The sequence below is a fragment of the Mesorhizobium sp. M0119 genome, assembly GCF_040322615.1.
GTDB lineage: Bacteria > Pseudomonadota > Alphaproteobacteria > Rhizobiales > Rhizobiaceae > Mesorhizobium.
In genome coordinates, this window is the sequence record NZ_JAMYTU010000013.1 from 56208 (window position 1) to 113021 (window position 56814).

51 protein-coding genes, 1 tRNA gene and 5 pseudogenes (2 of these 57 running past the window's edge) are annotated in these 56814 nt (G+C 60.6%); 44 read left to right on the forward strand and 13 right to left on the reverse strand.

Annotated elements, in window-relative coordinates; genetic code table 11:
• From NKJ40_RS14865 to NKJ40_RS14950, 18 genes are all read left to right on the forward strand, one after another.
• A protein-coding gene (locus tag NKJ40_RS14865; RefSeq protein WP_023678237.1) for a HesB/IscA family protein crosses the window boundary here: on the forward strand, nucleotides 1–267 show its 3' portion. The gene continues 54 nt to the left of window position 1, outside the view; the window shows 267 of its 321 coding nt (coding positions 55–321); its start codon lies beyond the left edge, outside the window; the stop codon is at nucleotides 265–267.
• Nucleotides 268–531: 264 nt separating this feature from the next.
• Nucleotides 532–777 carry a NifU family protein gene (locus NKJ40_RS14870; RefSeq protein WP_198023582.1) on the forward strand — a complete coding sequence of 82 codons (246 nt, stop codon included), beginning with the start codon at nucleotides 532–534 and terminating at the stop codon, nucleotides 775–777.
• Nucleotides 728–1945, forward strand: a complete 1218-nt coding sequence (gene nifS / locus NKJ40_RS14875; protein ID WP_352466653.1) for a cysteine desulfurase NifS — start codon at nucleotides 728–730, stop codon at nucleotides 1943–1945. The genes NKJ40_RS14870 and nifS overlap by 50 nt, the downstream gene beginning before the upstream one ends.
• Nucleotides 1942–3150: a homocitrate synthase gene (gene nifV / locus NKJ40_RS14880; RefSeq protein ID WP_352466654.1), complete on the forward strand. Its 1209-nt coding sequence runs from the start codon at nucleotides 1942–1944 to the stop codon at nucleotides 3148–3150. Before nifS ends, nifV begins: the two co-directional genes overlap by 4 nt.
• On the forward strand, nucleotides 3147–3527 hold the full coding sequence (gene nifW, locus NKJ40_RS14885; protein ID WP_352466655.1) for a nitrogenase stabilizing/protective protein NifW: 381 nt from the start codon (nucleotides 3147–3149) through the stop codon (nucleotides 3525–3527). The genes nifV and nifW overlap by 4 nt, the downstream gene beginning before the upstream one ends.
• A 189-nt stretch (nucleotides 3528–3716) precedes the next feature.
• On the forward strand, nucleotides 3717–4568 hold the full coding sequence (locus NKJ40_RS14890; RefSeq protein WP_352466656.1) for an electron transfer flavoprotein subunit beta/FixA family protein: 852 nt from the start codon (nucleotides 3717–3719) through the stop codon (nucleotides 4566–4568).
• An 18-nt stretch (nucleotides 4569–4586) separates the two neighbouring features.
• Nucleotides 4587–5696 carry an electron transfer flavoprotein subunit alpha/FixB family protein gene (locus NKJ40_RS14895; RefSeq protein ID WP_352457019.1) on the forward strand — a complete coding sequence of 370 codons (1110 nt, stop codon included), beginning with the start codon at nucleotides 4587–4589 and terminating at the stop codon, nucleotides 5694–5696.
• A gap of 9 nt (nucleotides 5697–5705) precedes the next feature.
• Complete coding sequence (locus tag NKJ40_RS14900) at nucleotides 5706–7013, forward strand: FAD-binding protein (RefSeq protein ID WP_023678244.1); 1308 nt, start codon at nucleotides 5706–5708, stop codon at nucleotides 7011–7013.
• Between the two features lie 11 nt (nucleotides 7014–7024).
• A complete protein-coding gene (locus NKJ40_RS14905) occupies nucleotides 7025–7324 on the forward strand; it encodes a ferredoxin family protein (protein WP_023678245.1) in 300 nt (99 codons plus the stop codon).
• 181 nt (nucleotides 7325–7505) lie between these two features.
• Nucleotides 7506–9269 (forward strand): nif-specific transcriptional activator NifA, encoded by a 1764-nt coding sequence (nifA, locus tag NKJ40_RS14910; protein WP_352466657.1) that lies wholly within the window; start codon nucleotides 7506–7508, stop codon nucleotides 9267–9269.
• Nucleotides 9270–9507: 238 nt separating this feature from the next.
• Nucleotides 9508–10986, forward strand: coding sequence for a nitrogenase cofactor biosynthesis protein NifB (gene nifB, locus NKJ40_RS14915; RefSeq protein ID WP_352466658.1), 1479 nt, complete (start codon nucleotides 9508–9510; stop codon nucleotides 10984–10986).
• A 32-nt stretch (nucleotides 10987–11018) separates the two neighbouring features.
• The gene (locus tag NKJ40_RS31915; RefSeq protein ID WP_023678248.1) at nucleotides 11019–11213 is read left to right on the forward strand and encodes a 4Fe-4S dicluster domain-containing protein; all 195 of its coding nucleotides are present in this window, start codon (nucleotides 11019–11021) and stop codon (nucleotides 11211–11213) included.
• Between the two features lie 99 nt (nucleotides 11214–11312).
• Nucleotides 11313–11633, forward strand: coding sequence for a nitrogen fixation protein NifZ (locus tag NKJ40_RS14925; protein ID WP_352450751.1), 321 nt, complete (start codon nucleotides 11313–11315; stop codon nucleotides 11631–11633).
• Nucleotides 11630–11842: a putative nitrogen fixation protein NifT gene (nifT, locus tag NKJ40_RS14930; protein WP_023678250.1), complete on the forward strand. Its 213-nt coding sequence runs from the start codon at nucleotides 11630–11632 to the stop codon at nucleotides 11840–11842. The genes NKJ40_RS14925 and nifT overlap by 4 nt, the downstream gene beginning before the upstream one ends.
• 38 nt (nucleotides 11843–11880) lie before the next feature.
• Nucleotides 11881–12786, forward strand: a complete 906-nt coding sequence (locus tag NKJ40_RS14935; RefSeq protein ID WP_352466659.1) for an SIR2 family NAD-dependent protein deacylase — start codon at nucleotides 11881–11883, stop codon at nucleotides 12784–12786.
• 72 nt (nucleotides 12787–12858) lie between these two features.
• The gene (locus NKJ40_RS14940) at nucleotides 12859–14727 is read left to right on the forward strand and encodes an ABC transporter ATP-binding protein (RefSeq protein ID WP_352466660.1); all 1869 of its coding nucleotides are present in this window, start codon (nucleotides 12859–12861) and stop codon (nucleotides 14725–14727) included.
• On the forward strand, nucleotides 14727–16622 hold the full coding sequence (locus tag NKJ40_RS14945; protein ID WP_352466661.1) for an ABC transporter ATP-binding protein: 1896 nt from the start codon (nucleotides 14727–14729) through the stop codon (nucleotides 16620–16622). The genes NKJ40_RS14940 and NKJ40_RS14945 overlap by 1 nt, the downstream gene beginning before the upstream one ends.
• Nucleotides 16623–16781: 159 nt before the next feature.
• Complete coding sequence (locus NKJ40_RS14950) at nucleotides 16782–16985, forward strand: hypothetical protein (RefSeq protein ID WP_352457028.1); 204 nt, start codon at nucleotides 16782–16784, stop codon at nucleotides 16983–16985.
• 246 nt (nucleotides 16986–17231) lie between these two features.
• Here NKJ40_RS14950 and NKJ40_RS14955 read toward each other — a convergent pair whose 3' ends face one another.
• From NKJ40_RS14955 to nifA (NKJ40_RS14965), 3 genes are all read right to left on the reverse strand, one after another.
• Nucleotides 17232–18272 carry an LLM class flavin-dependent oxidoreductase gene (locus NKJ40_RS14955; protein WP_352466662.1) on the reverse strand — a complete coding sequence of 347 codons (1041 nt, stop codon included), beginning with the start codon at nucleotides 18270–18272 and terminating at the stop codon, nucleotides 17232–17234.
• Between the two features lie 91 nt (nucleotides 18273–18363).
• The gene (gene hisC, locus NKJ40_RS14960) at nucleotides 18364–19503 is read right to left on the reverse strand and encodes a histidinol-phosphate transaminase (RefSeq protein WP_352466663.1); all 1140 of its coding nucleotides are present in this window, start codon (nucleotides 19501–19503) and stop codon (nucleotides 18364–18366) included.
• A gap of 234 nt (nucleotides 19504–19737) precedes the next feature.
• Nucleotides 19738–21510 carry a nif-specific transcriptional activator NifA gene (gene nifA, locus NKJ40_RS14965; protein WP_502903713.1) on the reverse strand — a complete coding sequence of 591 codons (1773 nt, stop codon included), beginning with the start codon at nucleotides 21508–21510 and terminating at the stop codon, nucleotides 19738–19740.
• A gap of 998 nt (nucleotides 21511–22508) precedes the next feature.
• On the opposite strand from nifA (NKJ40_RS14965), the gene NKJ40_RS14970 reads away from it, so the two are divergent.
• The 3 genes and pseudogenes from NKJ40_RS14970 to NKJ40_RS31920 form a co-directional block, all read left to right on the forward strand.
• Nucleotides 22509–23813, forward strand: a complete 1305-nt coding sequence (locus NKJ40_RS14970) for a dicarboxylate/amino acid:cation symporter (protein WP_352466664.1) — start codon at nucleotides 22509–22511, stop codon at nucleotides 23811–23813.
• 326 nt (nucleotides 23814–24139) lie between these two features.
• Complete coding sequence (locus NKJ40_RS14975; protein WP_352466665.1) at nucleotides 24140–25171, forward strand: LacI family DNA-binding transcriptional regulator; 1032 nt, start codon at nucleotides 24140–24142, stop codon at nucleotides 25169–25171.
• A 445-nt stretch (nucleotides 25172–25616) separates the two neighbouring features.
• Nucleotides 25617–25854 (forward strand): annotated as a pseudogene (locus NKJ40_RS31920) (IS1634 family transposase); the annotation flags it as partial.
• A gap of 117 nt (nucleotides 25855–25971) precedes the next feature.
• Here the strand turns inward: NKJ40_RS31920 and NKJ40_RS14980 are convergent.
• Nucleotides 25972–26901: a LysR family transcriptional regulator gene (locus NKJ40_RS14980; RefSeq protein ID WP_352457033.1), complete on the reverse strand. Its 930-nt coding sequence runs from the start codon at nucleotides 26899–26901 to the stop codon at nucleotides 25972–25974.
• A gap of 268 nt (nucleotides 26902–27169) precedes the next feature.
• On the opposite strand from NKJ40_RS14980, the gene NKJ40_RS14985 reads away from it, so the two are divergent.
• The 9 genes and pseudogenes from NKJ40_RS14985 to NKJ40_RS15025 form a co-directional block, all read left to right on the forward strand.
• On the forward strand, nucleotides 27170–27763 hold the full coding sequence (locus tag NKJ40_RS14985) for a NodA family N-acyltransferase (protein ID WP_352457034.1): 594 nt from the start codon (nucleotides 27170–27172) through the stop codon (nucleotides 27761–27763).
• On the forward strand, nucleotides 27760–28419 hold the full coding sequence (gene nodB, locus NKJ40_RS14990) for a chitooligosaccharide deacetylase NodB (protein ID WP_352466666.1): 660 nt from the start codon (nucleotides 27760–27762) through the stop codon (nucleotides 28417–28419). The genes NKJ40_RS14985 and nodB overlap by 4 nt, the downstream gene beginning before the upstream one ends.
• Nucleotides 28420–28433: 14 nt before the next feature.
• Nucleotides 28434–29759, forward strand: coding sequence for a chitooligosaccharide synthase NodC (gene nodC / locus NKJ40_RS14995; protein WP_352466667.1), 1326 nt, complete (start codon nucleotides 28434–28436; stop codon nucleotides 29757–29759).
• Nucleotides 29760–29839: 80 nt separating this feature from the next.
• Nucleotides 29840–30436: a nodulation methyltransferase NodS gene (gene nodS, locus NKJ40_RS15000; protein WP_352466712.1), complete on the forward strand. Its 597-nt coding sequence runs from the start codon at nucleotides 29840–29842 to the stop codon at nucleotides 30434–30436.
• Nucleotides 30437–30471: 35 nt separating this feature from the next.
• Nucleotides 30472–30720 (forward strand): annotated as a pseudogene (locus NKJ40_RS15005) (carbamoyltransferase N-terminal domain-containing protein); the annotation flags it as partial.
• A 38-nt stretch (nucleotides 30721–30758) separates the two neighbouring features.
• On the forward strand, nucleotides 30759–31670 hold the full coding sequence (gene nodI, locus NKJ40_RS15010) for a nodulation factor ABC transporter ATP-binding protein NodI (RefSeq protein WP_352466668.1): 912 nt from the start codon (nucleotides 30759–30761) through the stop codon (nucleotides 31668–31670).
• A 3-nt stretch (nucleotides 31671–31673) separates the two neighbouring features.
• Nucleotides 31674–32462, forward strand: a complete 789-nt coding sequence (locus NKJ40_RS15015) for an ABC transporter permease (protein ID WP_352466669.1) — start codon at nucleotides 31674–31676, stop codon at nucleotides 32460–32462.
• Nucleotides 32463–32529: 67 nt separating this feature from the next.
• Entirely contained in the window at nucleotides 32530–33480 is a 951-nt protein-coding gene (locus NKJ40_RS15020; protein ID WP_352466670.1) for a LysR family transcriptional regulator, read from the forward strand.
• Between the two features lie 31 nt (nucleotides 33481–33511).
• Nucleotides 33512–33778, forward strand: a pseudogene (locus NKJ40_RS15025) (hypothetical protein); the annotation flags it as partial.
• Between the two features lie 77 nt (nucleotides 33779–33855).
• Here the strand turns inward: NKJ40_RS15025 and NKJ40_RS15030 are convergent.
• Nucleotides 33856–34236, reverse strand: a pseudogene (locus NKJ40_RS15030) (transposase domain-containing protein); the annotation flags it as partial.
• Nucleotides 34237–34674: 438 nt separating this feature from the next.
• On the opposite strand from NKJ40_RS15030, the gene NKJ40_RS15035 reads away from it, so the two are divergent.
• The 4 genes from NKJ40_RS15035 to NKJ40_RS15050 all read left to right on the forward strand — a co-directional run bounded on the left by NKJ40_RS15035 (nucleotide 34675) and on the right by NKJ40_RS15050 (nucleotide 40816).
• Nucleotides 34675–35475: a M10 family metallopeptidase C-terminal domain-containing protein gene (locus NKJ40_RS15035; RefSeq protein WP_352466671.1), complete on the forward strand. Its 801-nt coding sequence runs from the start codon at nucleotides 34675–34677 to the stop codon at nucleotides 35473–35475.
• Between the two features lie 395 nt (nucleotides 35476–35870).
• Nucleotides 35871–37640: a type I secretion system permease/ATPase gene (locus NKJ40_RS15040; protein ID WP_352466713.1), complete on the forward strand. Its 1770-nt coding sequence runs from the start codon at nucleotides 35871–35873 to the stop codon at nucleotides 37638–37640.
• On the forward strand, nucleotides 37615–38928 hold the full coding sequence (locus tag NKJ40_RS15045) for an HlyD family type I secretion periplasmic adaptor subunit (RefSeq protein WP_352466672.1): 1314 nt from the start codon (nucleotides 37615–37617) through the stop codon (nucleotides 38926–38928). The genes NKJ40_RS15040 and NKJ40_RS15045 overlap by 26 nt, the downstream gene beginning before the upstream one ends.
• A gap of 670 nt (nucleotides 38929–39598) precedes the next feature.
• Complete coding sequence (locus tag NKJ40_RS15050; RefSeq protein WP_352457555.1) at nucleotides 39599–40816, forward strand: tyrosine-type recombinase/integrase; 1218 nt, start codon at nucleotides 39599–39601, stop codon at nucleotides 40814–40816.
• A 21-nt stretch (nucleotides 40817–40837) separates the two neighbouring features.
• On the opposite strand, the gene NKJ40_RS15055 is transcribed toward NKJ40_RS15050, so the two are convergent.
• Nucleotides 40838–40913 (reverse strand) — tRNA-Ile (locus NKJ40_RS15055).
• Nucleotides 40914–41096: 183 nt separating this feature from the next.
• Between NKJ40_RS15055 and NKJ40_RS15060 the strand changes: the two genes are divergently transcribed.
• Nucleotides 41097–41807 carry an SIMPL domain-containing protein gene (locus tag NKJ40_RS15060; protein WP_352466673.1) on the forward strand — a complete coding sequence of 237 codons (711 nt, stop codon included), beginning with the start codon at nucleotides 41097–41099 and terminating at the stop codon, nucleotides 41805–41807.
• A 132-nt stretch (nucleotides 41808–41939) separates the two neighbouring features.
• Here the strand turns inward: NKJ40_RS15060 and NKJ40_RS15065 are convergent, their stop codons facing one another.
• Entirely contained in the window at nucleotides 41940–42299 is a 360-nt protein-coding gene (locus NKJ40_RS15065) for a hypothetical protein (protein ID WP_023678277.1), read from the reverse strand.
• 226 nt (nucleotides 42300–42525) lie between these two features.
• The gene (locus tag NKJ40_RS15070; RefSeq protein ID WP_352466714.1) at nucleotides 42526–42972 is read right to left on the reverse strand and encodes a YcgN family cysteine cluster protein; all 447 of its coding nucleotides are present in this window, start codon (nucleotides 42970–42972) and stop codon (nucleotides 42526–42528) included.
• Between the two features lie 235 nt (nucleotides 42973–43207).
• On the opposite strand from NKJ40_RS15070, the gene NKJ40_RS31925 reads away from it, so the two are divergent.
• Both NKJ40_RS31925 and NKJ40_RS15085 read left to right on the forward strand, forming a co-directional pair.
• The gene (locus NKJ40_RS31925) at nucleotides 43208–45373 is read left to right on the forward strand and encodes an OmpA family protein (RefSeq protein ID WP_502903710.1); all 2166 of its coding nucleotides are present in this window, start codon (nucleotides 43208–43210) and stop codon (nucleotides 45371–45373) included.
• 239 nt (nucleotides 45374–45612) lie between these two features.
• Nucleotides 45613–45726: pseudogene (locus tag NKJ40_RS15085) on the forward strand (TIGR00645 family protein); the annotation flags it as partial.
• A 137-nt stretch (nucleotides 45727–45863) separates the two neighbouring features.
• Here the strand turns inward: NKJ40_RS15085 and NKJ40_RS15090 are convergent.
• A complete protein-coding gene (locus tag NKJ40_RS15090) occupies nucleotides 45864–46730 on the reverse strand; it encodes an SDR family oxidoreductase (RefSeq protein ID WP_352466676.1) in 867 nt (288 codons plus the stop codon).
• 168 nt (nucleotides 46731–46898) lie between these two features.
• On the opposite strand from NKJ40_RS15090, the gene NKJ40_RS15095 reads away from it, so the two are divergent.
• Both NKJ40_RS15095 and NKJ40_RS15100 read left to right on the forward strand, forming a co-directional pair.
• A complete protein-coding gene (locus NKJ40_RS15095; protein WP_292658783.1) occupies nucleotides 46899–47165 on the forward strand; it encodes a type II toxin-antitoxin system VapB family antitoxin in 267 nt (88 codons plus the stop codon).
• Complete coding sequence (locus NKJ40_RS15100) at nucleotides 47162–47551, forward strand: type II toxin-antitoxin system VapC family toxin (RefSeq protein ID WP_292658780.1); 390 nt, start codon at nucleotides 47162–47164, stop codon at nucleotides 47549–47551. Before NKJ40_RS15095 ends, NKJ40_RS15100 begins: the two co-directional genes overlap by 4 nt.
• A 7-nt stretch (nucleotides 47552–47558) precedes the next feature.
• Here the strand turns inward: NKJ40_RS15100 and NKJ40_RS15105 are convergent, their stop codons facing one another.
• Entirely contained in the window at nucleotides 47559–48194 is a 636-nt protein-coding gene (locus NKJ40_RS15105; RefSeq protein ID WP_352466677.1) for a helix-turn-helix transcriptional regulator, read from the reverse strand.
• A gap of 7 nt (nucleotides 48195–48201) precedes the next feature.
• Complete coding sequence (locus NKJ40_RS15110; RefSeq protein ID WP_352466678.1) at nucleotides 48202–49071, reverse strand: S1C family serine protease; 870 nt, start codon at nucleotides 49069–49071, stop codon at nucleotides 48202–48204.
• Between the two features lie 176 nt (nucleotides 49072–49247).
• On the opposite strand from NKJ40_RS15110, the gene NKJ40_RS15115 reads away from it, so the two are divergent.
• On the forward strand, nucleotides 49248–50198 hold the full coding sequence (locus NKJ40_RS15115) for a S1C family serine protease (protein WP_352466679.1): 951 nt from the start codon (nucleotides 49248–49250) through the stop codon (nucleotides 50196–50198).
• On the opposite strand, the gene NKJ40_RS15120 is transcribed toward NKJ40_RS15115, so the two are convergent.
• Nucleotides 50195–50620 carry a VOC family protein gene (locus tag NKJ40_RS15120; RefSeq protein WP_352466680.1) on the reverse strand — a complete coding sequence of 142 codons (426 nt, stop codon included), beginning with the start codon at nucleotides 50618–50620 and terminating at the stop codon, nucleotides 50195–50197. The genes NKJ40_RS15115 and NKJ40_RS15120 overlap by 4 nt on opposite strands.
• Nucleotides 50621–50686: 66 nt before the next feature.
• Between NKJ40_RS15120 and NKJ40_RS15125 the strand changes: the two genes are divergently transcribed.
• On the forward strand, nucleotides 50687–51313 hold the full coding sequence (locus NKJ40_RS15125; protein ID WP_352466681.1) for a TetR/AcrR family transcriptional regulator: 627 nt from the start codon (nucleotides 50687–50689) through the stop codon (nucleotides 51311–51313).
• Here NKJ40_RS15125 and NKJ40_RS15130 read toward each other — a convergent pair.
• On the reverse strand, nucleotides 51246–52202 hold the full coding sequence (locus tag NKJ40_RS15130) for a LysR family transcriptional regulator (RefSeq protein WP_352466682.1): 957 nt from the start codon (nucleotides 52200–52202) through the stop codon (nucleotides 51246–51248). The two genes, NKJ40_RS15125 and NKJ40_RS15130, sit on opposite strands and share 68 nt — an antisense overlap.
• A 109-nt stretch (nucleotides 52203–52311) precedes the next feature.
• Between NKJ40_RS15130 and NKJ40_RS15135 the strand changes: the two genes are divergently transcribed.
• The 3 genes from NKJ40_RS15135 to NKJ40_RS15145 all read left to right on the forward strand — a co-directional run.
• Nucleotides 52312–52956 (forward strand): FMN-dependent NADH-azoreductase, encoded by a 645-nt coding sequence (locus NKJ40_RS15135; RefSeq protein ID WP_352466683.1) that lies wholly within the window; start codon nucleotides 52312–52314, stop codon nucleotides 52954–52956.
• Nucleotides 52957–53085: 129 nt separating this feature from the next.
• Nucleotides 53086–54465 (forward strand): 3' terminal RNA ribose 2'-O-methyltransferase Hen1, encoded by a 1380-nt coding sequence (locus tag NKJ40_RS15140; protein WP_352466715.1) that lies wholly within the window; start codon nucleotides 53086–53088, stop codon nucleotides 54463–54465.
• On the forward strand, nucleotides 54462–56814 hold the 5' portion of the coding sequence (locus NKJ40_RS15145) for a polynucleotide kinase-phosphatase (protein WP_352466684.1). The gene runs 224 nt beyond the window's last position; only the first 2353 of its 2577 coding nucleotides appear in the window; the start codon lies at nucleotides 54462–54464; its stop codon lies beyond the right edge, outside the window. The genes NKJ40_RS15140 and NKJ40_RS15145 overlap by 4 nt, the downstream gene beginning before the upstream one ends.

A 56814-nucleotide genomic window follows, 5' to 3' on the forward strand; every position in this document is an offset into this window, starting at 1 on the left:
GCCAGCGAGCCGGCGGAAGGCTTTCGCATCATGGTCCAGGCCGGCGGCTGCGCCGGCTTCAAATACTTAATGGGCCTGGAGAGCGTGTCGCGCGAGGGCGACGCGATCACCGAGACAGATGGGATCAAGCTGTTCGTGGACGCGGGCTCCCAACCGCATGTCGCCGGCATGACCGTCGACTTCCTCACCGGGCTCGAATCTTCCGGCTTTGTCTTCGATAACCCCAACGCGCGCGAGAAGTGCGGCTGCGGCAAGTCCTTCAGTTGATCGCCCGAAGCGCCTGTGCGGGTCCATGAAGCGATTGCCGCCGACGGACTCATTTGCGGCAGAGGAGGCTTATATGGCCGGCACAACAGATGTCCCTGTCCTCAAGAACAAGGCAAGGTCGAAGCCGATCTTGGGACCGGCAATCGCTTCAGGTAGGATGCAAAGAACGTCGCCTCCCGAAACAGTTCGGTTCCTGGTGGCACCCAAGCTGCTGGCGGCCAAATCGCGCCGCTGCGCCAAATTCGGCTTATCGATAACGTTGTCGTGTTCGGGCGTCCTTACCTGCGGGCTGACGGCGGCGACTGCGGACTTGGCCACGTCGACGCCGATCCGGTCTACGTCAAACTCTCGGGCGTCCGCGCCGGCTGCCAGTTCGGGCCCATCATCATCAACGGCATACGCCAGAGGCTCAATGAGGCGGTCGCGCGCTCGCGTCATTCCGGTCAACTGAGGATCGCACATGAAACCTGTCTACCTCGACAACAACGCAACCACACGGGTCGATCCTGAGGTCGTGCAAGCGATGTTGCCGTTCTTTACGGATCAATTCGGCAACCCTTCGTCGGCGCATGCTCTCGGCGCCTCAGTCAGTGCGGCGGTGAGAAAGGCGCGGAGGCAGTTGCAAGCTCTGATCGGCGCGGAGTTCGACGATGAGATCACCTTCACCTCGGGTGGGACAGAAAGCGACAATGCAGCGCTTCTTTCGGCGCTCGAGGCGACGCCCAACCGAACCGAGATCGTGACGTCCGCGGTCGAGCATCCCGCCGTGCTGACGCTCTGCGCGCATCTTGAGAAGACCCGCCGCGTCAAGGTGCACAGGATCCCGGTGGATTGCCGTGGCCGGCTCGACCTCGACGCCTATATGGCCGCCCTCACCCCACAGGTGGCAATCGTCTCGATAATGTGGGCGAACAATGAGACTGGTGTGATCTTCCCCGTGGCCAGGCTTGCCGAGTTGGCCAAGGAAGTGGGCGCCCTTTTCCATACCGATGCTGTGCAGGCGGTCGGCAAGCTTCCGATGGACCTGAAGTCGACCGCAATCGACATGCTGTCGCTCTCCGGCCACAAGCTGCACGGGCCGAAAGGGATCGGCGCGCTTTTCGTAAAACGTGGCGTCAATTTCCACTCGCTGATCAAGGGGGGTCACCAAGAACACAACCGGCGTGCTGGCACCGAGAATACGCCCGGCATAGTCGGGCTCGGCATGGCGGCCGAACTCGCCTTGAAATTCATGGACGACGAGACCACACGGGTAAAGTCGCTCCGCGACCGTTTAGAGGACGGGATTCTCCAGCGCATCCCAAGCACCTGTGTCACTGGTGATCCCCTGGAACGGTTGCCCAACACCGCAAACATCTCCTTCGAACATGTCGAAAGTGATGGAATTCCACTTCTCCTCAGCCGCGTGGGCATCGCGTGTTCCTCCGGCTCCGCCTGCACCTCCGGCTCGCTGGAACCGAGCCATGTCCTGAGCGCGATGAAAACGCCACACGCGGCAGTCCGCTTCTCCTTGGCGCGGGACAACGGCGAAGCGGACGTCGACCGGGTGCTCGAGGTCATGCCGGCAATCGTGGAGAAGCTGCGTGGCTTTCCCAGTTCTGGGCCGGGTAACCGAACCTCCGAAGACGGTCAATCCGGTCTATGCCTGAGCGGCAGCAGAACCGGCTACCGTTCATGACCCGTCATGTCTTTCTCAACGATACGACCTTGCGCGATGGCGAGCAGGCGCCCGGCGTCGCCTTTACCACGACGGAAAAGCTGGAGATCGCCGAGTCTCTTGCGGCGGCCGGCGTCACAGAGATCGAGATCGGCACGCCGGTCATGGGCGCCGACGACATCGAAACAATTCGCGCCGTGGTCGCGCGGTGTCTCCCGGTTCGGCTCATGGCCTGGTGCCGGATGACGTCGCTGGATCTCGATGCAGCGATCGAGAGCGGCGTCCACGCCATCAATCTATCGCTGCCTGCGTCGGACATCCAACTTGCCGCCAAGCTCGGCCTCGATAAGGCGGGAGCGCTCCAGGTCATCGAACGTATGGTCAGGCGCGCAGCCGCCGCCGGCTTCTTCGTCGCGGTGGGCTGCGAGGACGCCTCGCGGGCCAATCGGGATCATCTCGCCCGCGTCATCGAGACGGCTGCACGCGCCGGCGCAAGCCGCGTCAGGCTAGCCGACACAGTCGGCGTTCTCGACCCGTTTTCGACCTTCGAACTTGTCGCCCAGCTTGTGCCGCAGTCTCCAATCGAGCTTGAATTTCATGCCCACAACGATCTCGGACTTGCTGCCGCCAACACGCTGGCCGCGATCCGCGCAGGTGCGCGCCATGCGTCCGTCACCGTCCTGGGGCTCGGCGAGCGTGCGGGCAATGCCGCGCTGGAAGAGGTGGCCGCCGCGATGGCGGTCCTCGACGGCGGGAATACCGGCATCGAGCTGACCGCATTGCCCGACCTCGCCGCCCAGGTGGCTTGGGCCTCCCGCCGGCAGACCGCGGCCATTAAGCCGGTCGTGGGCGCCGATGTTTTCACCCACGAATCCGGCATTCACGTCGCAGGGCTGCTGAAGGACTCGCGTACTTATCAGGGGCTCGATCCGGCTCTCGTGGGCCGCTGCCGGCGTATCGTCATTGGCAAGCATTCCGGCGCCACTGCGATTGCCCATGTGCTGAGCGAAAGCGGTCGCGATCTCGACCCGGATTTGGCAGCCGCGATGGTGGCCCGCGTCCGGCGCGAGGCGGCCGAGACCAAATCGACCGTCACTGCAACTCAACTGGTCGAGCTCTACGATGAAATGTGCAGCGAGGCATCCCTCGCGGAGCTGTGCGGGTCCAGGTCAGCCGTGCGCGAGCCCACCGACACCACAGTTTTCCGACCAGGGAGAATGCAATGAATTGTTCCGCTGACAGCCGCCCCATCGATGTCACCAACATCCTCGCACGACTGAAGCGCCTGTCGGCTGCGGAGGAGTTCTTCTCAGTCCTTGGCGTCTCCTATGACCCGAAGGTGCTGAATGTCTCGCGGCTCCATATCATGAAGCGCGTGGGCCAATACCTTGCCGAAGAAGATTTCTCCGGTCTGCCCGACCAGGTGATTGCCGCGCGGGTGCGCGCGACGCTCGAACGCGCTTACGAGGACTTCGCGATTTCCTCGCCGCTCACGCATCGGGTCTTCAAGGTGCTCAAAGACCACGATCCGAACAAACCTGCCACGCCGGGCCGCACCTTTGTCCCGTTCGACTCCGTACTGAAGCGGTTCGGACAGGAATGACCGCGACACGGATTGCGACGCGACAATGTCGAGAAGCCGACAAATCCGGTCATCACCACAGCGCCCTCAGAAGCAACCAAGCGAAGTTCTAGGAATTGGGGGCAGCGCAAAACAGTTGGCACGAATGATGCAACCCAAGGAGATGAACCGCCAAGCCCGCATCCGGACAGGAGCCTGGAGAAACCGCCAATGCACATCGTAATCTGCATCAAGCAGGTGCCGGACTCGGCACAGATAAGGGTCCATCCGGTGACGAACACGATCATGCGCCAGGGTGTTCCGACCATCATCAACCCTTACGACCTGTTCGCCCTCGAAGAAGCCCTCAGACTGCGCGACGCCTATGGTGGCGAAGTCACCGTGCTCACTATGGGTCCGCCCATGGCAGAGGACGCGCTGCGCAAGGCGCTCGGTTACGGCGCCGACCGAGCGGTGCTCTTGACCGACCGCTATTTTGCCGGCTCCGACACGCTGGCGACCTCGTTCGCCCTTTCCCAGGCAATCGCGAAGGTTGGCGAGACGTTCGGCACGCCAGACCTCGTCTTCACCGGCAAGCAGACGATCGATGGCGACACCGCCCAGGTCGGGCCCGGCATCGCCAAGCGCCTCGGACTCCTGCAACTGACCTATGTCGCGAAGATCGCCTCTATTGACCTTGCTGCGCGCGAGATCAAGGTCGAGCGCCGCTCCGAAGGCGGCACACAGATGCTGAAGAGCAGGCTCCCTTGCCTGATCACCATGCTGGAAGGCACAAACGAGATCCGCCGGGGCTCGATCCAGGACGCCCTGTGCGCCGCGCGCAGCCAGGTCTTGAAATGGAGTGCGGCCGACGCCGGCATTGAGGATCTCACCAAATGCGGCCTGCGCGGTTCACCGACGGTGGTCAAGCGCGTTTTCGCGCCTCCTGCGCGAGCGGAAAAGGCGGCAAAAATCGACACCGCCGAGATGGCCTTGCGCGATGTCGCTGACGAACTCATCACGGCAATTTTCACCCGCCAGCCGGCATTGGAACATGAGCTCGCCTTCAACGGCGGCGCGTGAGAGGGCAAGGAGCAGACGATGTCGACCGCGAACCGAGAAACCCCTCGCCCTGCCGCCGGCCGTGCCGGCATAAAGAAGGAGCTGCCCGCGCATTTCAAGGACTACCGGCACGTTTGGGTTTTCATCGAGCTCGAACGCGGCCAGGTCCATCCCGTATCATTCGAACTGCTCGGCGAAGGCCGCAAGTTAGCAGACAAGCTTCAGGTCCAGCTTGCGGGCGTCGTGCTTGGACCGCCGGGAGAGGCCATCGGGAACGCCGTTGCCGAAGCGTTCGCTTATGGCGCCGACCTTGTCTACATCGTCGAGGCGCCGCTGCTCGCCGACTATCGGAACGAGCCATTCACCAAGGCGATGACGGATCTGGTCGATACCCACAAACCCGAGATCCTTCTTCTCGGTGCCACCACACTCGGCAGGGATCTTGCCGGCTCCGTGGCGACGACCTTGCAGACAGGGCTCACGGCCGACTGCACCGAACTCGATGTGGATACCGACGGTTCGCTCGCCGCCACCCGTCCGACTTTCGGCGGTTCCTTGTTGTGCACGATCTATACGCTCAATTTCCGCCCCCAGATGGCGACAGTGCGACCGAGGGTCATGCCCATGCCGCAGCGGGCGGATAAACCGGTCGGGCGTGTCATCCGGCACAAGCTCTCGGTAGCCGAGGACGAGATCGTTACCAAAATCCTCGGCTTCCTGCCGGATAGTCAGTCGGCAAAGGCAAATCTTGCCTATGCCGACGTCGTGGTTGCGGGAGGCCTCGGTCTAGGCGCGGCGGAGAACCTGCAGCTTGTGAAGAATCTCGCGCGAGCAATCGGCGCCGAGCACGGCTGTTCGCGCCCGTTGGTCCAGAAGGGCTGGATGCCAGCTGATCGGCAGATCGGCCAAACTGGCAAGACCATCCGGCCGAAGCTTTACATAGCGGCCGGGATTTCCGGCGCCGTCCAGCATCGGGTTGGCGTCGAGGGGGCGGATCTCATCGTGGCCATCAACACCGACCCGAACGCGCCGATTTTCGATTTCGCTCACCTCGGGATCGTCACCGACGCGATCCGCTTCCTGCCCGCACTGACGGAAGCCTTCACCCGGCGGCTGTCGCCCCACAGTCGCGACAAGCTTGCGAGCTAAGGGATGGACATGATTGAGGAACAATTCGACGCCATTGTTATTGGGGCCGGCATGTCCGGAAACGCAGCTGCTTACACCATGGCCAGCCACGGCCTGAAGGTGCTGCAGTTGGAGCGGGGTGAATATCCGGGCTCCAAGAATGTCCAGGGTGCCATCATGTACGCGAACATGCTGGAGAAGATCATCCCGGATTTCCGGGACGATGCGCCTCTCGAACGGCATTTGGTTGAACAGCGGCTTTGGGTGATGGACGACACATCCCATACCGGGATTCACTATCGGTCGGACGACTTCAATGAGGCGAAGCCCAACCGCTACACGATCATCCGTGCCCAGTTCGATAAATGGTTTTCGCGTAAGGTGCGCGAGGCCGGCGCGACGGTTCTGTGCGAGACGACCGTGACGGAACTCATCCGTGACGCCAAGGACAGGGTGATCGGCGTCCGCACAGACCGGGCCGGCGGAGCCATCTACGCGGACGTGGTCGTCCTCGCAGAAGGCGTATGCGGACTGCTTGGCACGCGGGCCGGCCTGCGCGAGATGCCGAAGCCGCAAACCGTGGCGCTCGCCGTCAAGGAAATGCATTTCCTGCCCGAAGAGGTCATTGAGCAGCGGTTCGGCCTCAAAGGCGATGAAGGCTGCGTGATCGAGGCGGTGGGCACGACCTCCCGCAGCATGGCCGGGCTCGGCTTCCTCTATACCAACAAGGAGTCGATCTCACTGGGCATTGGCTGCCTCGTCTCCGATTTCGCCGCGATGGTCGAGAGCCCTTACGTCCTCCTCGACGCCTTAAAAACCCATCCTTCGATCCGGCCGCTGATCGCCGGCTCGGAAGTGAAAGAATATTCCGCGCATCTCATTCCCGAAGGCGGCTACAAGGCTATTCCGCAGCTCTTTGGCGACGGTTGGGTCGTGGTCGGCGATGCCGCGCAACTGAACAACGCCATTCACCGCGAGGGTTCGAACCTCGCCATGACCTCCGGCCGCATCGCGGCTGAGGCAATCATCGAGGTCAAGAGCCGCAACGGTCCTATGACCAAACGGAATCTCGCCCTTTACAAAGCCATGCTGGACAAGTCCTTCGTGGTCAAGGACCTAAGGAAATACAAAGACATGCCGGCCTTGCTCCACACCAATTCCTGCAATTACTTCACGGCCTATCCGCGGTTGATGTCGCAAGCCGCGCAGAACTTCATGCGTGTCGACGGCACGCCGAAGATCGAGAAGGAAAAGGCGACCACGGCGGCCTTCATCAAGGCGCGCTCGCGCTGGGGGCTGGTCAGCGACGCGGTCCGCCTTGCATTGGCGTGGCGCTGAGGGGAGACGAAATGACGATCGCAGTGACGAAGTCACGTGTCGAGGACAAGCTTTACCAGAACCGCTACTTGGTGGATTCTGGCCGTCCGCATATCAAAGTGCGACCGCACGAGAGGCCAAGCGCGAACTTGCTCGCGCTGACCCACGTCTGCCCCGCGAAATGTTATGAGTTGAACGACAAAGGTCAAGTGGAGATCACTGCCGACGGCTGCATGGAGTGCGGCACCTGCCGGATTTTGTGCGAGACCAGTGGCGAGATCGAGTGGAACTATCCACGCGGCGGCTTCGGAGTCCTCTTCAAATTCGGATGAGGACGCACGCACCGTATCAAGAGGGTCAATCTTGGTACACCTGAGGTCGCGACCAACGCCAAGTCTATCTTTGCTTGAATTGCCGCGCCACGAAGAGGCGCTCGTGAATACTGTGCTTTCACAATTCAGACTCAGACACGAAAGGAGGAGCACTCTGGACGACAACCGCTGAGGTGTTTCCATGGCTCACGTACCGCAAGATCGGGTCGACGAGGTAGCACCTCGGGATACCCGCCCTGAACCGCCCATCAAAAGCATGCCCCAAGCAGATATCGCGCTCAGGGGACTCTACGAGATATCGAAGGTGCTGACCGCCCCCAGCGAGCTGGAGATTACGCTCGCCAATGTCGTGAACATCCTGCCTTCGTTTCTGCAGATGCGTCACGGAGCAATCGTCGTCCTGGACGCTGAAGGAGAGCCGGAGATTGCCGCAACTGCCGGCAATACCCACGCACCTCAATCAGGCACTCGCCGCGTCATACCACAGGCCATAACAGATCAAATCGTCGCTACGGGGACGCCGCTCTTCATACCGGACGTCCGCAAGTCCCAACTATTTCAGGCTGACCTTCAAACATCTTCGAGCAGCGGCACCATCCCAATTGCCTTTATCGGTATCCCGCTAAAGGCTGATCATAAAATCCTTGGGACATTGTCGATCGACCGCGCCGGAGACGGCGCCACCGACTTTCGCGACGACGAGGACACATACTTCCTGACGATGGTCGCCAACCTTGTCGGCCGGACGATCCGTCTCCATCGCATCCTGAGTACAGATCGTCAGCGGTCTGTCCATGAGCAATGGAGACCGGAGAAATCGCCCAACGAGGGGAGGACCTACGACCCTGCCCGGCATGCGGATGTCAAAATCGACGGGATCATCGGGGAAAGCCCCGCACTCAAGCAGGTGCTCGAAACCGTCTCGGTCGTAGCAGGGACCAATTCCACCGTGCTACTGCGGGGTGAAAGCGGCACCGGCAAGGAATTCTTTGCGCAAGCCATCCATAAGCTCTCACGTCGGAGGAAGAAGTCTTTCGTCAAATTGAACTGCGCCGCACTGTCTGAAAGCGTTCTGGAGTCAGAACTGTTTGGGCATGAAAAGGGCGCTTTCACGGGTGCTATCTCCCAGCGCGCCGGTCGTTTTGAATTGGCAAATGAGGGAACGCTGCTACTTGATGAAATCGGCGAGATTTCGCCGGCCTTTCAAGCCAAGCTGTTGCGTGTCTTGCAGGAAGGCGAGTTGGAGCGAGTCGGCGGCACCAAAACGCTACAGGTCGACGTGCGCCTCATATGCGCCACCAACAAGGACCTCGAGACGGCCGTCATAAAAGGGGAGTTCAGGGCCGACCTTTATTACCGCATCAATGTGGTGCCAATTATCCTGCCTCCGCTCAGAGAGCGACCCGGCGATATTCCACGCCTTGCGAACGCCTTCCTCAACCGATTCAACAAGGAGAACGATCGCGCACTCGCCTTCGCGCCGTCGGCGCTTGACCTGATCTCGCAATGCTACTTCCCTGGTAACGTCCGCGAGCTGGAGAACTGCGTCCAAAGGACGGCCACACTTGCGCGTTCAAGGACGGTCACGCCATCCGATTTCGCCTGTAAGAAGAGCCAGTGCCTTTCCTGGCTCCTCTGGAAGCGAGCCGACCGCTCGAATGGCGGCAATGCCATCGACGATCTCGCACGGGTCAACGCAGTGCCGGTCGGATTGCGGCTGCCGGCCAGTCGCATCGGTGTCTCCGCAGGCAAGGTATCTCCCCTTACGGCCGGCGATCCGAACGATCCCGCTTGTCCCCCGCGTCTGACGGAACGCGACCGGCTGATCGACGCGATGGACAAAGCCGGGTGGGTTCAGGCCAGGGCGGCTCGTATCCTCGGCCTCACGCCGCGGCAAATCGGCTACGCCCTGCGCCGGCATGGTATCGAAGTGAAGAAATTCTAGACGTCGTGATGACGTCAAACGTAAGCCCGGAGTAGTCTCCCTCACACTCTGCGCGCCCAAGGCTGGTAACCTTCGCGACCCGATTTGCTTGTCCACTGTCGGAAGCCCGACAAAGGTGTGTCGGAGCAATCCGACGGAATCCGACACGAAAGCCAATTCGTGAACCAAAACCGCTCTTTGAGCTGGCATAGCTCTTGCGGTTTGAACTGCGACATTCACCCAGCAACGGAGCCGTTCGATGTCCGCACCGGCAATTTCGCTTGAGAGCCTCAGCACGACATTCGATGACCAGTTGCTTGCCACCGTGCAAGCCGGTGGCTGCGCGTCTTCGTCCTGCGGCTCGTCGATAAAGCCGGACGACACGGATCCGGCTGTCTGGGACAAGATCAAGGATCACCCCTGCTTTTCAGAAGAGGCGCATCACTATTTCGCGCGCATGCACGTCGCGGTCGCGCCCGGCTGCAATATCCAGTGCAACTACTGCAATCGCAAATATGACTGCGCCAACGAAAGCCGGCCTGGGGTGGTCTCCGAAAAGCTGACACCCGACCAGGCGCTACGCAAGGTGGTCGCGGTCGCCAACGAGGTGCCGCAACTCTCCGTCCTCGGCATCGCCGGACCGGGCGATGCCTGTTACGACTGGAAGAAGACGAAGGCAACGTTCGAACGAGTTGCCAGGGAAATCCCAGACATCAAGTTTTGCATCTCCACGAATGGGCTCGCGCTGCCGGACCATGTCGATGAGCTTGCCGGCATGAATGTCGATCACGTGACGATCACCATCAACATGGTCGACCCTGAGGTCGGTGCAAAGATCTATCCTTGGATCTTTTACGACCATCGCCGCTACGTCGGCATCGAAGCCGCCCGGATCCTGCACGAGCGGCAGATGTTGGGTCTGGAGATGCTGACCGCGCGCGGCATCCTCACCAAAATCAATTCGGTGATGATCCCCGGCGTGAACGATGAGCATCTGATCAAGGTGAATAGATGGGTCAAGGAGCGAGGCGCGTTCCTGCACAACCTCATGCCGCTGATTTCGGACCCGGCGCACGGCACGCACTACGGACTGAGCGGGCAACGCGGCCCAAACGCAATGGAGATGAAGGCTCTTCAGGATCGTGTCGAAGGCGGCGCCCAGTTGATGCGCCACTGCCGGCAGTGCCGGGCAGATGCCGTCGGCCTGCTCGGTGAGGATCGTGGCCAGGAATTCACAGTCGAGCGGATTCCCGGCGAGGTCACCTACGATGCCAGCAATCGCAAGGCCTATCGGGAGCTGGTCGCGGAGGAGCGCCGTGATCACGTGGCGGCTAGGAGAGAAGCAATCGGATTGGTCAAGGCAGCGAGCCCCGGCAAGTCCCTTCTCTTCGCGGTGGCGACCAAGGGCGGCGGCCGCGTCAATGAACATTTCGGCCATGCGAAGGAATTCCAGGTTTATCAAGCCTCGCCGAGAGGGATCAGTTTTGTCGGGCATCGGAAGGTGGAGCAGTATTGCCTCGGCGGCTGGGGCGGAGAAGCCGCCCTCGATGGCGTCATCGCAGCGCTTGAAGGCATAGATATCGTGCTGTGCGCCAAGATCGGAAACTGCCCGCAGGATCAGCTCGCCGACGCTGGAATCCAAGCCACCGACGCATATGCCCACGACTATATCGAGACCGCAATCAGCGCGATTTACGCGGCCGCGTCTGGGACCCCCGCACTCGCGGCGACGGCCTGAGCGCGTCTCATCCATTCGGACCAGGAGTTAAAATGGCTTTCAAGATCATCGCATCCCAATGCACCCAATGCGGCGCCTGCGAATTCGAGTGTCCCTCCGGCGCGATCAAGTTCAAAGGCGAGAGCTATGTGATCGAGCCGCAAAAGTGCACCGAGTGCGAGGGGGTCTTCGATGCGCAGCAATGTGCCTCGGTATGCCCGGTGCCGAAGACCTGCGTTCCTGCGTGACGAACATTGGGCTGCCGACATGGCCGGGGATGCCTTCGCAGGACGCCTGGAACGCCTTTGTTCACAATCTGCAGCCTCAAGAGAAATCAGGGAACGGACATGTCGCTCGGACGCGAAGAGGAGGTCGAAATCCGCAGGCCTCCACGATTCATGCCGGGAGAGCGGGTACGTGCCACTCGCCACATAAAGAATGACGGCACCTATCCTGGCAGGGAGATCGGCGAAAATCTCGTGCGGAAGGGCGACGAGGGATATGTGCGCGACATTGGCACCTTTCTCCAGCAGTTCTTCATCTATGCGGTCGAATGGATCGACCGTGGCACAGTCGTCGGCATGCGAGCGCGTGAACTGATGAGCCTCGACAAAGCCGAGGTGCCCTGCAGTGCTGATAGCAATACCAATGAAGGGACGGCCAGATGAAAGTCATGATCCGCAGGACCGATGCTGGCTTGTCGGCGTATGTCCCGAAGAAGGACCTCGAAGAGCCGATCATCAAGCTCGAGAAGGAAGAGTTGTGGGGCGGAACTGTGACGCTCAGGAACGGGTGGCGGCTCCTCCTACCCGATCTTCCACGGGATACGCGTCTGCCGATCACCGTCGAGGCAAGGAAGGTTTCCGAAGAGGACTGATGCTGCCCGTTCATAAGGTGCGTCGCGAGGAAACGAGCATGAACACGATCCTGACATCGGGCCACCTGGTCATCGTGCGGGACAGTTTTGCCGAAAAGCTGCTTGACCTGGCGAAGGAAGCGCTCGCCGCCGATCAGGTGATCCCCTATCTCGGTCCGGGTCTTCTTGGGTTCAACTGTGCGGAACCGCCTGTGCCGCATACGCCCGAGGTCGTTGCCGCGGCACTCAATGCACGGGCGCCAGCCCCTTCCAGGATCCGCACCAATATGTGGTCGGTTGCGCAGTTCATCGAACAGCGCCGGCATCGCCGGACGCTTCAAGCTTGGATGACCGACATATTCGCAGCGCCGGTGGCGCCTACCCTCCTCCACGGCTGGCTCGCAAGGCTGCCGCTCTCCCTCATCGTCGACAGCTGGTACGACGGCGCGATGCGCACGGCTCTCGTAGAGACCGGCCGAACGGACGTCGTTGAGATACAAGGCGTCACGCGGGCGAACGAAATCGGTAACATTTGGACGAAAACCTACGATTTGTCCGGGAGGGAACTCGACCCCCGATCGGGGGCAAAGACGGTTCTCTATACACCTCACGGGAGTATTAGGCCGGCGCAAAACTTTCTCGTCGCAGATTCCGACTATGTCGAAGTCCTGACCGAAATCGATATCCAGACACCGATCCCAGACGTGGTGAAGGAACGCCGCATCACCCGCGGATTTTTCTTCGTTGGCTGCCGCTTCAACGATCAGATGCTGCGCACCTACGCCAGGCAGATCATGAAGCGCTCCCGAGGTCCATATTGCGCGGTAATGGACGCGGAAACGCTGACCAGAAACGAAGCGCGTTTCCTTGCGGCAAGCGGAATCACGGTGATCGACATGCCAGTAGGTGAAGCCGCGGCTCGGCTTATAGGAACGCGCCCTGCTGCAGGTGGTGGACAGGATTAACAATGGCGGGCCCCTTTGATGATTGGTCCTTCGGCTTGCCTCGAAGGCGCAAAATGCAGTCGGGAATCAACCGTGAGCAGTGATGCTATCGGCAGCGCAACGAACGCTCTGAATTCGTTGACCGATGTGGAAGCGGCGCGCTGGGGCCGGGATTTGAGTACGCTGTTGCGCATCACGCGTATGAATTTGCGCCATCCGTGGCAGGTTGCCCTCGCTATGGGCTCGACGATCATGGCGGCAATCCTCCAGTTGCTCATTCCCCAGCTTCTCGGCCGGGCTGTCGACCAGACCCAGACAGTTATCGGGGGCGGTGTCGCGGGGAGCGCGGCAGGACAAGCGCTCTGGGCCCCGGCTCTCCTGCTGCTCGCCGTCAGCGCGCTGCGCGGCGTTTTCACGATGGCGCAGAACTATTTTGCCGAAGCCGTCGGGCATCATGTCGCGTACGAACTGCGGCTCGCCTACTACGACAAGATCCAGCGTCTCAGCTTTTCCTTTCACGACCGGGTCCATTCAGGCGATCTGATCACCATCGGAATGCTCGATCTCCAAGGCGTGCGGATGTATTTTTCTACCGCGCTCGTTCGCGTGGTCCTGCTCACCATGCTGATCGGGATCGGCGCCTACATGATGATCTCGACCGATCCCATGCTCGGCCTGGTCGCGCTGAGCTTCGTGCCTTTTGTCGCCTGGCGCTCATCGACCACACAGCTTAGGCTGCGCGCCACCTGGCTCGACCTCTATGAGCGCCTTTCGGTACTAAGCCGCGTGATGAAGGAAAATCTCGCAGGCATCCGCGTGGTCCGCGCTTTTGCGGCTCAATCCTATGAGATGCTGAAGTTCGACCGCGCTTCCAAGAACGCGCTCGGCCTCGCCAACGATCTCGTTGACATCTACGTACCCAGCACGTCGGCGATGACCTTGTCCTTCTTTTTCGCAATGGGATTGGTGCTTTGGATCGGTGGCAACAAGCTCGTCGCTGGCGAGATCAGCGTCGGAACCATGGCGACCTTCCTGACCTTCATGACCATCCTGCAAATGCCAGTCCGCCAGATCGGCCTCATGGTCAATGCCTTTGCCCGCGCTTCTAGCTGCGGTTCGCGGCTTTTCGGTCTCCTCGATCAGGAGATCACAATCAGGGATGCTCTCGAGGCCAGACCGCTTGAGATAAGCGACGGCACTCTGCGCTTCCACAATGTCTCATTTGCGTACCCCAACGCCGAAAACCGCGCCATTCTGAAGAACCTCAGCTTTGAGGCCCGCAGAGGCGAGACGATCGCGATCGTCGGTCCGCCGGGTTCCGGCAAATCGACGATGGCTCATCTGGTCCCCCGCTTTTACGACGTGACCGGTGGCGCCATCACTTTGGACGGCCAGGACATACGCAATGTCACCCTCGAGAGCCTTCGCAAGGCGGTCGCGGTTGTACAGCAGGATGCGTTCCTGTTCACCACCACGATCGAGAACAACATCGCTTATGGCGATCCTTGGGCGAAGAGACAGCGAATTGAACACGCTGGCGAATTCGCCCAGCTCCACGACTACATTCTCGGGCTCCCAGCAGGGTATGAGACGGTCGTGGGCGAACGCGGCGTTTCTCTCTCTGGCGGCCAGCGCCAGCGTCTCACGATTGCTCGCACCATGATGCTGCGCCCCTCTGTCGTCGTTTTCGACGACTCAATGGCCGCGATCGATGCCGGCACCGAGCAGCGCATTCGCGCGGCGATGCGGCGCTTCGCCAAGGATCGGGTGACGATCATCATCGCGCACCGGCTGAGTGCGCTTATGCATGCCGATCAAATCCTTTTTGTCGATAACGGCGAAATCGTAGAACGCGGCACGCATGAAGAGCTTCTGGCGAAGCGGGGACGCTACAGGGCCCTTTACGATCTCCAGACGCGCCCGGGTGATAGCATTATGACCCAGTATGGGGGCGCCCGCTGATGGCGCAGCGCCGCGCCGGCGAACTCGAAGCCGAACGTGACGACGGCAGACGCCCTCCGCGCGCGGTTGTCGGCTCGCACCGCATCGAGGAGGAGATGTTCGGCCGGGCTTTCGACAAGAGCATCCTCCGGCGCATCTGGGCCTTCGTCCGTCCCTATCGGGCCAGGGTAGTCATCACGATTGCAGCAATGCTGATCTTCACCGGGACGCAGCTTCTCATCCCGTTGATCATCCGCTACGCGATCGACCAGGGCATGAACCCGGCAAGGACCGATCGCTCAGCCCAGCTTGCGGCCGTCGGCGCGTTCGTTTTGGCGATTTTGGTCAATTTCGCTGCCGGCTACATGCAGGAAACCGTGGTTGGGAAAGTGGCCGAAACTGTCCTGTTCGACATCCGCCGCGCCATGTTTGGCCATCTGCAGAAGGTTTCGCTCTCCTTCATGGACAAGACCGAGGTCGGGCGCCTCATGTCGCGCCTGCAAGGCGACGTTAACTCCATACAGGAATTCCTCGAAACCTCGGTATATTCCGTAGGCGATGTTGCGCTTCTCTTCGGCATCGTTTTCGTAATGCTGTGGCTCGACTTCCGCCTCGGCCTCCTGACGCTCTCGGTTCTGCCGATCCTGGTGATCGTCCGCATTGTCTGGCTGCCACGTGCCCGCGACGCCTTCATGGCTGCACACGAAACCAATTCCGTCGTCAATGGCGCGCTGGCCGAAGCCATTCACGGCGTGCGGACCATACAGTCAATGGATCGCCAGCAGGTGAATTTCATTCTTTTTGACGACCGGGCCCATGCCAACCTCAGGACCCAACTGATCGCTGCCAGATATGCACTGGCGATATTGCCCATCGTCGATGGCCTCACCGGCCTCGCCTTGGCCGCCGTTATTGTGGTCGGCGGCTCGATGGTCGTGAATAGCCGCATAGATGTGGGGGTTTTGGTTGCCTACCTGTTTTACATCCAGCGCTTCTTTGACCCGATCCGCTCACTCACCCTGCAATATTCGATCATGCAGCGCGCCATGGCCTCAGGCAAGCGCCTGACCGATGTGCTCGACGTCAAGATCGATGTTCAGGACAAACCCAATGCCGAGGTGCTTTCGCCCGAAATGGACGGCTCGGTCGAGTTTAGGGACGTCACCTTCGGCTACGATCCGAACCGTTCGGTTCTGAAAAATGTCTCCTTCCGGGTCAATCCCGGCGAGACGGTCGCACTGGTCGGGCCGAGCGGTTCTGGCAAATCGAGCGCGATGGCCCTGGTCCACCGCTTCTATGATGTTCAGCAGGGCCAAGTGCTGGTCGGCGGACATGATGTGCGCGATCTCACCCAGGAATCGCTCGGCCGCCAGGTCGCCATGGTGCTGCAGGAGCCGTTCCTGTTCACCGGGACGGTCTTCGAGAACATTCGATACCACAAGACGGAAGCCACGCGCGACAAGGTGATCGAGGCCGCCAAGGCGGTCGGCGCCCACGACTTCATAATGAGCCTCGCCGACGGGTATGAGACCCAACTTGGCGAACGCGGCGACAACTTATCTCTCGGCCAGCGCCAGCTTATCAGTTTCGCCCGCGCCCTCGTCGCCGACGCCAAGATCCTCGTGCTCGACGAAGCTACCGCCAACATCGACAGCTACACGGAAATGCAGATTCAGAAGGCTCTGATAAAGCTGCTTGAAGGGCGCACTGGCCTCGTCATCGCCCACCGTCTTGCCACGATCCGGGGTGCCGACCGCATCATCGTGCTTCAGAATGGCCAAGTTATTGCGACTGGCAACCACGATCAGCTATTAGCCATGGGGGGCCTGTATTCCAAACTCTACAATCTCAACTACGCCTCCTTTGACGATATTCCAGAACACGATACGACCGTACAAGCCGGCTCCCAGACCTGACGTCTTGGCGGCCTTGTGGTACTGACATTGACCTCGGGCGTGCCGGCGGACACTCAGGCCGCCGCAGACGAGGAAGCAGGCAGCATTCATGCAAAGCACTCGCGCGGATCGTGAAGACCGGCTGCGAACGATTTCCTCCAGCGTCGTTATCCGACCGCGGTGCACGCCGCGACATCGGGCGAACTCGCTCCAGGTGGTGTCGCTCGGCGTAGCAAAGCCGCTCGCGAGCGCGCCCTCAACAGCGCCGTAGCGAGTGACGGCTTTGCTACCGCCGAGCCGCTGATGAAGCTGGATGCGGGAGCCGCCACCGGCGCCGCCCCGGTCGAGAAGAACCTCTTGCGGCGGGCTATGGGCAACGACTAGCGCGAGCGCGACGAGCAGATGCGTGCCGGCATCGTGACGCGCTCGGCCATCATCTCCTTAGGATCGTGCAGTCTCACACCGTGCCCAGATGCCGGCCAACGCACAAACCTGGTAATCTGTGCCGCCGGCTCGTCGTCAGTTTGGCCTCCCTCACGATTTCCCAATCCCCACCACGTGCACGCTCGAGCAATGTGAGGGAGCGCTGTTACAACGATTTACCTTCGGATCAGACCGCGAATTTCATGGTCAGCCAAGTCGAGCCATGATTTCGGATTGAATGGTCGTCGCGGTGTATAGGGAAGCATCTAGCGGCAGATTCCCAAATGCCAGTTGACAAAGAAGGTAGTTAGCACCTGCCTCTTCCAACTGACTGAGCAGAGCTTCTCGCACAGACGCTGCTGATCCTACCACGCACAATTCACTCTCGACTGCCGCATCGAAGGTCAGCGGCAGGTTGGGTGGAGTGGGGATAGTGTTAAGCTCGTAAAGGAATTGGAAGCTCTTGAGCCATCGTTCGTAAGCAGGTGCCGCGAGCGAATAGGCATGTGTGTCACAACGCCCAACCACGACCATGCGGAGCAATCCAATAAATGGCGCTCGATCGCCCGCGCCAGTGTTGTTCTCTTGATAGGCGCGGAACGCATCAGTAGTTTTGCGAACAGAAGAGGAAGGTCCTACACACGCGATATTTGCTCCATTCGCAGCGGCCCAGGCTGCGGACTCGGGTCGATTGGCGGCGACCCATGTCGGCGGATGTGGACGCTGATGAGGTCTTAGCGTCAAAGGAACGTCATTGAGCTCAAAATGGCGGCCTTGATAGCACAGCGTGCCAACCTTCATGGCATTAACAAGTATTTCAACAAGAATTTCGCTGGCTTCCGCATAGCGGCCCGGCACCGCGTCCGCACCAATCCCGAAGTAACCCAATTCGATCGGGAGAGCACCGCGCCCTATGCCCAGTTCGAGCCTGCCACCGCTCAACTGGTCCAGCATACAGATCTCTTCGAACGCACGCAGCGGATGATAAAGCGCAAGCAGCATCACCAAGGGTCCGAGACGCAGGCGCCGGGTGCGCTGGGCGACGCTCGATAAGAACAGATTCGGCGATGGACCTCTCCCATGGGGGGTACAGTGGTGCTCTGCGAGATGATAGGCATAGAACCCTAGCTGATCGCACGCCTCTGCTAATATCAGGCGATCTTCGTACTGCCGGGCGATATCGAGGCCGTCCTCGTCCAGATGATCGAAGATGCCGAAGGCTAGGTTTGAAGGAAAGACGTTTGTCACTCGATATTGTCCCCGATTTTAAAGAAAAATGTTGTCGTGCTTGGGCGACCAAGCAAGTCTAAACATAGCAATGTGTGATATCGGATTAGCGTCAGCGTACCGAACGAGCAGAGCCTGACGCTCCCCTGCCCGTGGTGCTTGGTATGTTTAAGCTTCCAACTATATCGCGAGCGGCAGCAAGAAATGCATCCAATTGCTCTTTTGTGCCGATGCTGACGCGGATGCAATGTTCCAAACCATTGTCCGGAAAGTAGGCAACGAGTATCTTTTGCCTTTCCAAGGCTGCTTGCCACCATGAGCCGTCCTGTCCCGCTGGCACACGGGCTAGCAAGAAATTTGCGTGGGAGGGCGTTACGGAAAATCCAAGTTGCGACAGTGCGGCTGTCACTCGCTGTCGTTCATGTCTGATGTGCTTGTGGTTCTCTGCGTAGGCGCCGCGATGCGCAAGCACGCTGATACCAACCGCATGCCCGATCACGTTCATGTTGAAGACGTTCTGGATGTTGCGCAGCCTGCCAATAATCTCAGGGTGACCGAAACCGAAACCGACGCGAATGCCGGCGGCGGCATAGCTCTTCGAAAATGTTCTCAAGATCAGAAGGTTCGAATAACGGTTGATGAGGCGCAGCCCGTGATCGGGTGCAAAGTCGACATAGGCCTCATCAAGGACGACCAGGCGATCCGATTGTGCCACGAGGCGTTCGATATTGCCTATCGAGAGGAATGTTCCGGTCGGATTGTTTGGATTGGCCACCAGAATGAACTTGGCGTCTTTTGCCGGACCGGAAAGCAATTGCTCCATTGGCAGCGAATGAGTTTGACATCCGATCTCGAGAAACTCAGCACCATGCAACATGGCAAGTTTGCGGTTGAACGAAAACCCTGGCGATATCATCGCCACCTTGTCGCCAGGGGCGAGGAAAGCTCTGTAGATGAGTCCGAGCAGTTCAGACGACCCGTTGCCTGCGATGACCTGATCCGTGGATACGCCATAGGTATTGGACGCTGCTTCCCTCAAGCTGATGTTATCGTCGTCCGGATACAGATACTGGCGATTGAGGGCCGCCACTGCACTTTGCATTATGATTGGCGGCAACGGAAACGGGTTCTCATTCGTATTCAGCTTGACAAAACTTCTGTCCGGCGCTGGTCCGTTGGACGGCAGAGCATCTAACTGTCGCGTCCCTTGCGGAAGAGACGAAAGCACAGCTTGCAGTTTTGCATCGGACATATTTTATCTCCGTTTCAGTCGCACAGGGCATCCGTATGAGCTCGCAACGAGAGCAACATGGCGGACGGATTGACGATGGCAGCGTCGCCTTTCACAAGATGGTCGCAACGCCGGCTGCCACGGGATTTCGGCCAGGCTGTCCTCGGTCGGATCGACTTGACGCGGACGCGGATCTGCATCCCTGCGCGGGCCAAGCCGCTAAGCGGTCTCAGCTAATCCGCCTGAGTCATGCTTTCACAGACGCTTGACCTCGATGCCGTATTTCCTCAGCACGTAGCCAATCTGGCGCGGGGTCAGTCCAAGCAGGCGCGCCGCCTTTGCCTGCACCCAGCCACATCTTTCCATGGCAGCAATGACGCGCTCGGCGTCGGTGGTCCTCGCGCCCAATGAGTGGGTTGCTCCGGCAGGCGGGACTGTGGTGGCGGCCGAACGAGCGGCCGCATCCGGCGGCGTGGCCGGATTCACTGCCTCTGGGAGGATTGGCGCTGGTTGCAGCGCGGCCTTGCCCGATCTGCTCTTCCGCAGCGCCTCGGCAAAGCATTGGTCGTGGGAGCACGCAAAGTCGTTTCTCCCGATTGATCGTCCCTCCGCCAGGATCGCTGTCCGGTGCACGCAATTTTCAAGCTCGCGAATGTTGCCGGGAAATTCACATTTCATCAGTACTTCAATCGCACGCGGATCGAAGGTCAGCGTACGGCCGTTCTCATCGTTGAAATTCTTGAGAAACTCAGCTGCGAGGAGCGGAATATCGCTGCGCCTTTGGCGTAACGCCGGCACCAGCAAGGGAACCACGTTGATGCGATAATATAGGTCGGCGCGGAACTCATTCCTTGCAACCGCCTCTTCAAGGTTCCTGTTCGTGGCGGCAATCACGCGAACGTCGACCTTGATGGTCTGGTTGCTGCCGACGCGCTCAAACTCCTGCTCCTGCAGCACGCGCAGTAGCTTTGCCTGGAAGGAGGCCGAGATCTCGCCGATCTCATCCAGAAACAACGTCCCCTTGTCGGCGAGCTCAAAGCGACCCTTGCGGGAATTGAACGCGCTTGTGAAGGCACCCTTCTCATGACCGAACAATTCGGATTCCAGGACTGTCTCTGGCAGCGCTGCACAATTGAGTTTGATGAAGGGCCGCTTGGCGCGCGGCGACAACTCGTGAATTGCCTTCGCGACCAGCTCCTTCCCGGTACCGGATTCGCCTCGCAACAGAACCGTGGTCTTTGCCTTAGCTACCACTGCGATCTTCTCGAGCAGCGCGCTTAGCGCCGGACTGTCGCCAATCATTCCCTTGACGTGAACCTTCTTGCGCTGCGGTGCAGGGTGCTTGACATCAGAGAATTGCGTTTGCAGCCGATCTTCCACCTCCGTCGGTCGTTCGCGGTCGCCCGCGGAGAAGCGGTGCAACTTGACTGTCTGTCCCACCATGTTGGCTATCATGGTGAGCAGCCGGACATCATAATCGAGCCGATACGTTGACCTGGTGTCCAAGGCGCGGTCGATAGTCAGCGTGCCTACGACGTTCCCATCAACACGAATGGGAACGCCGATGAAGGACACGGTGTCGGAGGCCCCAAGCACCTCTATGTCAGCGGCAGTGAAGGCCGAATGCACCGCTATGTTCTCGGCGACGAGCGGCGTGTCCGTCGTGACAATCAGATCGATTGCCTTGCGCGGCAGGCGCATCCGGGAGCGCTCATCGCTGTTCTCGTCGCAGCCGGTGACTACGGTGATGTCCAGTACGCCCTCAGCGTCGAAGAGAGCGATGATGCCGTGCCGCATCTGCACAAACGAGGGCAGGAGATCGACGACCTTGGCCAACGTGACTTCGAGCCGGGCGGGGTCGGTGAGTACTTTCGATATTTCGAAGATGCCGGTAAGCGCGTGCTCGTGCGATGGCACAAAAGGGACCGCGGTGTTCATCTCGGACTTTGGGTAAGCCCTTTTCGCATCCGGAAGCGAAATGCGGCACTCGCTGGCATTTTGTTCTGATTTGGGAATGTTGTGGTGCATATGATCCTCGATCTCGCGCCATGAAATGCATGCCGGCGGCATGTGCGCCCGCGACGTCGCGGGCAAGCGCGAAAATGCTCTGACGTGAACTCGTTCCACCGCCGTGCGGTCGAGTGCAAAGCGGGTCGACCCCTGACGCATCGCTTGGCTCTCCCTCCACGAAGCTTGGCCACGTTCTCGGCTTGCACGGGGGCAACCACACGTTGATTTTCAAAAGACTGGAGCGAGGCGGGATAGTCAATCGAGCTTTCTTTCATTCGTGAAAGGAAACCTCGCGGCCTATGATAGAATTCATCAGTTCTAATTTTTGTCGGCGATGTTGAACGACAGAAATACGGCGCCGGCGATGCCGTGCCCGAGCGGCTGACCGCGCCGAGTTGCCGGGCCGTGCCAGTCACCAGCGCCTGCGAACCAGGGGCGGGAGCGATAATCACTGCCGACGACACTGGTCGGTCGCGGCAACCGCCATTTCCTCGATATTGATGACGGAGATAAGGCGGCGGCATCGCGTGTGAAGGCGCGAAGCTGGCGGTCGAGCGCGGCTTTTTCGGCGGTGCTCGGAACTTCTGAACCGCATCGTCGCGGTCAGCACCAGCGGCGTCAATCCCTACGTCTCGACGTCGCTTTCAAGCTGTCGCTGCAGCGGCAGCGCGGCAAAGAACACGGCAATTCTCCGCTCTGGTGCCAGCGATGCGGCCCTTCCCAAAGTCGGCAAACCGAGGAGCCCACCACGATGTGCAGCAAAACCGCAAGCCAGAGAGATCGACCGGCAATCTGCCGGAGAACATCAAGCGCGTGCTGGACGGCGGCCTTGTCATTCCCGTCTTGTGCCACCGCATTCATCCCATCATTGGCGAGCCAACGTCAGTTCAGGTCATGCGGATCCATTTGGCATGGGTATTGCGGCGGCGTTGGTGCAGCGTTCGACCGGAGCGCCGCGATAGGGAGAAGCCCGGGAGAAGTCACGCCACCTCGATCCGGTCAGGGAGAGAGAAACAGTGTCAGCTGCACAAGTCCGCGGCGCGAGTCCCGCGCCCCGCAAACCCTTCTATGCCAAGCTTTACGCGCAGGTGCTTGCCGCCATCGCCCTCGGCGTCGCAATTGGCTATTTCTATCCGGGGACCGGCGAGAGCCTGAAGCCGCTGGGTGATGCCTTCATCAAGCTGGTCAAGATGATCATCGCGCCTGTCATCTTCCTGACAATTGCGACCGGCATTGCCGGCATGAACGATCTTCACAAGGTCGGCCGGGTCGCCGGCAAGGCAATGGTCTATTTCCTCACCTTCTCGACGCTGGCGCTGATCGTCGGCCTCATCGTCGCCAATGTCGTCCAGCCTGGCGCCGGCCTCAACATCGATCCGGCCTCGCTCGATGTCCAGGCCGTGAATACCTATGCCGCAAAGGCCCACGAGCAGTCGGTCACCGGCTTCCTGATGAACATCATCCCGCCAACGATAGTCGGCGCCTTCGCGGAAGGCGACATCCTGCAGGTGCTGTTCTTCTCGGTTCTGTTCGGCATGGCGCTCGCGATGGCCGGAGAGACGGGCAAGCCTGTCGTTTCCTTCCTTCAGGCGCTCATCGCGCCTGTCTTCAAGCTCGTCGGCATTCTGATGAAAGCCGCGCCGATCGGCGCTTTCGGCGCAATGGCCTTCACCATCGGCAGATATGGCATCGGTTCGGTCGTCAACCTCGCGATGCTGGTCGCGACGTTCTATTTCACCGCCTTCCTCTTCGTGTTCGGGGTTCTCGGCGCGGTCTGCCGCTACAACGGCTTTTCGATCTGTTCTCTCATTCGCTACATCAAGGAAGAGCTGCTGCTTGTCCTCGCAACGTCCTCCTCGGAGGCCGCGCTCCCCTCGCTCATGCAGAAGATGGAGAAGGCGGGCGCCAGGCGTTCGGTTGTGGGTCTCGTCATCCCGGCCGGATATTCGTTCAATCTGGACGGCACGAATATCTACATGACCCTGGCGGCCCTCTTCATCGCGCAGGCGACGAACACCGATCTGTCAATGGGCGATCAGGTGCTGCTGCTGCTCGTTGCGATGCTTTCCTCCAAGGGCGCTGCAGGTGTGACAGGTGCGGGCTTCATCACCCTGGCTGCTACGCTCGCCGTAGTTCCGAGTGTTCCCGTTGCTGGGATGGCCCTGATACTCGGCATCGACCGCTTCATGTCCGAATGCCGGGCGTTGACGAATTGCGTTGGTAACGCAGTGGCATCCCTCGTCGTCGCCCGCTGGGAAGGAGAATTGGACCAAGCGCAGATGAAAGCCGCCTTCTGCGGTCATCAGCTTGCCGAGGCATGAAACCGGCTATCCTCCGCCGAGTAAGGGCGACGCACCGCGACCGGTTTCGCCAAGCTGGTCACATGACCTGAACGATCGACTCGCAGGCTCTAAACGGCGCCTCACGGACCATGTATCAGAAGCGCTAAATGTGTGAGTGCAAATCATCGCCGCCCTAAGCGAATGAACCTTCCGTTATACCCGGCCGGTCTACGTCTGGAGTAGTCCAATACGCTGTCGATCATTCAGTATGCGGGCGTCTTCACTTTGCCCACCCGAAAGCATTGTCGAATCGCGCTAGGTGACAGAGAGCCAGCCTGCGTCAAAAACCAATCAGAATAGGACCCATGACCAAGCGCCCCACAATTACCGATCTCGCCCGCGAAGCCCGAGTCAGCGTAGCAACGGTCGATCGGGTTCTGAACGCCCGCCATCCGGTGCGCGAGGAGACCGCGCGGCGGGTCCACGACGCCGCCCACGCGATCGGCTATCATGCTGCCGGGCTCATCAAGCAGCGCTTGCGGCGAGACCTACCGTGCTACCGTCTGGGCTTCATCTTGAGAAAACCGGCCCAGCATTTCTACCAAGACTTTGCGCGCGAGGTCGAAGCGTCGGTCAATTTGGCCCAGTCCTTCCACGGCATTCCGCTCATCCAATTCGCCCCGTCACATATGCCGAGCGACCTAATCGCACCGCTCAAGGATTTGGGCGCACGCTGCCATGCGATCGCGATGGTGGCACCGGACCACCCAAAAATTACAGCAGCGGTTGAGGACCTCAAGGCCAAAGGCATTCCGGTTTTCTCGCTGCTTTCCGACTTCGCCGCCGGCGTGCGACAGGGCTATATCGGCCTCAACAACCGCAAGGTGGGGCGCACGGCCGCTTGGATGGTGTCCAAGGTCGCAAAACGGCCCGGCAAGGTGGCGGTGTTTGTCGGTAGCCATCGTTTCCAGGGGCACGAGCTCCGTGACGTCGGCTTTCGCTCCTATTGCCGTGAGAACGCGCCGACGTTCGAGGTGCTCGATCCGCTTGTGAACCTGGAGAAACGGCAGGTCACCTACGAGGCAACGCTTGATCTCATGCAGCGGGAACCCGAGCTCGTCGGCTTCTATGTCGCCGGGGGCGGCATGGAGGGCGCCATCTCCGCGGTCCGGGAAGAGGGTAAAAGTCGCGATCTCGTCGCGATCGTGAATGAAATCACGCCGGAATCTCGGGCGGCACTCGCTGATAACATCATCACGATGGCGGTCGCCACGCCAATGCGCCGGCTTTCCCAGGAGCTGATAACGCTGATGACGCGGGCTATCGAGACCGGCACTGCTGAAACACCAGGACAGACATTTCTGCCGTTCGACATCCATCTGCCGGAAAATATATGAAACTGATGGCTTCTATCGTAAGCGGGGAGTTTCCTTTCATGAATGAGAGAAAGTTGATTGATTATCCCATCCACGCGGGGTAGCCGCACCCCACAGGCCTCAGCCGCGGCCCAGGATGAAGCGCCGATTGGGTGAACGGATCGGCCGCGCGTTCAGCCCGAAGCGCGAGGTAAATTGCCTACATCCGCAGCGTCGACCTCGACCGGCTTCATTGCCAACATCTCGACGTTGTCGGTGCAGGGCGGTGTCGTCAAGGATGCCTCACGCCAGTAGCCGAGCGAGGCCGGCACAGTCCATTGGTATCGACCTCGTCGACCGCCATCTCCTCGCCTGGCCGCGTGAAAAGCCGGGGCATGGCCGGCAAAGTTGGCATTTGAGTGGGGCTAAACACCTTCTGGGACTTCGCACGCGAAATCGGAGGCGGCAGTCAATTCAGTACCAACCCGGACATGTGTTCTGCTCGTTCCTGGCCCTCGTACTCAGCAAGGAACTGCGCCGCTCTGCCGGGCCAAAGGCCTGACGCCCGAATGGCAACCGTTCCTACGCGATCGCGACCGCCTCCAGGAAGCCACCATCGAAAAGGATGCTCGCGTCGTCACCACCACGTCACGGCCAAAGTGGGCAACGTTTTGAAGGCAGCTGGCATCGCTCTGCCACACAACCTCGACGAACAACTCGCCTGAGATCACCCCCAAAACGTAGTGGTAACACGCGCCGGAGCGCGCCTAACATGCTGATTAATGACATATTCTTGCGGGCGGTGTTTAAACTGCAAGGTCGGATGGTCGTGCCCGAGACGCTCAATAGCTTTCAAGCAAAGGCGCCAGGCGAGATGCCTCCTGCAACATCATTTCCCGCATCCACAGGCTTGCCGGATCAGTGTTGTGAAGCGCAGGCCATTGGACGGCCTCCGTGAATGCGGGATGAGGAAGTGGCGGCGGAAGTCCGACAATCCGCAGGGGTGTTGTTTTTGCGAAATGCTGCGCCAGCCGTAAGGGCATGGTCCCGATGCGGTTGGTGCCTGATAGGACCGGCGCGATCAGGCTAAAGCCCTGTACGACGACCTCGATACGTCTCTCGAACCCGTGCTCGAGCAAATACCATTCCTCCATGGTGGGCTGCCGGGTGTGCCTGAATTTGAGCACGACATGCCCCATCGACAAGTATCGCTCGAATGTAAGTGGCTCTGACAGCTGCTTGTTCGTGCCGCAGCCTACGCATACGAGCATATCTTCGAACAGGGCTGCGCGAGGATGTTTCGACATGAACACTTCCGGCATAATCAGAAAATCAACGTCGCCGCGCCGGAGAAGCTCCTCGGGGTCGTCGCAAATAGGCAGACATTCGAAGCGGACGGCGGGAGCTTCCCGCGCAGTACGCTCTACGATCCTCTTAAAAAGCACGAGCGTGAGGTAATCGGAAAGCATGATTCGGAAGAGACGATCCGATTGGGCTGGGTTAAAGGCGTCGGAGGAAATAATCGATAGCTGGATGTGCAGCAATGCGTCCCGGACTGCTGGGGCAAGCCCCTCCGCGCGCGGTGTCAAAATGAGCTCGCGGCCGTTCATCGTAAATAGCTCATTGCTGAAGTAGGCGCGTAACCGAGCGACGGCGGCGCTCATGGCCGGCTGGCTCAGATTAATACTGTTGGCCGCGGCAGTGACTTTACGCTCCCTGATCAGAGCGTCCAGCACAACGAGGAGATTCAGATCCAGCCCCTTAAACCGCATATCCTGATCTATCCAGCGTGTGGATGGGCATCATCTAAACAATCAATTTTACGAATTTACGAACCATGCATTAGAGGAACGTAAATGACCGACGTCAAGCTCAAATCGACGGCGCCGCCACACGGGCGGGAACATCGAGAGAGCTCATTGGCGAGCCCCACCGGCTGGCTCACCGTCGCTAACGACAACGGTTGAGTGCAGCCAACAACGCCGCCGCTTTGGCCGGGTAATGCGGCCCGCAAGAAACCATTTTGAAGAGAGGTCCTGAATGCGCCCTCAGGTGCAGTGGAAATTGTGCTGGGAAAACGAGTTGCAGCTCTCGGACCACGTCGAGCTCGCCCAGTTCTTTCGTAATACCTACGGGCCGACTGGGGCGTCCAACGCAGAACCGTTCGAAGGTAGTCGAAGCTGGGCCGGAGCCAGGCCTGAACTCCGCGCAATCGCCTATGATTCGAGCGGTGTAGCGGCTCACATGGGCATACTGCGCCGTTTCATCAAGGTTGACGCGGTCGATCTGTTGGTGGCTGAGCTGGGCCTGTACGGGGTACGTCCGGATCTTGAGGGTCTCGGAATCGCCCATTCAATCCATGTCATGCTTCCAATACTGCAGGAGCTTGGCGTTCCATTCGCTTTCGGAACCGTCCGGGACGCGCTGCGGAATCATGTTGAGAGGTTCGCGCGGCGATACAGCCCTTTGGCCGTTTTGTCGGGAATTCGCGTGCGCTCCACCCGACCAGAGGCGCGCCTCGACCTGCCGCCCACACGCATCGATGACGCACTCACCATTGTTCTGCCAGTTGGACGGCCGATCAGCGAATGGCCCACGGGCACGATGATCGATCGGAACGGACCAGAGCTATGAGCCGTCCCGATTGCTTGTACGAAGTGCGCCGTGAGTGCTCTGACGGCACCGGCCGTCGCAGCGTTTATCTGACGTTTGACGACGGTCCCAATCCACTTTTCACACCGGAGATTCTCGATGTGTTGGCAGAGCAGCGGGTGCCGGCGACTTTCTTCGTCATCGGCGCCTACGCCTTAGAGCACCCGGATCTAATCCAACGAATGTTTGCAGAAGGGCACGAGCTAGGCAACCACACGATGACTCATCCGGATCTGTACAAATGCGGCTTCGGCGAAGTGCAACGTGAGATTTTTGAAGCGAACGGCGCCATCATGAGGGCGTGCCCTCAGGCCTCGGTGCGCTATATTCGCGCGCCCTACGGCGCCTGGAGCGAAGAAATCTTCACAGCGTCACAGATCGCCGGGCTGACGGCCCTCCATTGGTCCGTCGACCCTCGAGATTGGTCTCGCCCTGGGGTCGACGCGATTATCGATACCGTGCTCGCCTCTGTCCGGCCGGGCGCAATCGTACTCTTGCACGACGGATGCCCTCCCGGCGAGTTGAGCCAGGGCGCTCACGCCGGTCTGCGCGACCAGACGGTCACGGCGCTGTCCCGTCTGATTCCAGCACTTCATGAGCGCGGATTTGTAATCCGCTCACTTCCTCAACATCACTGAACAAACGAGATCCCATGACTCTTCTTGGTACAACCAGCACTGTGGCCATTTCGCTTTATGCACTGCTCTCGACTGCTTATAAGAGCATGCAGGGGATTTATGCTCTGCCGACAAACGACTCATCGGCGTTGGAGGATCTCGTCGGCTCCGATCAACTGCCCAGCGTGGATGTCATCGTCCCCTGCTTCAACGAGGATCCGCGCACGCTTTCAGAGTGCCTGGCGTCCATTGCAGACCAAGAATACGCCGGAAGACTTCGGGTCTATGTGGTTGATGACGGTTCTGGAAATCGCGAAGCCGTAGGAACTGTCCACGAAACCTACGCGCGCGACCCTAGGTTCGACATCATTTTGCTTCCCGAGAATGTTGGAAAGCGCAAGGCGCAGATCGCCGCGATACGCCGCTCATCCGGGGATTTGGTGCTTAACGTTGATTCAGACACGATACTCGCGTCCGACGTCATCACCAAGCTTGTACCGAAGATGCGAGATCCAGCGGTCGGCGCAGTCATGGGTCAGTTGATTGCCAGTAACCGGAGCGAGAGCTGGCTGACAAGGCTGATAGACATGGAGTACTGGCTGGCTTGCAACGAGGAGCGCGCGGCACAGGCTCGCTTCGGTGCCGTTATGTGCTGTTGCGGCCCATGTGCCATGTACCGCCGGTCTGCGCTCCTTTTGTTACTGGACCAGTACGAGTCGCAATTTTTTCGGGGCAAGCCAAGCGACTTCGGGGAGGATCGCCATCTCACTATCCTCATGCTGAAAGCAGGCTTTCGAACCGAGTACGTTCCGGGCGCCATCGCGGCCACAGTCGTTCCGAACAGACTCGGACCGTATCTGCGCCAACAACTCCGTTGGGCACGAAGCACATTCCGGGACACGCTGCTTGGGCTGCGCTTGCTGCCCGGCCTCAATAGCTATCTCACGTTGGACGTGGTCGGACAGAATCTCGGGCCGCTACTCCTCGCCCTATCGGTACTAACGGGCCTCGCACATTTCGCACTGACAGGCACTGTGCCTTGGTGGACAGGACTGATGATTGTGTCCATGACCATGCTCCGATGCAGCGTGGTAGCATTTCGTGCTCGACAGTTTCGATTTCTGGGCTTTTCCCTGCACACGTTCATCAACATCTTTCTCTTACTTCCCTTGAAGGCCTACGCGCTGTGTACATTGAGCAATAGCGATTGGCTGTCGCGAAGCTCTGCTGTCGCTACATCGAACACTGGGGGAAAACAGGCCCCCACCCAAACTCCGATCACTGGATCAAGCAGGGCAGAATTCTCACCGCATGCGGCTCCGCTTCGCAGGCTCAATCTTGCGCGGATTCTTCGGGATTAGCGCTGTCGAGCAACATCTGCGGCGACGAGTGATCGCTAATTACCTAGGTAGACGAGAGGTGGACGAGTTTGACCCAGAACATGAATCATCAGTTGCTCGATCGGGAATTGGCCGCAGACGATCCGTGGCGCCTCGACGGCAATCCGTTCGAGCGGGAGCGCCACACGGAAATGCTCCAGCTGGCGCTTGCCCAAGGCTCCATTACAAATGCCCTCGAAGTCGGGTGCGCTGCCGGCGCATTCACGGAAAAACTAGCCCCCTACTGCCAAGGGCTCACCGTCATCGATGTCGTGGCGCAAGCGATTGCTCGAGCACGTCAACGGATAAAGGAGCCGTCGCGCATCAACTGGATAGTCTCCGATGTTCAACAGTTTTCGACCGACGAGTTGTTTGACCTGATCGTTGTGGCGGAGGTCCTATACTACCTCGAAGACATAGCCGAGATGCGCGCGGCCGTCAAAAACCTGGTGCGGGTGCTTGCGCCAGGCGGGCATCTGATCTTCGGATCGGCAAGGGATGCTAATTGCCGTCGCTGGGGTCACGCCGCTGGTGCTGAGCCGGTCATCGCCATGCTGAACGAAACGTTGATCGAGGTAGAGCGTCTTGAGTGTCGGGGCGAGTCGGTCAACGAAGACTGCTTGCTCGTCCGTTTCCGGAACCCGCTTTCCGCTTCCTGATCAATCGAATCTATCGCCGTTAACGTGGAGACACTATGCGCATCTGTGGTACCAAGCTGACCCATGATGGGGCGATCGCCCTTGTCGAGGATGGACGGCTCGTCTTCTGCGTTGAGCAGGAAAAGCGGCACAACAATCCGCGTTATCAAACCATCGATAATCTCGACGCAATTGTCGCCGCTTTGGCGGAACAGGGGCTAAATCCTTGTGATGTCGATCAGTTCGTTATCGACGGCTGGGATAGCGAAGACGAGTCACAGTTTCAGGTCCGGCAGGCAACAGCAACCGCCAGTCGTGGCGACGCTCTCGGTAAAATGAACCCATGTCCACGGTAACGATCGATCTTACTGACGTAAGCAAAACTTATGACAAGCTCGTTGTCGACAGGCTGTCGTTCCGCGTTACGGCGGGGGAATGCTTCGGGCTCTTGGGACCGAACGGCGCGGGCAAAAGCACGATTGCGCGTATGGTCCTCGGCATGACATCGCCTGATGCGGGGAAGATTACTGTGCTCGGCGCTCCAGTGCCGGCGCGCGCGCGTTTGGCACGTATGCGCATCGGCGTGGTCCCGCAGTTCGATAATCTTGATACCGCGTTCACTGTACGCGAGAACCTGTTGGTGTTCGGGCGCTACTTCCGGATGAGCAGACGCCAGATCGAAGCGGTCATACCGTCGCTGCTTGAGTTCGCCCGCCTCGAGAACAAAGCGGATGCGCGCGTCGCCGAACTGTCCGGCGGCATGAAGCGGCGCCTGACGCTCGCGCGTGCGCTGATCAATGACCCGCACTTGCTGGTGATGGACGAGCCGACCACCGGCCTCGATCCGCAGGCCCGCCACCTGATCTGGGAACGGCTGCGATCGCTGCTGGCGCGGGGCAAGACTATTCTTTTGACTACCCATTTCATGGAAGAGGCCGAGCGGCTGTGCGATCGGCTGTGCGTTATGGAGGAGGGGCGCAAGATCGCTGAAGGCCGCCCGTCCGCACTCATAGACGAGCAGATCGGCTGTGACGTGGTCGAGGTCTACGGCGGCAATCCGCATGAACTGGGTGCGCTGATCCGGCCGTACGCACAGCGCATCGAGGTGAGCGGTGAGACGCTTTTTTGCTATGCACCCGATCCGGAGCAGGTGCTGGTGCAGCTACGCGGGCGCGCGGGTCTGCGCCTTCTGCAGCGTCCCCCCAATCTCGAGGATGTGTTCTTGCGGCTAACCGGACGCGAGATGGAGGACTGAACAATGGGCGAACGTTATGCGGCGGCCATGCCCGCCAATGCGTGGAATTGGGTCGCGGTTTGGCGCCGCAACTATCTTGGATGGAAGAAAATCGGGCTTGCATCGGTTCTCGGCAACCTCGCCGATCCGATGATCTATCTGTTCGGTCTCGGCTTTGGCATCGGAACAATGATAGGTCCTGTTGAGGGCACTTCGTACATTGCGTTTCTCGCGGCTGGCATGGTTGCCACAAGCGCGATGGCATCGGCGACTGCTGAAACGGTTTACGGGAGTTTCGGCCGCATGGACAACCAGCGCACCTGGGAAGGAATGCTATGCACTCAGCTGACGCTCGGCGATATCTTACTCGGCGAATTGGCGTGGGCAGCCACCAAGGCCCTGATGGCGGGCACAGCAATCACTATTGTTGCCACCACGCTCGGCTACACATCGTGGCCATCCATCCTCTGCTTGCTGCCAGTCATCGCTCTCAGTGGCCTCGCCTTCGCGAGTCTAGCGATGGTCGTCACGGCGCTTGCGCCCAGTTATGAATATTTCATATTTTATAACACGCTTGTTATAACACCCATGCTGTTCCTTTGCGGCGCGATGTTTCCGGTCAACCAATTGCCCGGCGCTTTTCAGGACGTCGCCTCCTTGTTGCCGCTCGCACATGCAATTGACCTCATTCGTCCGGCGATGCTTGGCCGTCCGGCCGGCAGCATGGGCCTGCATATCGGCGCGCTTTGCATATACACGGTTTTCCCGTTCTTCCTATCGGTTGCTCTATTTCGTCGTCGGCTGATGCGTTGACGCTACTCACCATTCGTAAAATTGATTCTTTGGGCGATACCCATCCACGCGTCGGATAGGTCAATACATGCGTTTTAAGGGACTCGATCTAAATCTCCTGGTTGTGCTGGACGCTTTGATCAGGGAGCGTAAAGTCACCGCCGCGGCCCGCAGTATTAACCTGAGTCAGCCGGCCATGAGCGCCGCCGTCGGTCGGTTACGCGCCTATTTCAGCGATGAGCTATTTACGATGAACGGCCGCGAACTCATTTTGACACCGCGCGCGGAGGGGCTCGCCACAGCAGTCCGGGAGGCATTGCTGCACATCCAGCTGTCGATTATTTCCTGGGACGCCTTTAACCCGGCCCGATCGGATCGTCGCTTCCGCATCATCCTTTCCGATTACCTCACGCTCGTATTTTTTAAGGAGATCGTAAAGCGTGCTGCGCGGGAAGCTCCCGCCGTCCGCTTCGAATGTCTGCTTATTTCCGACGACCCCGAGGAGCTTCTCCGGCGCGGCGACGTTGATTTTCTGATTATGCCGGAAGTGTTCATGTCGAAACATCCTCGCGCAGCCCTGTTCGAAGATATGCTCGTATGCGTAGGCTGCGGCACGAACAAGCAGCTGTCAGAGCCACTTACATTCGACCGATACTTGTCGATGGGGCAGGTTGTGCTTAAATTCGGGGACACCCGGCAGCCCTCCATCGAGGAATGGTATTTGCTCGAGAACGGTTTCGAGAGACGTATCGAGGTCGTCGTACAGGGCTTTAGCATGATCCCGCCCCTTCTATCAGGCACCAACCGCATCGGGACAATGCCCTTACGGCTGGCGCAGCATTTCGCAAAATTAACACCCCTGCGGATTGTCGAACTTCCGCCGCCACTTCCTGCCGCATTCACGGAGGCCGTCCAATGGCCTGCGCTTCACAATAATGATCCGGCAAGCCTATGGATGCGGGAAATGATGTTGCAGGAGGCATCTCGTATGATTACCCCGCCTAAGAGCACCGGACGTCTCAGTTGTCGGTCGAATTGAGAAACTGACCCCCTCGGTTATGAGAGGAGGAATGGATGGCGATTGGGATCGGGCGATTCCTGCATTGTCGAGAACGATGCAGGGAGAGCAGATCCTTCAGCATGAAAAGGTGGCAGCGATGCTGCGGCTGCATGAGCTTGGCTGGGGAATGAACCGACGGGCGAAAGAATTCGGGTGCGCGCGCAACACGGTGCCTCGGTATCTAAGCGAGGGCGGGACTGTTCCGTTTCGCAAGCCTGTGCGGCCGACCGCGTTTGACGGACTGGACCATTGGCTGCGGGAGCGCTTCTTCCCCCATGGCTCGGGCTGGATGACGATCTCGACCCGCTCCAGATGCGCCGGGAACGCCTTGCGCGGTCGCGCAGCACGTCGCGGCTCGCCTGTCGGTCTTGCGGCCTCGAGCTCGGACTCAATCGCGCCGAGCCCGGTCTGGATTTCGTCGAAGGCGAAGGCCTGCTGGTCACGTTCGAGCTTCTCGGAGCTGCGACCGAAGCGGCGCGCTCCAGCTGCTTGACGATCCCATGAAGGTCGGCGATCCGCTCCTGGGCAGGCTCGTTGAGTGTCGCCATCCGGACGATCTCGGCCTTGAGTGTTTCGCTCCGGAGTTGTTGCAGTTCGGCCTTCTCCGCCGCCATGGCGACGAACATCGCCTTGAGCGTATCGATTTCGTGGGGACGGGCCGAAGCGCTTCTCGTCATGACGCCGACAGAAGCTTATTGTGCACGGCCTGAAGCCCGCCTTTTGCGCCTGAGTCACTTCGCCACCGCCTTCCGGCCGGACGCCGTCGCCGTTCGGCTCGAACGCGTGTCCAGTCCATGCCTTCGACGAGCGCCATCAGTTTCGGCGCGGCAAGCCGATCACGCCGTTCTCCGCCAGCGGAACTTGTCCTCGTCCAGCGCTCACGGTGCGGGTATGCCGGCGTCGAGCAAACAGAGAGACGTTTGGGGCCCAACCAGGACGGCCCCGTTACGAAGTGTTGTCCTGGTCCGGTTTGAGTGTCGAATCTTCAGATCGATTGCTTGGGCGACCAGCTTCCCGGCCGCCAGCGAGCCCGCAACTGCTCAGCAGAAGGGCGAAGTGAACGTGAGTGCATCCATCTCGTAAATGTGTGTCTATCCAAGCAATCGATTTCTCTAATTATGCGATGAGGAATATGAAACGCGTCAGGCAGGGTGCATCATTAGGAGTATTTTGATGGCAAAGATTATCGAGGGTGGCCCGGATTCCGAAACACTCCTCGGCACCGAGCTTGAAGATTGGATGGAGGGTTTCCAGGGCAATGACTGGATTGACGGTCGTGCCGGCAACGACGAGATCTCGGCTGGCCAGGGCAGTGACCGAGCCATTGGCGGCAAGGGTAACGACCGCATCTTCGGCGGAGATGGCTGGGACGATCTCTCCGGCGACAACGGCCGCTTCAACGCGCGCATCTCCGGTGAGGACAATGACAGGCTCAGCGGCGGTCCCGGCCAGGATGTCCTCTACGTGGGTGACGGCCAGGATAGGTTGACCGGGGGCACCGACAATGACACGTTCGTGTTCCAGTTCCACAATCCGGTGCCTGGGGTCGACCCGAGTGTCGGGTCGAAGCCGGACATTACCACTATCACCGATTTCAACCCGGCGGAGGACAAGTTCGCCTTCGATGCGGTGGGCCTCTACAACGACGGTTTTGGCGCGAACTTCGTCAACAACGCCAGCATACAGTCCGGCTACCCGGTGAGCAGCTTCTACAGTGGTGCGGCCTCGGGTGCGAACGGCGAACACGTCGTGGTAATCACTGGCGAATCTTTCAACTCTGCTTCTGAAGCCGCGAGTGCGATCTCCGGCGAGCACGCCGGCGACATCATTGTCTACCAAAGCAGCTACACCGACAGAGTCGCAACTCTGGCCTATGTCACCGCCGACAACAGCGCGCATGAGTTCGCCCACCTGGGCGGTGTGGTCACCGTGGCCGACCTAGGCCTGACCGCGTCGGACTTCACCTTCGTTTGATCCAGAAAACCCATACGGAACAGCGCCCCGCCCCCCTGGGCGGGCGCTTTCCGTTTCCGCTACTTGCGATGGGCCGGGGCGCCCGGGAGCAGTCGCAGCGTGTACAGCTTGACGAAGCCCTGCACGTCGCGCTGGTCGTACACCGAAATCTCCCTGAAGGCGTGGAGGCGGAAGCCTGTTCGGGCCCTTGCGGCCGGCCACGATGACGTTGCCCTTCCAAACCTTCAGCCGGACGGTGTTGTTGTTGACCCGCTCCATTAGATGCCAAACCAAACACATTCGGCGGGAGCACTGATCCTGAATCAGCGAGCGGATGCAGTCGGTTGCCGCTCGGGGAGCAATATAGGGAGCTGGGTCGCCAGATCCTCACGGAGACCTACGTGAGTAACCATTCCTTGAAGGATTCAGCTTTGAGACCTTTCCCTCTGACTTCCGCTATTTGGGGAATTCTGTTGATCAGCGGCGTGGTCAACGTGCTTGCGCTGATCTCGCCGCTGTTCATGCTTCAGGTCTACGACCGCGTTCTGGCAAGTGGCAGCGTATCGACGCTAGTGGGGCTCGTCGTGCTTGCTGCAGGGCTTTATGCGTTCCAATGCCTGCTCGACGTTTTGCGCGCCCGCGTGCTGCTGCGGATTGGCGAGCGTTTCGATGAACAGTTTTCCGGAAGCGTTCACGATGCGATCGTTCGCCTTCCGCTTTTAACGCGCATGCCGGGCGACGGCTTGCAGCCGCTACGCGATCTCGACAATGTTCGCGGATTCTTAGGTGGAAACGGCCCGACAGCGTTCTTCGATCTGCCATGGATGCTGCTTTATCTTGGCATTTGCTTCCTCTTTCATTTCTGGATCGGCATGACGGCACTTATCGGGGCGATCGGTCTCACATCTCTGACACTCCTTACCAACACTCTCTCGCAAGGGCCGATACGCGATACCATTGACCACAACATGGTACGCAATGGTCTACTGGAAGCAGCGCGCCGCAATGCCGAGGTCGTGCAAGCTCTCGGTCTCGCAAAGCGGATCGCTGCCCGATGGCACAAGGCCAATGCCAAGTATCTGGCCGCCAACCGGAAAGTCGGGGACGTGGCAGGTGGGCTGGGTGGCATTTCAAAGTCGCTGCGCGTGCTGCTGCAATCGGCCATTCTTGCCGTCGGCGCGTACCTTGTCATCAGGCAGGAGACTACGGCCGGGGTCATGATTGCCAGTTCGATCACGATGGGGCGTGCGCTGGCTCCGGTCGATCTGGCCATTTCAAGCTGGAAACCCTTCCTCATGGCGCGCCAGGGTTGGGCGCGGCTGGAGGACCTCTTGGGAAAGGTTCCTGAAACCGCTCCTGTTATGCCAATGCCTGCACCTGAACGCGAACTCCGCCTCGAAGGCGTGACAATCGTTCCGCCCGGCGAAAGGAAGCCGACCGTGACCGGCCTTGCGTTTGCCGTTCAGGCGGGAAGCGCACTCGGGATCATCGGTGCATCGGGTTCGGGCAAGTCGACACTCTCGCGCGCCATCGTCGGCGCATGGGCGCCGGTCGCCGGAAAGGTTCGCATCGACAGCGCAAGCCTCGATCAATGGGACCGGGAAGCGCTAGGCCGTCATATCGGCTATTTGCCGCAAGGTGTTGAACTATTCGACGGCACCATTGCCGAAAACATCGCTCGTTTTGAAGATAATCCTGACCCTGAGGCTATTGTCACCGCGGCGAAAGCAGCGGGCACGCACGAACTGATCCTCCGATTTGAGCACGGCTACGAAACTCCGATTGGTGAGGCCGGATCGGCACTTTCCGCCGGGCAGCGCCAGCGTATCGGTCTTGCCCGTGCTCTTTATCGAGACCCTTTCCTTGTTGTGCTGGATGAACCCAATGCCAATCTCGATGCGGAAGGCGAGGCTGCGGTTGTCAAGGCGATCGCCTCCGTGCGCGAGCGCAAGGGCATTGCGGTTGTCGTTGCCCATCGGCCGAGCGCCATCCGCGCCGTGGATTTGGTGTTGGTGATGGAAGGTGGACGGCAGCGAGCATTCGGTGCGCGTGATGAGGCGCTTTCCAAAGTCCTTAAGGGGGCAGCGATGGCATCAGGCGCTGGGGTCAAGGCCATCGAGTCTACACAGGATAACGAGCGCGCTGACATGGAGGATCCCGGTGTCCGGCATTCATCAGAACAATGACGTTTCCAGGTCCATTCGCCGGCACCTGGTGGCGGGCCTGCTGGCGAGCGTGATCTTTGTGGGAGGAGCCGGAGCCTGGGCGGCCTTCACGAATCTCTCCGGCGCGGTTGTCGCGTCCGGACACTTTGTCGTCGATTCCTATGTGAAGAAGGTGCAGCACCCGACCGGCGGGGTGGTGGGAGAAATCCTGGTGAGCGAAGGTGATAAAGTAAAAGCCGGCGACATCCTCATGCGGCTCGACGCCACCCAGACGCGCGCCACTCTCGCTGTAGTCACCAAGCGGCTCGATGAGCTGGCCGCCAACCTGGCACGACTCGAAGCTGAGCGTGACGATCTGGCGGAGATCGCCTTCCCGGACTGGCTGCTCGCCCGCAGAGATGTTCCGGACGTAGCTTCGGCAGTACATGGCGAGACGCGGCTGTTCGAATTCCGCAGACAATCCCGCGACGGAAGGCAGGCGCAGCTAGCGGAACGCATCACTCAATATGAGCACGAGATCGAGGGGCTCAAGGCGCAGGAAATTGCTTGTGAGAAAAGCACCGAGATCCTCCAAAAGGAAATTGCTGCCCTGAGTGGGCTGCGCGACCAAGGCATTGTCTCGGACCAACGCTTGAACAGTCTGAAGACGCAGGTTGCCACTTTCGGCGGCGAACGCGGTGAGAAGATTGCACATCAGGCACAGACGGCAGCCCGCATAGCCGAAACGCGCCTGCAGATCCTGCAGATCGATCCGGATTTCAAGACGGAAGTCGGCCAGGAGCTCAGAGAGGTTCAGGCGCAGGTTGGGGAGTATGTTGAGCGCAAGGTGGCGGCTGAACAGGAACTGCGACGGATCGATATTGTCGCGCCGCAGTCAGGCGCCATTCAACAACTCGCAGTTCATACGGTCGGAGGAGTGATCACGCCCGCCGATCCGATTATGCTAATCGTGCCGGAAGGCGACGATCTTGCGCTTGAAGCACGAATCACCCCGAAGGACATCGACCAAATCCAGCTTGGTCACAAGGCCGTGCTGCGGATGTCAGCCTTCAATCTGAGGACCACGCCGGTATTGAACGGATATGTCAGCCGGATCGCAGCCGATCTGGCGACGGACGAAAAAAACGGCGTTTCGTATTACCTGGTGCGTCTGTCGGTTCCGCATGCGGAACTGACGAAGCTCAAGGACCTGACGCTCGTGCCCGGCATGCCGGCCGAAGCGATGATCCAGACGGGCGAGCGTACGGCGCTTTCTTATTTTGTGAAGCCGCTGTCGGACCAAATCAGTCGCGCATTCCATGAGGAATGAAAGTGATCCACAGAAATATTTTGTTGGTATTCTTGTTGGTTGTTACGCATGCATGAGAGTCATAACCGTCTGAAAACACAACCATGCGTTCCTCAGTTGGATTGCGCCGCTGACTCAGATACGTGGTTCCGCGGTCATTTTGCCCTTGCAAGTCGCCGCCCATTCAGTTCTTGGCCTCGAGCGCATTAAGATACCCATCATCGTACACAAAGGCTGGAAAAGAGTCCGGTGTCTTGAGCGATCCTAGGTCTGGAGACCTAGGGTGAGCCTGCAAGCACAGGGCCAGGACATGATTGAGCGTCTGCAATATTCGGACAGGTGCATAGGAAGACAGGCAGGCGTTAAAGACGCGCTTTCAACGCGCTAAACCGATGCTACGCACCCCGACCGTCTTGCCGCCCTCGCTCCCGCCGCTAGGAATCAATCGCGAGCAGGCTGCGACCTTCATCGGCGTAAGCTCAACGACCTTTGATGAAATGGTCCAGGACGGCCGGATGCCGCAGCCACGAATGCCGAGCAAGGGGCGCATTGTTTGGGACGTCGAGGAACTTGTGTTGGCGTTTCGAAAGCTCCCTCACCGCCAAATCGGAGGAGCACCAAAGCTTGACGAAGATTCGCAGCCACTAGACAATCCTTGGGATCGAAAACCACGAACATGACGGATGAGCCCGTGAAAATCGATCTTAAGGGCGTAGTGAAGGACACTGATCGCCACGGCAATGATCGGTACTATTTTCGCGCACCGGGTCGGAAGAAGGTCCGGCTCCGTGAACCGACCGGCAGCGACGAGTTCCTGGAGGAACTGCGCTGCGCGCGCGCCGAGGTCACTTATGTTCGGCCCGGCACTCTTCCCGAGATTTGCCGGCGCCTCCCCAAGCCTTCCGAGCCAGCGAAGAAAGGCACGTTGCTGTGGCTTTGCCAGGAGTATTACCGTCGGGGCGGCACGGAAATCACCCAAGACACTATGGCGCGCCGACGAGCAATTCTGGAGCGCGTATGCGAATTACCTCATCCCCTCGAAGGTGACCCGGATCCTCAGTATCCCACCAAGGGATCTCTGCCATTCGCCGGTATGAAACGGTCTCATGTTAAGGAGATCAGGGACACCAGGCTCGACGCCCTTGGCGCGGCAAACAATATCGTAAAAGCCATCAGCGCGATGTTTGAGTGGGCAAAGGACACAGAGATTCCGGGCGTCGACTCCAATCCCGCCCGCGGCATCAGACGGCTAAAGAGCGGCGACGGCTGGCACCCATGGGACGTGTCGGAGATCGTTCAATATGAGAAGCGGCATCCGCTGGGTACCGCAGCCAGACGTGCGCTCTCGATCTTCATGTTTACTGGCCTGCGGTTGTCCGACGTCGCGATCTTCGGTCGACAGCACATCACGCTCGTCTACAACGAGGAGACCGAGCAGTGGGAGAAGTGGATCAGAATTAAGCCTGGGAAGACCAGTCGTAACAAGGATGCGGTGTTGGTGGAGCTCCCGCTTCTGCCCGAACTAGAGGCGGAACTTGAGCACACGCCCTCCGACCAGATGACCTTCCTGGTCAATGAGTATGGTCGGCCGTTCTCGGAGAACGGTCTGGGCAACAAGATGCGCCAGTGGTGTGATCAAGCTGAGCTGCCGCACTGCAGTGCTCATGGAATTCGCAAGGCCGGCGCGACGATCGCCGCTGAGAACGGCGCGACGCACGAGCAGCTGAAGGCGATATATGGGTGGACTACGTACCAGCAGCCCGACCACTACATCAAGAAAGCGCGTCGCCGGAAGGTAGCGAGAGCGGCGAAATACCTGCTGGTTATCGATCGAAAAGAGAACAAAATTGTCCCACTTTCTGAGGGGGTTGAAAGAGGTGGGACAAAAATGGCCAAAAAATCCAATTAAATCAACGGCCACAAAAGCCAATGGTGGGCCCGGAGGGACTCGAACCCCCAACCAAGCGGTTATGAGCCGCCGGCTCTAACCATTGAGCTACAGGCCCCACGGCGCTGGATTAGTGTTTTTCCCTGAACCGCACAAGGCTTTCCCTGGGCTTTCCAAGCAGGCGTTCCATGGGGCTGGCAGAGATCGCCCAAATCAGCCCATATTGATAACCTAATGCACGTCGCCCATTGGACGCCGCCCAACACTCGGCCGTCTTGGGATCGCAGATCGAGGAGATTTCATGACCAGACGTATTTTGCCCCTGGCAATTGCCGCCGCAATCGCATTTCCGGCGATCGCCGGCGCCGCCGATTCACCACCGCCGCCGCGCATCGTCGTCACCGGCGAAGGCGAGGCGGCGATAGCACCCGATCTGGCTCTGCTGACGCTCAGCGTCATGCGCGAGGCCAAGACGGCACGTGCTGCGCTCGATGCCAATAACGACGCCATGGCCGCGGTGATCGCCGCGATGAAATCGTCCGGCATCAAGGAGCGCGATCTGCAGACCGCGGGCATCCAGATCAACCCGCGCTATAACTACACCAACAAGCCCGACGGCAGCCAGGAGGCCGAGCTTGTCGCCTACCAGGTGACCAACACGCTGTCGGTGCGCATCCGCGACATCGACAAGACCGGCGACATTCTCGACAAGGCGGTGTCGCTCGGCGTCAACCAGGGCGGCGGCATCTCCTTCTCCAACGACGATCCGGCGGCAGCCGTCACCGAGGCGCGCAAGAAGGCCATCGCCAATGCCATGGCCAAGGCCAAGACGCTGGCCGAAGCGGCCGGCGTAGGCATCGGCCGGGTCCTGGAAATCACAGACCAGAATTTCGCACCGCCACCGATGCCGATCAACGCGAAGGCTTTCGATGCGGCCGGCGCATCGGTCCCGGTGCAAGCCGGCGAAAATTCCTATACCGCACAGGTGACGGTGACTTTCGAATTGAAATGATCATCGCTTGCAGCATGAAAAACCCCGGAGGATCGATCCTCCGGGGTTTTTTTTGAGCCACGCTTTCCGTCCTGGCGGAAGGGCTCCGCTACTCTACCGGCTGCAAGTCAGCCGGCCGCAGGCCCGAAGACCTTAGCGATAGATGATCGGACAGCCGCGCTCATTGGCGAATACGATCACGACGCGGTCGCCATACTGGCGGCCGGCGACCTTGACGGTGCGGCGGTTGATGTCGATGATGCGGGCGCGGTGCAGGCCCATGCGTTCGGCCTTGTCGATGGCACGCTCCGGCGAACAGGACCGGCGCCAGCCGCCGTGACGGCGGTGTTCGCGATAGTAACCATCATCTTCGTCGCCGGTATAGACGCCGACGCGCGGATCCTGGTTATTGCCGAAGCCGAGATAGATGCTGTCAGCATGAGCGGGGATGGCAGCAAGTGTGCCAAGGCCGACAAGAGCCGAAAGAGCAGCCGTCTTGATGGTATTGAACATTGTGTTCTCTCCTTGTTGAGGGTTTCAACCCGTTTTCGTCGAACCGATGGCAGGAGAATGCACCCGTCTGTCTGAATTTTTTGCGAACCGGCCGTTCATCTCCAGTTCATGAGGCAAGAATGGGCCAGCTGTTTAGTCTCTCCGTTTCTGGAACCGGTTCTATGCAGGGCAGATGGGGAACGCACCGTTTTGCCATGGTTCCCGGTCTTCGTTACCGGAGGAAATCCTAAGGCTCGTCCGCGAGCATATGGTCGAAATAGTCGTCCGGCTCGGCAAGGTCGGTCTCGCTGGCGCTGACCCGGCCGCGCATCGAGATGCCGGCCTCGTGCACGGTCTCGTCGCTTCCCGACACCAGCCTGTGCCACCAATAGAGATCGCGGCCCTCGGCCACCAACCGGTAAGCGCAGGTCTTGGGCAGCCAGCTGATGGTGCGCACATTCTGCGGCGTCAGCCCGACGCAATCCGGAACACGCGCCAGCCGGTTGGCATAGTCGGAGCAGCGGCAGCTTCCAGCGTCGAATAGCCGGCAGCCAACGCTGGTCCAGTAGATCTCTCCGGTGTCCTCGTCTTCGAGTTTGGACAGGCAGCATTTACCGCAACCGTCGCAGAGTGATTCCCACTCGGCCGGGGTCATCGCCTCGAGGGGCTTGGTCTTCCAGAACGGCTTTTCCATCGTCGGCATGTGGCCCTCGGACGCTTCAAGGTCAAGCACGGCAACCGTGCACCCTCGTCCGAACGATACGCCGGGACCATACGCCGGAACATATGCCAGGACCATACGAATGACATGAAGTCGCCTTCAAAACGCCGGTCAATCGCCCTGTGCCACAGCTAGAACCTACAAACAGGAACCAAACATGGTTGCTGAAAGTTTGGGCAGGGATGGGACGCCACAAGGAGTGTTTATGATGAAACGCCAACCACGGATTCTGGCAGGCACGGCGCTTGGCCTGTTGATGGCGTCCGCGCCGTTAGGCGCGTTCCCGCTGCAAGGCAATGCCGCATTCAGCCCCGTGCAACGTACCGCAGCGCCGCTCATCCCAGTGCAATCGAGTTGCGCCGAGGGCGAGTCGGCGGAGGCCTGCGCGCAAAGCCAGCAGGCAGAGCAGCCCAGAAAGAAGAAGCGCGACCAGCAGCAGCAAACGGAATCCGCTCTGGCCGAGCAGGCGGCTCCAGCCGAGTCCGAGCAACCCCGCAAGAAGCGGCGCAATCAGCAGCAGCAAACAGAATCCGCTCCGGCCGAGCAGATCGCTCCAGCCGAGTCCGAGCAACCCCGCAAGAAGCGGCGCAATCAGCAGCAGCAAACGGAATCCGCTCCGGCCGAGCAGATCGCTCCGGCCGAGACCGAGCAACCCCGCAAGAAGCGGCGCAACCAACAGCAGCAAACGGAATCTGCTCCCACCGAGCAGATCGCTCCGGCCGAGACCGAACAGCCCCGCAAGAAGCGGCGCAATCAGCAGCAGATCGAAGCGGCCCCATCGGAACAACCGGCCGAGCAGGCAGCGCCGGCAAACGACAACCAGCCCAACGTCAATCCGCGCAAGAAGAAGCAAAAACAGAACCAGCAGATCGAGGCTGCCCCGGCAGAACAGGCTCCGACTGTCGAGCCCGGACAAAAGCCGGGCAAGCGCAAGAAGCCTGCTGAATTGACCGGACCCGCCACGGAGGCGGAAGGCCAGCCGGCGCCGACCAATAAGGAAGCGACCCCACAGGCCCAACCGGCTCCGACCGAGCAGCAGGCCGCTCCCGTCCAGGGCGAACAGCCCCAGGACAAGATCAAGAAACGTGGCAAGAGGCCTGTCGGCGAACAGCCGGTGACAGGAGAGCAACAGCCCTCGACCGGCGAACAGCCTTCGACTGGCCAGGCCGCGCCGGTCCAGGGTGAAAATCCGGTCCAGGGTGAAGCCCAGGCCAATCCGAACGAGGCACCTGTTCTGGACAGCCAGAAGGATGTCTTGCGCAAGCGCAAGGGTGGCAAGGAGCGCGGCCAAAATGCCGGCAAGCAGCAGGGCAACCAGCCCGCCCAGCAGGGCGAGAACCAGGCAGAAGCCCCGAAGCCGGCTCCGGTCGAGGAGGGACCGCCACCCACCGACGACCGGGCAGCCCAGAAGGAGATCAAGCCTGAAAAGATCGCTCCGGTGACCGAGGAAAAAGGCAAGCGTGTCGAGCGTGCGCCGGACATCGAGGATGTTCGCCGCCGTCCGCGCCCCCAGGGCGCCAACGTCGTCAGGGAATTCGGCGACCGCGTCATCCTCCAGTTCAACAACCAGACGTTCGTGGAAAGCAGCGATGCCCCGCGCATGCATCGTGGCGCCAGGAATGTCTATTATGAGGACCTGTCGGGCGATCGCACCCGGGAGATCGTCGAGCGCGACAACGGTGTCCGGATCGTCACTATCCGCAACCGCTACGGCGACGTCATCCAGCGTTCACGCATCGCGCCTGACGGGCGCGAATATGTGCTGAGCTATGTCGACGAGCGGAACTATGACTATGATGCAGACTGGCGCGACCCGGGCGACGACCTGCCGCCGATGCGCCTTACCATCCCGCAAGAGGAATACATTCTGGATTCCGAAGAGGTCGAGGATCCGGACGACTACTACACCTTCCTCGAACGGCCGCCGGTCGAGAGGGTCCAGCGCCTCTATTCGATCGACGAGGTCAAGCGCTCGGCCCGCGTGCGCGACATCGCCCGCCGCATCGACCTCGACACGCTCAACTTCGAATTCGGTTCGGCCTCGATTTCCGACACCGAGGTCCAGAAGCTGGAGGGTGTTGCCAACGCCATGGACAAGCTGCTGAAGAAAAACCCGGCCGAGAGCTTCCTGATCGAGGGCCATACCGACGCTGTCGGCAAACCGGAAGCGAACCTTGCTCTGTCCGACCGCCGCGCCGAGGCGGTCGCCGAAGCCTTGACCAACGCCTTTGGCATCCCGCCGGAGAACCTGACGACCCAAGGCTATGGCGAGGAGTATCTCAAGGTCAACACGTCGGGACCCAACCGCGAGAACCGTCGCGTCGCCATCCGCCGGATTACCCCCCTGGTGGCGCCGGTGGCCAGCGCCCAATAAATCGGAATGTGAACCGCGCGATTTGATCAACCATTGAATCGCGCGGTCATCAATCTTGAAACGCGTGGTCACCAATCCCAGATTCTGGACAGGGCGTTCCCTGCCCTGTCCCGACTCCAGCGGGACACACGAGCCCCGCCGGTTCCCCTCCCCGGCGGGGTTTCGTTTTTTTGGAACCTTGCAAACAGCCGCAGCCTGCCCGAAATACGGCACTCCGACAACGGAGCCCGAACCGCCGCATGAAGCGCCTCGAACTCGCCATCGAATCGATCATTCTCGCCTCGCGCTGGCTGCTGGTCGCCTTCTATCTCGGACTGGGCTCGGCGCTCGGCAAGAAGCTGTTCGAGGTCGTCTCCCTCGCCTTCTCTCGGCACTGATGCTTGCCTATATCGACCGGCTGATGGGTCTTGGCAAAGCCAAGAAAGCCGAGGAGTGAGCAGGCGTCTGTGCCGGTCTTTTAAGAGATACTTCTGTAGCGAGATACTTTCCGTCAGTAGATACTTTTGATTTTGGTATCCGTCCGGCCGAACACCTCGTCCGGCACAAAAAAGTCACCGGCGAGCGGGCCTGTCGCGCCCGGCGCATAGACTGAGAAATCGCCGACGCCCTCGGCACGCAGCACTTCTTCGTCGATGTAGAAATTGCCGGTTGCCTCGCGCGAGGGCCTGGCCAGGATGGCGTGTGCGGCATCGGCCATGATGTCGGGCGAACGGCTCATCGCCGCCACCGTCGCTCCGCCCAGGAGGTTGCGCACCGCCGCCGTGTCGATGGTTGAGATCGGCCATAGCGAATTGACCGCGATGCCATCCCTGGCGAACTCGGCGCTCATGCCCAGCGTGCACATAGACATGCCGAACTTCGCCATCGTATAGGCGACATGGTTCTTGAACCATTTGGCCTTCATGTCGAGCGGCGGCGCCAGATTCAAGATGTGAGGATTTTCCGCTAACCTCAAGTGTGGAATGCACATTTTGGAGACGAGAAAAGTGCCGCGCGTGTTGATCTGGTGCATCAGATCGTAGCGCTTCATATCAGTTTCCAGCGTGCCGGTGAGTTGGATGGCACTGGCGTTGTTGATGCAGACATCGATGCCGCCGAACCTCTCCACGGTCTTGGCGACGGCTTCGGCGACCTGTGCTTCATCCCGAATGTCGCACAGCACCGGCAGCCCCTTGCCGCCGGCCTGCTCGATCTCTTGCGCCGCTGTGTAGATCGTCCCCGGCAGCTTCGGATGCGGCTCGGCGGTCTTGGCCGCGATCGTCACATTGGCGCCGTCGCGCGCGGCGCGCAGCGCAATCGCCAGCCCGATGCCGCGCGACCCGCCGGAGATGAACAGCGTCTTTCCCTTGAGCGACATCCTTGCGCCTCCCTGTGCTACTCTCTTTTCTACCATCCGCCGGCGGATACAAGCGCCCTTAACCCGTAGCGGTGTGTGACGCCACGGAGGGTCGTGGATTTCGCGGGGGCGCGTTGAATCTGTCGGGCGACTTCGTATATATTCCATACGAAAAGGGAGAATATATAAATGGCATTGTCGATCAAGAATATGGAGGTCGAGCAACTGGCACGTGAGCTCGCCCGCCGCCGCCAGATATCCGTGACGGAGGCTATCCGTCAAAGCCTTGAGCGCGAGGTTGCGCGCGAGCGGCTTGTGCCGCGCGACGAGACCGGTGACCTTTTTCAACGTCTGATGGCCATTGCGGAACGAGCCGCACGAATACCGGAGCGCCAAGATGCGATGAGCGACGATGAAATTCTCGGTTATGACGAGCTGGGTATCCCGACGCGATGATCATCGATTCCTCGGCGCTGGTCGCTATTTTACGCACGGAGCCGGGCTACGACCGCTTCGTTTTGGCGATCACCCAGGCTGAAAGACGTTTGCTTCCGGCACCGACACTGCTTGAAACGACAATGGTGCTCGTCGGCCGCTGGCAGGACCAGATTAACGATCGCTTCGAAACCTTTTTGCGCACCGCCTCGATCGAGACAATCCCCTTCACGGCCGACCACGCCGCGGTCGCTCGTCAGGCGTTCCTGCGCTATGGCAAGGGCCGGCATCCGGCCGCCCTCAACTTCGGCGACTGCATTGCCTATGCAGCGGCCCGTATCGAAGCCATGCCGTTGCTGTTCAAGGGTGACGATTTCCGGCTGACCGACATCGAACCGGCTGTTTGATCCACGGCTAGACCAGCACCAGCCCCTGCCGCATGGCTGTAGCGATGGCATCGGTGCGGTTGGCGGCACCGAGCTTCGTCAGGATCGCTGCGACATGGAATTTCGCCGTATGCACGGAGATGTTCAGCCGCCGCGCGATGACCTTGTTGGGCGCGCCTTCGGCGAGCAGTGCCAGCACCTCGCTTTCGCGCGGCGAAAGCGTCGGCCGGACGATATGCTCGTCAGTCGGTTCCTCCTCGAACCGGTCGCTGTCATGGAAGGTCAAATCGTGATGCTGATCGGATAGAGCATGGCTGTCACGCGAAATCCGGTAGCCCGCCGCCGCCAGCCGTGCGGCGGCGGCGATCAGCAACTCGTCCGCTTGCACCGGCAGCACGGCAAACACTGTATCGGCCGGCCGTTCACGGGCCGCTCGCGACGATAGCAGCACGCGAGGCATCGCCGCGTCGACGAGGCCGCCTTGTAGCCCACGATCATCGACGATGGCGACATCCGCCGCGTCACGCCCGTCGACTTCGCCCGCCAGAACCGGCCGCAGATCATCGGTCGCGGCGAGAACCGCGGACAGACTTCGCGCGCGCTCGGCGTCACCGAGCGCGATCAGCACCGTCAGCCGTCTGCCAGCGATCTCACCGCTTACCATCTATCCCTCAGCTCAGTGGCTTTTCACCGATGGTCAGGGAAACCTCACGGTTCTCGCCGCCGCGCACCACGCCGAGTGTCACCAAGGCACCGGCACTGTCCGGCCCGAGCTTGCGGATCAGCTCGCGCGGGCCATGCACCGTCTCTGCGTTCCACGACACGATGATGTCGCCGAGGGTGAGACCGGCTGCTTTCGCCGGCCCATTATCGTCGAGGCTCATCACCATCGCGCCCTGTGTATCACCATTGCGGACCGGATGCAGGCCGGCGCCAAGATAGCCGCGCGCCACATGACCCTTCTCGCGCAGCGTCGTGACTGCCCGTTCGATCGTTTCGTAAGGCATCACCAGCGCCCGCCGGCGTGGCCCGAACAGCAGCATGCCGATCAGTCCACCCTTAGCGTCGAGCACAGGGCCACCCTCGAAACGGCCGCCGGCATTGACGGCAAGGTTGATGCGCCGGTCGATCGTGCCGCCGCGCATTGAACGCCAAGCCGGACCGACCTCGCCGACCGTGCCGAAGGTAGCGAGCGAGGTGCCGTCGCTATTGCCCGCCACGACCGCCAGGTTGCCCGGCCGCACCGCATCCGCCTTTACCAGCGACGGCACGCTCGGCGCGCCGGCCGGCTTCAAAACGGCCGTTCCGGTGGACGGGTCGCGGCCGACCAGTTCGGCCTTGACGGCTTCGCCCGAAGAAAACGTCAGCTCGATCTCCTCGCCGGCCTCGACCGCCTCCTCGGCAGTGACGAAATAGCCGTCCCGCCAGTGGAAAGCAGTTGACGTCCGGTGGTGCGTCGCGAAGCTGGCCGTCGCTGGTGCCGCGGCTGCCGCGATGTCGGCAACGGCGTCGGAAAACGTGCTCAGATTGAAATCGCTCATGATTTGTCTCCTGGGTTCTTCGTGACCCAGATATCGCCCCGCAGGGCGTTGGCGGATACTCGCCTGACGGCTAGTTGGGCATTTGACTGGCCATCTGGTCAGGTCGCGGCCGGTCCGGCCGCTCCGCACATATAGGCATTGTTCATCTTGTTCCAAAAAAGCTACGGAGCCCTCAGATGGCCCTGCCCGCCCAGCAATTGCAATACGACGATGGCCTTCTCGATGCCTATTCGGCGACGGTCGCCGATGCCGTCGACCGTATCGGGCCCGCCGTCTGCCGCATCGAGCGGGTCGGTGGCCCGGGCGGCCATGGCTCAGGCTTCGTCATCGCGCCGGACGGGCTGGTCGTCACCAACTTCCACGTCGTCGGCGATGCGCGCAGCGTACGCGTGTCAATGCCGGACGGCGCCTCCAGGGAAGGTCGCGTGCTCGGCCGCGATCCCGACACCGACATTGCGCTGGTGCGCGCCGACGGCAACTTTGCCGACGTTGCGCCGCTTGGCGATTCCAAGCGGTTGAGGCGCGGCCAGATTGCAATTGCCATCGGCAACCCGCTCGGCTTCGAATGGACCGTCACCACCGGCGTTGTCTCAGCGCTCGGACGCTCGATGCGTGCCTCCACCGGCCGGCTGATCGACGACGTCATCCAGACCGACGCCGCGCTCAACCCCGGCAATTCCGGCGGACCGCTGGTGTCCTCGGCCGGCGAGGTGATCGGCGTTAACACCGCGATGATCCATGGTGCACAAGGCATCGCCTTCGCGGTTGCCTCCAACACGGCCAATTTCGTCATCTCGGAAATCATCCGCTTCGGCCGCGTGCGCCGTGCCTTCATCGGCGTTTCCGCCGACACCACCAACCTGCCGCGCCGCGCAGCCCTTTTGTCGCAAGTATCGAGCAGCACGGCGGTGCGCCTGCGCAGCGTCGAGAAGAACAGCCCGGCGGACAAGGCCGGCCTCAGGGAAGGCGACATTATTGCCGCCATCGACGGCCGCCCGGTCACCGGCGTCGACGATCTGGTGCGCATGCTCGACGCCGAGCGCATCGGCCGCGAGACACTGTGCACCGTGGTGCGCCGCTCCGGCATTACTCAGGTCACGGTGATGCCGTTGGCGCGGGCGAGTTAGCCCGCCGCAGCACCCTGCGCATATTGCGCCAGGAATTCTGGGCTCGGCGGGATCGGCCTGATCACGTCGATCAGCACGCCGTTGGGATCCCTGGTGATGAAATGGCGCTGGCCGAAGGGTTCGTCGCACAGCGTTCGCAAGATCGGAAGGCCAGCGGCGGTGATCCGCTCATAGACGGCATCCGGATCCCTGACCTCGAAATTGATCAGCAGACCGGACGTGCGGCCCCGCGCTTCCTCCGGGATCGTCTCATGATCGCCCTGGACGATGCCGAGGTTGACGCGGCGATCTTCGGCTGAGCGCAGATGCACGTACCAGTCGGCCTCAAACAGCCGCTTGAAGCCGAAATGCGCAACATAAAAGGCCGCCGTGCCGGCAACGTCGCTCGTCATCAGCACCGGATAATAGCTCGTCGTCCTCATCTTTCCTTCTCCCGGCGAATAACATACAGTCTGCATGTAAATCGCATAAACATACAGGCTGCATGTATGCAACAGGGATCCACTCGTCGCTCCAACCGTGATCGCACCGAGGCGACACGCGCCGAGCTCATCGCCGCGGCGCGCAAACTGTTCACCGAAAAGTCCTTTGCCGAAACGGGCACACCCGAGATCGTCGCCGCTGCCGGCGTCACACGCGGCGCGCTCTATCATCACTTTGCCGACAAGCAGGCGCTGTTTGCCGCTGTGGTCGAACAAGAGGCGCAAGCCGTCTCGGAAGAGATCGAACGCGCGTCACCGCCTTCGCTATTTGCCCGCGATGCGCTGATAGCCGGCTCGGATGCATATGTGGCTGCCATGCGTGCGCCCGGCCGCACGCGGCTCTTGCTGCTTGATGGCCCGGCCGTGCTCGGCCGCGCCGCCATGGAGGCGATCGACAATCGCCATGGCAACCGTTCGCTGCGCGAGGGCCTTGTCGCCGCAATGCGCTCGCACTCCATGACGAGACTGCCTGTAGAAGCACTGACCGCTTTGCTCGCCGCCGCCTTCGACCGCGCAGCACTCGCCATTGAAGCTGGAGCATCGATCGAGGACTATCGCGCCGTTCTCATGGCGCTGATCGACGGCCTGTCTCCGGCTCCTCCGCAGGCACCTCACCCGGTTCGAACTCGTTGAAACAGCCTAGCTGGCGCTTGAACTGGTCAATCAGCCAGGCGGCCGCCGGTTTCGGGCTGCGATCGGCGCGGTGCATGGCATAGAGCGGCGAGCGGACTTCGCTGTAAGGCTCGAGATCGAGTTCGACGAGCCGGCCGTTCGCCAGATCATCGGCAATCAGCCATCGCGGGAGCCCGCCCCAGCCCAGCCCCTCGCGCATCAGCACGTGCTTGGTGCGGACATCCGTCAGCCGCCAGGTGCGGTAGGCGAAGACGCCATAGTCACGCCCACGCGTACGCTCGGACTGGTCCGAGACGACCAGTTGGATGTGTTCGCGGACATCCTCCAGCGCCACTGGTCTCGGCAGCAGCGCCAGCGGGTGAGCAGGCGCTGCGGCTGGCACCAGGGAGATGAAGCCGATGCGAAGCAGATTCACGTCCGTCTCACCCAGAAGCCCCCCGATGCCCAGATCGGCCTGTCCGCCGACAACATGATCGAGGATAAGGCCAAGCGAGCCGATGTGCAGACGCAGTGTCACGGCCGGAAACTGCGCCTCGAATGCCTTTAGCACCCGAACCAGCACCGGCGACGGTAGCGTCACGTCGACCGACAGCGCAACTTCCGCCTCCAATCCCTGCCGATATCCGTCGACACGCGAGCGGATGCGTTGCAGCACGCCGACCATGCGTCGCGCATCTTCCAGCGTCGCCTTGCCGACATCGGTCAGTTGCGGCTCACGCGTGCCCTCACGCTCAAACAGCTTCAGCCCAAGCTGCGCTTCGAGGTTGGCAATGGCGTAGCTGATGACCGACTGCGCGCGGTTGAGCTTACGGCCGGCAGCCGAGAAGGAACCGGTGTCGGCCACCGCAACCAGGATCTGCAGTTGGTCAAGCGTCGGGTTGGGCTGCATCTTTCAATCCACAATTTAGATGGATCATATACAAAATATACCAGTTTTTCAAATGAGTCTGCGCACACATATTTGCCGGGAGATTTTAATCCAACCCTGGAGAGTCACCATGTCCATCCTTCTTGTCACATCCAGCCCACGCGGCGCCGCCTCGCACTCGACCCGCGTCGCCAACGAACTCGCCGACAAACTGCTTGCCGCCGATCCTTCGGCCAAGCTTGTCGCCCGCGACCTCGTCGCCAACCCGCTGCCGCATATCGACCCCGACTATTCGACCGGCATCTATACGCCGGCCGAAGCGCGCACCCAGCGCCAGGCTGAGGTCGTCGGCGTTTCTGATACTGTACTGGACGAGCTGTTTGCGGCCGACACCGTCATTCTCGCCACCGGCTTCATCAACTTCAACATCTCGTCGACGCTGAAATCCTGGGTCGACCACGTCGCCCGCTCCGGCAAAACCTTTGCTTATGGCGATGCTGGCCCCAAGGGCCTCGTCACCGGCAAGAAGGTCTATATCGTGCTGGCTTCGGGCGGAATCTATTCCGAAGGTGCGGCCGTGCAGTTCGATCACGCCATTCCCTACCTGCGCAGCGTGCTCGGCTTTCTCGGCATGACCGATGTCGAGGTCATCCGCATCGAAGGAGTCGGCATGGGCGCCGACGCGGTGGCAGCAGCGCTGGCCAAGGCCACGGCCAAGGTCAATGCCATTGTGGCTGCGACCGGAAATGCCGAGCGCGTCGCCACCGCGGCATAAAGCGTCAGCATCGTCTGAATTGTACAAGGGCAGGCGCCCGGCGCCTGCCCTTGTTTTTCGTAGCGACAGCCTGTCGTGGGCCACACAACCGCCATTGGTTATTCCGCTTGTCTGCGCTATCGGTCGCGGATGTTCCTGTCTGTTGCCACAACGCACCGTCCGGCCACCGATCTCGGTTTCTTGCTGCACAAGCATCCGGATCGCCTGCACAAGACCGACCTGTCTTTCGGCAAGGCGTGGCTGTTCTATCCCGAGGCAACCGAAGACCGTTGCGAGGCTGCACTCCTGCTCGACGTCGACCCGGTGGGACTGGTGCGAGGGAAGGGCCAGGCAGAAGGCTTGCTCGACCAATATGTGAACGACCGGCCTTACGCTGCATCATCCTTCCTGTCGGTAGCGCTGAACAAAATGCTGCGGACGGCGATGACCGGTATATCGAAGGAGCGCCAGGAACTAGCCGACAGCGAACTGCCGCTGGAGGCCGTGGTTACTCCACTGCCGATGCGCGGCGGTGAGGCTCTGGTTCGAAGTTTGTTCGAACCCTTGGGCTGGACAGTCGATCTGACGTCAATCGAAGGAATCGGGACTGCAGGCGAGCCCCGATACGGCCATCTGAAGCTGACCGGCACGGGCCGGCTCAGCGCCTTGTTGAATCACCTCTATGTGCTGATCCCGGTGATGGACGATGCCAAGCATTATTGGATCGGCGAAGCAGAGATCGCCAAGCTGCTGTCCAGGGGAGAGGGCTGGCTGGAAAACCATCCGGCCAAAGACCTGATCGTGCGCCGCTATCTTGGCAATCGCAGGGCTTTGGCCCGCATCGCCCTGGAGCGGCTGGCTCCCGAGACGGCTGGCGAGGCACAATCTGCCGAGCTGCGCGTTACGCCCGAGGAAGCGCTGGAGACGCCGATCCGGCTCAACGATCTGCGCATGGAAGCTGTGGTCCAAGCCATTCAGGCGACGGGGTCAACCTCGATTGCAGATTTGGGATGCGGCGAAGGCAAGCTGCTCGGTCGGCTCGTGCGCGAGCGATGGGTTCATAAGCTGTTCGGGCTCGATCCGGCGGTACGCGAACTGGAATGGGCTGCAAAGCGTCTCAAGCTGAACGAATTAGGCGGGCCGCCCGAGGGCCGGGTCACGCTGCTGCATGGATCGCTGACCTACCGGGACAGCCGTTGGGCCGCAGCCGACGTCGCTGTTCTGGTCGAGGTCATCGAGCATCTCGACGAGGACAGGCTGCCCCTGGTCGAACGCATCGTTTTCGGTGAGACGGCACCCAAATCCGTCATCGTGACCACTCCGAATGCGGACTACAACGCTCTGTTTCCAAGACTGGCCGCCGGCGCATTTCGCCATCCCGATCACCGTTTCGAATGGAGCCGGGCTCAGTTCGAAGTCTGGGCGGCAAAAATCGGTGAGATCTACGGCTATTCGGCCATCTTCAGCGGTATCGGAGCCGAGGACGCTACCCTCGGCGCCCCCACGCAGATGGCGGTGTTCACCCGATGAGAGAACCCGATAAGACCAACCTCACCATTCCTGACTTCGCCCTCGTCGTGCTGATCGGCTCGACCGGATCGGGCAAGTCGACTTTTGCCGCCAAGCATTTTCTGCCGACCGAGATCATCTCCTCGGACCAGTGCCGGGCGCTGATCTCCGACGACGAAACCGACCAGGACGTCTCTGCGGATGCCTTCGATCTGGTTCGCGAAATAGCTGGCAAACGGCTTAAACACCGCAGGCTGAGCGTCATCGACGCCACCAATGTGCGAGCCGCCGACCGCAAGGCCTGGATTGAGCTGGCGCGCAAGTGGCACGCTTTGCCCGTCGCCGTGGTCCTCGATCCAGGCGTCGAGGTGTGCGTCGCCCGCAATGCGGTGCGAGCCGACCGGCCGTTTGGCGCCGGGGTCGCCCAGCGCATGACAACCGAGATCCGCAAAGGTCTTGGCGGCCTGCAACGCGAGGGCTTCCGCCAGGTCTGGAAGCTTACCAGCGAGGCCAGCATCGACGCGGCCGAGGTGTCGCGACAGCCGCTGTGGACCGATAAGCGCGACGACCATGGCCCGTTCGATATCATTGGCGACATCCACGGCTGTTCGGATGAGCTTCATATCCTGCTCGCTCGATTGGGCTACAGCATCGCCTGGTCCGAGCATCAGGGCGACCGAACGGTCACCGTGGTTCCACCAGAGGGCCGCAAGATCGTCTTTGTCGGCGACCTCGTCGATCGCGGCCCCAACTCGCCCGACGTACTGCGCATCGCCATGAGCATGGTCGCGGCTGGAACGGCTTACTGTGTCCAGGGCAACCATGAACGCAAACTCAGCCGCTGGCTAGAAGGCCGCAAGGTCACGGTCGCCCACGGCCTCCAGCAGACTATCGATCAGCTAAGTGCACAGGACCGAGGCCTGCGCGAGGCGCTGCCCGCCTTTCTCGACGGCCTGCGCAGCCATGTCTGGCTCGATGGCGGAGGCCTCGCTGTCGCCCATGCCGGCCTCAAGGAAGAGATGATCGGACGCGGTTCCGGCGCCGTGCGCGAGTTCGCTCTGTACGGCGAGACCACAGGCGAGACCGACGAGTTCGGGCTGCCCGTCCGCGCCGACTGGGCCGCGGCCTATCGTGGCAAGACGGCCATTATCTATGGACATACGCCCACGCTATCGGCTGAATGGGTCAACAACACCCTGTGCATCGACACCGGATGCGTATTCGGCGGCAAGCTGACGGCCTTGCGCTGGCCGGAACGCGAACTGGTCGAGGTGCCGGCAATCCAGACCTGGTCGGAGCCGATACGTCCGCTGGGCGGGCTCGGTCAGGACAAATCGGCGCAGGCCGACGCCGACGGCGTGCTCGATTATCAGGACGTCTCCGGTCGCCGTTGGATCGAGACCGGACTGAGGGGCCGGATTGTCGTGGCCGAGGAGAACGCGTCGGCAGCACTGGAGGTGATGAGCCGCTTCGCGCTCTCGCCGCAATGGCTGGTCTATCTGCCGCCGACCATGTCGCCGTCCGAGACCAGCAGCCAGGACGGCTGGCTGGAACGTCCGGAGGATGCCTTCGCTTATTTCCGCGAGCGTGGCGTTGCCCAGGTCGTGTGCGAGGAGAAGCACATGGGTTCGCGGGCACTGATCGCGCTCTGCCGGAACGCGCAGGCGGCACGCAGCCGGTTCGGGATCCCGGGCGACGAAACCGGCGCAATCTGGACCCGCACCGGACGCTCCTTTTTCAACGACAGTGCCATGACGGAGGACCTGCTCGCCCGTCTTCGCACCGAGGTCGACGCGGCGGACCTGTGGAAGGAATTGAACAGCGACTGGCTGCTGCTGGACGCCGAGATAATGCCTTGGTCGGCCAAGGCCGGCAGTCTGATCGAAAGCCAATATGCGCCGGTGGCGATATCCTCTGCCGCCGGATTCAAGGTCAGCCGCGAGGCGCTGGCCCGTGCGATGGCGCGCGGCGTCGATGCAGCCGGCCTGAACGCACGCCTTGAAGACCGTACCGCCCGCGCAGCCAAATACGCCACCGCCTGGGCGCCCTACGTATGGCCAGTTTCGGGCGTCGAGGACCTTAAGGCCGCGCCTTTCCACCTGTTGGCCAGCGAGGGACGTGTTTGGTTTGACCAGGACCATGTCTGGCACATGTCGCTCGCGGACCGTCTGGCTGCCCGTGGCGGCGTGGTCACGCCGACTCGATGGCGTATGGTTGATCTGGCCAACGGCAGCGCGTGTGCCGAGGCCGTCGCCTGGTGGGAGGCGCTGACTGGCTCGGGCGGCGAAGGCATGGTGGTCAAACCACGCGACTTCGTCAGCCGTGGCAAGAAGGGGCTCATCCAGCCGGCGCTGAAGGTCCGCGGCCCGG

Excerpts from the sequence above, each read along its gene's own strand:
- NKJ40_RS15105 (WP_352466677.1), bottom strand. The coding sequence starts at position 48,194 with ATGGTAAGCGGTGAGATCGCTGGCAGACGGCTGACGGTGCTGATCGCG.
- nodB (WP_352466666.1), top strand. The coding sequence starts at position 27,760 with ATGAGCCGTCCCGATTGCTTGTACGAAGTGCGCCGTGAGTGCTCTGAC.
- NKJ40_RS15035 (WP_352466671.1), top strand. The coding sequence starts at position 34,675 with ATGGCAAAGATTATCGAGGGTGGCCCGGATTCCGAAACACTCCTCGGC.
- nifS (WP_352466653.1), top strand. The coding sequence starts at position 728 with ATGAAACCTGTCTACCTCGACAACAACGCAACCACACGGGTCGATCCT.
- NKJ40_RS15110 (WP_352466678.1), bottom strand. The coding sequence starts at position 49,071 with ATGAGCGATTTCAATCTGAGCACGTTTTCCGACGCCGTTGCCGACATC.
- NKJ40_RS15135 (WP_352466683.1), top strand. The coding sequence starts at position 52,312 with ATGTCCATCCTTCTTGTCACATCCAGCCCACGCGGCGCCGCCTCGCAC.
- NKJ40_RS14935 (WP_352466659.1), top strand. The coding sequence starts at position 11,881 with ATGAACACGATCCTGACATCGGGCCACCTGGTCATCGTGCGGGACAGT.
- nifW (WP_352466655.1), top strand. The coding sequence starts at position 3,147 with ATGAATTGTTCCGCTGACAGCCGCCCCATCGATGTCACCAACATCCTC.
- NKJ40_RS31925 (WP_502903710.1), top strand. The coding sequence starts at position 43,208 with ATGAAACGCCAACCACGGATTCTGGCAGGCACGGCGCTTGGCCTGTTG.
- nodC (WP_352466667.1), top strand. The coding sequence starts at position 28,434 with ATGACTCTTCTTGGTACAACCAGCACTGTGGCCATTTCGCTTTATGCA.
- NKJ40_RS14975 (WP_352466665.1), top strand. The coding sequence starts at position 24,140 with ATGACCAAGCGCCCCACAATTACCGATCTCGCCCGCGAAGCCCGAGTC.
- NKJ40_RS14925 (WP_352450751.1), top strand. The coding sequence starts at position 11,313 with ATGTCGCTCGGACGCGAAGAGGAGGTCGAAATCCGCAGGCCTCCACGA.
- nifB (WP_352466658.1), top strand. The coding sequence starts at position 9,508 with ATGTCCGCACCGGCAATTTCGCTTGAGAGCCTCAGCACGACATTCGAT.
- NKJ40_RS14905 (WP_023678245.1), top strand. The coding sequence starts at position 7,025 with ATGACGATCGCAGTGACGAAGTCACGTGTCGAGGACAAGCTTTACCAG.
- hisC (WP_352466663.1), bottom strand. The coding sequence starts at position 19,503 with ATGTCCGATGCAAAACTGCAAGCTGTGCTTTCGTCTCTTCCGCAAGGG.
- NKJ40_RS15125 (WP_352466681.1), top strand. The coding sequence starts at position 50,687 with ATGCAACAGGGATCCACTCGTCGCTCCAACCGTGATCGCACCGAGGCG.
- NKJ40_RS15090 (WP_352466676.1), bottom strand. The coding sequence starts at position 46,730 with ATGTCGCTCAAGGGAAAGACGCTGTTCATCTCCGGCGGGTCGCGCGGC.
- nifT (WP_023678250.1), top strand. The coding sequence starts at position 11,630 with ATGAAAGTCATGATCCGCAGGACCGATGCTGGCTTGTCGGCGTATGTC.
- NKJ40_RS15020 (WP_352466670.1), top strand. The coding sequence starts at position 32,530 with ATGCGTTTTAAGGGACTCGATCTAAATCTCCTGGTTGTGCTGGACGCT.
- NKJ40_RS15070 (WP_352466714.1), bottom strand. The coding sequence starts at position 42,972 with ATGGAAAAGCCGTTCTGGAAGACCAAGCCCCTCGAGGCGATGACCCCG.
- NKJ40_RS15065 (WP_023678277.1), bottom strand. The coding sequence starts at position 42,299 with ATGTTCAATACCATCAAGACGGCTGCTCTTTCGGCTCTTGTCGGCCTT.
- nodS (WP_352466712.1), top strand. The coding sequence starts at position 29,840 with ATGAATCATCAGTTGCTCGATCGGGAATTGGCCGCAGACGATCCGTGG.
- NKJ40_RS15140 (WP_352466715.1), top strand. The coding sequence starts at position 53,086 with ATGTTCCTGTCTGTTGCCACAACGCACCGTCCGGCCACCGATCTCGGT.
- NKJ40_RS31915 (WP_023678248.1), top strand. The coding sequence starts at position 11,019 with ATGGCTTTCAAGATCATCGCATCCCAATGCACCCAATGCGGCGCCTGC.
- NKJ40_RS15120 (WP_352466680.1), bottom strand. The coding sequence starts at position 50,620 with ATGAGGACGACGAGCTATTATCCGGTGCTGATGACGAGCGACGTTGCC.
- NKJ40_RS15015 (WP_352466669.1), top strand. The coding sequence starts at position 31,674 with ATGGGCGAACGTTATGCGGCGGCCATGCCCGCCAATGCGTGGAATTGG.
- NKJ40_RS14900 (WP_023678244.1), top strand. The coding sequence starts at position 5,706 with ATGATTGAGGAACAATTCGACGCCATTGTTATTGGGGCCGGCATGTCC.
- nifV (WP_352466654.1), top strand. The coding sequence starts at position 1,942 with ATGACCCGTCATGTCTTTCTCAACGATACGACCTTGCGCGATGGCGAG.
- NKJ40_RS14980 (WP_352457033.1), bottom strand. The coding sequence starts at position 26,901 with ATGCGGTTTAAGGGGCTGGATCTGAATCTCCTCGTTGTGCTGGACGCT.
- nifA (WP_352466657.1), top strand. The coding sequence starts at position 7,506 with ATGGCTCACGTACCGCAAGATCGGGTCGACGAGGTAGCACCTCGGGAT.
- NKJ40_RS15060 (WP_352466673.1), top strand. The coding sequence starts at position 41,097 with ATGACCAGACGTATTTTGCCCCTGGCAATTGCCGCCGCAATCGCATTT.
- NKJ40_RS14895 (WP_352457019.1), top strand. The coding sequence starts at position 4,587 with ATGTCGACCGCGAACCGAGAAACCCCTCGCCCTGCCGCCGGCCGTGCC.
- NKJ40_RS15130 (WP_352466682.1), bottom strand. The coding sequence starts at position 52,202 with ATGCAGCCCAACCCGACGCTTGACCAACTGCAGATCCTGGTTGCGGTG.
- NKJ40_RS14945 (WP_352466661.1), top strand. The coding sequence starts at position 14,727 with ATGGCGCAGCGCCGCGCCGGCGAACTCGAAGCCGAACGTGACGACGGC.
- nodI (WP_352466668.1), top strand. The coding sequence starts at position 30,759 with ATGTCCACGGTAACGATCGATCTTACTGACGTAAGCAAAACTTATGAC.
- NKJ40_RS15100 (WP_292658780.1), top strand. The coding sequence starts at position 47,162 with ATGATCATCGATTCCTCGGCGCTGGTCGCTATTTTACGCACGGAGCCG.
- nifA (WP_502903713.1), bottom strand. The coding sequence starts at position 21,510 with ATGCACCACAACATTCCCAAATCAGAACAAAATGCCAGCGAGTGCCGC.
- NKJ40_RS14890 (WP_352466656.1), top strand. The coding sequence starts at position 3,717 with ATGCACATCGTAATCTGCATCAAGCAGGTGCCGGACTCGGCACAGATA.
- NKJ40_RS15115 (WP_352466679.1), top strand. The coding sequence starts at position 49,248 with ATGGCCCTGCCCGCCCAGCAATTGCAATACGACGATGGCCTTCTCGAT.
- NKJ40_RS15095 (WP_292658783.1), top strand. The coding sequence starts at position 46,899 with ATGGCATTGTCGATCAAGAATATGGAGGTCGAGCAACTGGCACGTGAG.
- NKJ40_RS14985 (WP_352457034.1), top strand. The coding sequence starts at position 27,170 with ATGCGCCCTCAGGTGCAGTGGAAATTGTGCTGGGAAAACGAGTTGCAG.